The following is a 57671-nucleotide window of genomic DNA, read 5'->3' on the forward strand; positions in this document are numbered from 1 at the left end:
GGCCTTTCGGAAGTGCGGGCTGGCCGTCACCCGTGGGCTGCGACGGCCGCACAATTTGATCAGGCGGCTTCGGCAACCACTTTTAGACGCGCCAGCACGTAATCGGCCAGCTCATGTGCGCTGTACTTGGCCACGAAGGCGTTGGCGCCCACCTGCTCGACCATGGCATTGTTGAACACGCCCGACAAGGAGGTGTGCAGCAGCACATACAGGCCCTGCAGGCCCGGCGTGCGCCGGATTTCTGTCGTCAGTGTGTAGCCGTCCATGGCCGGCATCTCGATGTCGGAGATCACCATGGCATAGCGGTCTGCCGGATTCTCGCCGGATGCGGCCACCTGCAGCAGGTGATCCAGTGCCTGGCGGCCGTCCGAGAGCAGGGTGGCCGAGACGCCCAGCTGGTCGAGCACGCTGCGGATCTGCTGGCGCGCCACGCGCGAATCGTCCACCACCAGCACCTGGAACTGGCGGTCGTAGGCCACCAGCTGCAGCGACGGGTCCAGCTGCACGTCCTTGCTGACCTTGGCGATGTCGGCCAGGACGCTTTCCACGTCGATGACCTGGATCAGTTCGCCCTGGAAGCGCGTCACGGCCGTCAAATAAGTGGCTTCGGCGCCCAGTTCCGGTGGCGGGTGGATGTCTTCCACCGCGATATTGACGATGCGCTCCACGCCGCTGACCAGGAAGCCCTGGACCGAGCGGTTGAACTCGGCCACTACCAGGTAGCCAGGCCCGTTCTCGGAGTGCGAATCGCGCTCCGGGTGGCCGATGGCCAGGCCCAAGTCCAATACCGGTACCGAGCGCCCGCGCACGTCGGCCACGCCGGCGAACTCGGTCGGCAGGCCCGGCACCTGGAACAGCTCCGGCCGGCGCAGCACTTCCTGCACCTTGAAGACGTTGACTCCAAAAAGCTGGCGTCCGCCCAGCCGAAACAGCAGCAGCGCCAGGCGATTGTGGCCAGCCAGTCGGGTGCGCTGGTCGATGCGGTTGAGCAGATCGTGGGTCATGGGGCAGATATCGACAGCGCCCTCGGGAAACTTGAGGGCTTTGTGGTTGGTCGGGGGGGCGCTGTCGGGATTGGGGATTGGGGAGTCGGGATTCGTAACAGCGGGGAATGGAGACGGAACGGTCTAGGGGGCGGGGGCCATTTAAGGACTGGCCTAGAGATTGATTGAAGCCCACTGCATGGGCAGCAGCGATCAAACCTGCCTTTGGGAGCGCACCGCAATGCCGCCAGCGCCTCGCACCCGTAAAAGCCGGCAACAGCCCGCTCTGACGAATCCCCAATCCCCAATCCCCAATCCCCAATCCCCAATCCCCAATCCCCAATCCCCAATCCCGGCCAAAAACAGGCACACCTCTTGCAATGTCTTCCGGGTCTTCCTCCGGATCTGGTCCCATGCGCCTGCTCCTGCTTGTCATCTTGTTGGCTGCCGCTCCGGCCTGGGCCCAGAGCTACCAGTCTGTCGATTCCATTCGTGCGGCGGCGTTGGCCACTGTTGGCCCGGACGCGGAGGCCGAGGCCACGCTCGATCCGGGTCTGCGCATGCCGGCTTGCCCGATCGCGCTGCAGGCCCAGCCCACCGGTACCAATACGGTGGAAGTGGCCTGCCCGCAGCCGGCTGGCTGGCGCCTGTTCGTGCCGTTGAAGGTGCGCCGCAACCAGGATGTGCTGGTGTTGCGCCGCGGCATCAGCGCTGGAGAAACCATCTCTTTGGCCGATATCAGTATCGAGAAGCGTGACGCCGCCCGCATCGTCGGCGCAGTGCTGGCCGATCCGGTGGCCGCGGTGGGCAAGTCGGCCCGCCGCATCCTGCCGGCCGGGTCGCTGCTCTCGTCCAACGATCTGGTGACGCAGCGGCTGGTGCGGCGCGGCGACACCGTCCCGCTGGTGGCGCGCAACGGTGGCCTGGAAGTACGCATGAGTGGTCGCGCGCTGTCCGATGCCGGTGAAAACGAACGGGTGTCGGTAGAGAATTCCTCGTCGCGCCGGGTGGTGCAGGGCATCGTCGAAGCGAGCGGAACCGTTGTGGTCTCCAGGTAAAAATTTTCTATAAAGTTTTTTTTCTGGGTGCCGTTATCCCCTACGACCTGTAGAGGAGTTCCTGACATGACCCAGAAAATCGAAGGTAATCTACCGACCGCTGCCACCCTTCGCACCGCGGCCACGAGCAGCAAGATCGCTTCGGCTGGCGAAGATCGCGCGTCCCCGGTTGCCGCAACCCCGCCGACCGACAGCGTCAAGCTGACCGGCGAGGCCACCAATCTGCAGAACCTGCAGCGCGAGCTTTCGCAGTCCTCGGCGATCGACACCGGTCGCGTCCAGGCGGTGAAAGAGGCGTTGCAGAACGGCAGCTACTCCATCAACCCGGATGCCATCGCCAGCCGCATGATGGATCTGAATCAGCAACTGGCGGGTTGATTCCCGACTGAAAGGATGAACGTGAACGAGTTCCTGCAACGTCTCAGCGATGCGCTGGCCGGCGAACGCCAGGCATTACTCGAGAACGACATCGATGGCTTGATGCGACACACGCAGGACAAGCTGTCGGCACTACGTTCGCTCGAAGCGGCAATGCCCGAAGGCGAAGAAGAGCGCCTGCGTGAGCTGGCCGAAGCCAACCGCGCCAATGGCGCGCTGCTGGCACGCCGGCGCCGTGAAGTGAACTGGGCACTGCGTCACCTGGGCCGCACCGAGAGTGCGCCGTCGTATGACGCAAAGGGCCAATCCAACGTGCTGCGCGGCGGACGTTCGCTGGCCGTTGCCTGAGTTGCCCGCGCTGCGCCAACCGCGCGCCGGCCGCTGCTGATGGTCCGCCGCAGGCCAGGGTGCGTGCACGCCCTGCAGGCCTGCCGCCGGTAAAACCGGCGCATCGGCCGTGCACGCTTGCCAACTTCGCAACCCGCGACGTGTGCGCACCGCCGCCCATGTGCGTTGATCGTGATGGCACGCATCGCATGCCTGCCTGTCGCCAGGCAGCACCATCCGGATCGCATCTCGAGCACGCCGGATGACACCTCGCACCCATCCGCATGACCACCGCGCCCCTGTTTTGGTCGCCGCTCTAAGACCAAGCGACGATATGGCGTGCCAAGGGTTCGGCGTATATTGAGGTGTCCCTGCTGCCGCCTCGTCCCGTGACCGCCAAGTTCTTTCTCAATCAAGCATTGTTGCCGTCCTCGACCACGCTGCGCGCCTTCGGCGATCAGATGCTCGAAGGCGTGTTGCTGTTCCGCGCTGACGGGCAGCTGATCCTGGCCAACGCCATCGCGCGTCAGAGCCTGTGCAAGGAAGACCCGGCCGACGATCGCAATCTCGGCGAGCGCATTTCGCAGGTATTGCCGTCGGATGCGCTCAATCAGGCGCGCAGCAAGGGCAGCTGGACCGGTAGCCTGCCGGTGGCCGAGCGCGTGGTCATTGCGCATCTGTATTACAACGAAGAGCAGGGCGTCGGCCATTTTCTTGCGTTGTTCCATAACATCGAAGGCCAGCAGGACTACGAGCGCGAGCTGCAACAACGCCATGCCGAGCTGCGCCAGGCCTACATGCGCTTGAACGGTGCGCAGGACAAACTGCTGCAGTCCGAAAAAATGGCCTCCATCGGTCAGCTGGCCGCCGGCGTGGCGCACGAGATCAACAATCCGATCGGCTACGTGCACTCCAATCTCGGCAGCCTGCAGGAATACCTGCGCAGCCTGTTCACCCTGATCGAAGCCTACGAGCGCGCGCTGCAGGCGCCGGACCCGAAGGCGCTGATCCCGGAAATCGACGAGATCCGCAACCGTGCCGACATCGACTTCATCAGCCGCGATCTGCCGCAGCTGATGGCCGAGTCGCGCGAAGGCATCGAGCGGGTGACCCGCATCGTGCGCGACCTCAAGGATTTCTCGTACTCGGACCGGTCCGAGTCGTGGAAGATGGTGGACCTGCACGCCGGCCTCGAATCCACGATCAACATCATCTGGAACGAGCTCAAGTACAAGGTCACCCTGGAGCGCAATTACGCCGAGTTGCCGCTGGTGGAGTGCCTGCCGTCCGAGCTCAACCAGGTGTACATGAACATGTTGCTCAACGCCGGCCAGGCCATCGTCGAGCGCGGCACGATCACCGTCACCACCGGCCGCGATGAAGCGGAGAACGTCTGGATCCAGTTCCAGGACAGCGGCGCCGGCATTGCACCGGATCTGCTGCAGCGCATCTTCGACCCGTTCTTCACCACCAAACCGGTGGGCAGCGGCACCGGCCTGGGGTTGTCGATTTCCTACGGCATCATCAACAAGCACCACGGCCGCATCGACGTGGAAAGCACGCCGGGGCAGGGCGCCAGTTTCCGGATCGTGTTGCCGATCCGGCAGCCGAAGTAGCTAACGCGCCGGGATTGGTCATTCGGGATTTGGGATTCGCAGTAGCGCTGAAGCGCTGGGATTAGGGATTCGGGATTCGCAGAAGCGGCTGTTGCTATTGCTGATCGCCAATGGGCTATTTGAAGCAATCGCACAGCACTCCGCTTCTAACCAATCCCGAATCCCCAATCCCTACTCCCGGCCGTTACGTAGCTCGTCATGCGTGCGGAACGCCTGGCGGATGTGCTCGCGCAGTTCGTCGTCGTTCCAGGGCTTGGTCAGGAAGCGGTAGATCGCGCCGCGGTTGATCGCCTCGGTGACGGTGGCCAGGTCCGTGTAGCCGGACAGCACCAGGCGCACGGTGTCTGGGTAGAGCATCTTGACCCGGCCCAGGAACTCGGTGCCGCTCATGTCGCTCATGCGCTGGTCGGACAGGATCACCTGCACGTCGTTGGTGGCGAGCAGGTCGAAGGCGTCGCGTACGTTGCCGGCGGCCAGGATGCGGTAGCCGTCGCGGCGGAACAGCCGCACCAGCGAACGCAGGACGTTTTCTTCGTCATCCAGCAGCAGCAGGGTGCGGTCCGGGCGGCTTTCGGCAAACGATTCCGGGCGGAGATACCGGCGCCGCAGCGCCATGCCTGCAGACTCGGCCGACATCGGCTCGCCGAACAGATAGCCCTGGAAGATGTCGCAGTCGTTGCGGCGCAAGAAGCCCAGCTGCGCCTGCGACTCCACGCCATTGGCGATCACCGTCATGCCCAGCTGGTGGCCCATCGCAATGATCGCGCGTGCAATCGCCGCCTCGCGGCTGCCGGCCGGCGCGCTTTTGATGAAGCTGCGGTCGATCTTCAGCCGGTCCACCGGATAGCGCACCAGCGCGCTGAGGCTGGAATCGCCGGTGCCGAAGTTGTCCAGGCTCAGGCTGATGCCTTCGTTGCGCAGGTTGGCCATCGTCTCGTGGACGAAGTTGACGTTGTTGGTCAACGCACTTTCGTTGATCTCCAGCGTCACGAACTGCGCCGGCACGCCGGCGGTCTGCAGCATGGCCATCACTTCGTTGAAGAAGCCCGGGCGCAGCAGCTGCAGCGTGGAGACGTTGACCGCGATGCTGAAATCGTCAAAGCCCTGGTCGCGCCACAGCCGCGCCTGGCGCACCGCGTTCTGCAGTACCCATTCGCCGATCTGCACGATCACGCCCAGGCGCTCGGCGGTGCGCATGAAACGCTCCGGCACCAGCATGCCCAGGGTCGGGGATTGCCAACGCAGCAGCGCTTCCATGCCCACGATGCGGCCATCGCGTGCGCTGACCAGCGGCTGGTAGCGCAGCCGCAACTCGCCGTGCGGGATGGCATCGACGATCTGCCGCGCGATGATGCTTTCGCTATGCGCGTTGGTGGCCGAATTGCGCGTGTACAGCCGCACTGTGTTGCCGCCTTCGCGCGCGGCCTGATAACTGGCTTCCTCGGCGTAGTCGAGCAGGGTGGACAGCGAGGTCGAATGTTCCGGACACAGGCTGATCCCGACCTTGCCTGTCATGAACAAGGTGTACGGCAATACCGACAACGGCAGCTCCAGCTGCTGACGGATCTCTTCGGCAAAATCTTCCGGCAACGGCGTGTCGTCACGGCGTACCGCCACGATGACCATCTCGTCGCTACCGTGCCGCCATAGCTTGCCGCGGCTGCCGAGGAATTCCTGCAGCCGGCGCGCGGCCAGCGTCAGCGCCTGATCGCCGACCTCGCCACTCATGTTCTCGTTGATCGACGCGAAGTGATCGATATCGACGTGGAAGATCATCAACGGCTGGCCACCGGAAGCGGCAGCGTCGACCAGGTGCAGCAGTTCGGGATTGCCTGCGCCCAGGCGTGTCGGTTTGACGATTTCCAATCCGGGCGGGATTACAGGGCTCCACATGACTCAACGTCCACCATCTTCGTGGACGGACTCGCCGGCCGGGTGATAGGGCAGGCGCAACGTCACGCGCGTGCCTGCTCCGGGAGCCGATTCTATCGCGAGCACACCGCCAACGGTTTGCGCACGCTCACGCATCACGATCAGCCCCAACCCACGCGGACCTTCGGGCTCGAAGCCATCACCGTCATCGACCACCTCCAGACGAAAACCCTCGCTGTCGATCGACTGCAGGCTCATGCGCACCTCGCCCGCGCAGGCGTGCCGTAGCGCATTGGTCAGGCTTTCCTGCGCAATGCGGAAGCAGGCCTGTTCGATCTCATTGCCCGGGCGCACGTCCAGCGCCTGGATATCCAGCTCCAGCCGCACCTGCGAGGCGCGGAACAGCATCGAGGCCTGCCAGCGTAAGGCCGCTTCCAGCCCCAGTGCATCGAGTTGTGGCGGACGCAACAACATCGACAGATTGCGCAACTTGGTCACCGTGCTGTCGGCCAGCGACACCACCTCCAGCAGGTCCTCGCGGCGCGCCTGCGGATCGAGCTCGTCCAACGCCGCGTGTGCAGACAGCTTCATCGCGGTGATCGCCTGACCGATGTCGTCGTGCAGATCGCGCGAGATGGCGCGGCGTTCGTCCTCCTGCAGCGAGAACAATCGCTTGGCCATCGCCTGCAATTCGGCATTGCTCTCGGCCAGCGCATCGCGCATGCGCTCGGGTTCGCTCAGGTCGCGTACCACCAGCAACTTGCAACTGCGCCCGCCATAGCGGATGTCGCCGGCCGACAGACCGGCATAGAACGTGCTGCCGTCGCGACGGCGCATGGCGCGCGCACTGGACACCGGCTCGTTGCGGTCGCTGCCAGCACGCAGGTACTCGCGCACCATCGGCAGGTCGGAGTCGCCGACCAGGGTCTGCAACGGCTCGCCCAGAATCGTTTCGCCCTGGAAGCCAAACTGGGCGGAGCCGGCGGCATTGGCGTACATCACATGCTCGTCGGCCAGGATCAGCACGCCGTCCGGCAGCACCCGCACCAGTTCCTTGAATTGTTCTTCGCGCTCGCGCAGCAGGCGCCGCGACTGTTCGCGTTCGCTCACGTCCTGCAAGGTGCCATGCACGTGGCGGGCGCCGCTGGGCAGGGTCACGCTCTCTGCGCGCAAGTGCACGGTGCGCGGCTGCGAATCGCCGCCGGTCAGCGGCAGCAGCACATCGATCTGCACCTCGCCGCCGGTGCACATGTCTTCGATCATGCGTTCGATGCGGGTCTGGGTGGCGCTGTCGGAGGCGGTCAGCAGCTCTTCCAGCCGATGTTCACGGCGGTGCATGGGTACGCTGCGCCCCAGGATGCGGTACACCGCCGACGAATAGCGGCCCAGACCGGTGGCCCGATCCAGCTGCCACGAGCCCAGCCGTGCGATGCCTTGCGCTTCTTCCAGTCGCTCCAGCGCCTCGTCGCGCAGATGCTGCGCCTGGCGTTCTTCGCTGCGGTCCACCGTCACCACCAGGCGGGCAGGGCCGCTGGCAAGATGCAGCTGGTTGCTACGGACTTCGACATGGCGCAGCCCGCTGCGGGTCAGCAGGTCTTCGTTCAAGACGCAGGTGACCTCGCCCTTGCTGCGGATCTGCGTGATGATCTCTTCCAGCCGCTCGCCATCGGCATTGGGCCAGATCGCCTGCAGCGTCTGCTGCAGGAATTCGTCGCGCTCCCAGCCAAAGAATTCCAGCGCCGCCGGGTTGGCATCGAGAATGCGCATGGTCGCCAGGTCATAGATGAAGGCCGGGCTGGGCAGCGCCATGAACTTGGCCCGCAGCACGGCCTCCGACTGCGCCAGCTGCGCATGCTCGTCCACGATCAGTGCCACGAAGCGGCGCAGCACCAGGTGGATGACGATGCTGGACAGCAGCAGGAAGCTGGCATCCGACCAGCGTTCCGGCGCCGCCGCACCGGCCAGGTTGAGCAACCGGTTGCCCAGCAGCAGCCACACCACACCGATCAGCAGGTACAGACCGGTCAGGGTCCACAAGCCCTGCTGCAGGCGCTCGGCGAGGCGAAGTCGGGACACGGGAGGGGACGAAAACGCGGGCACGGCGACAGGTTGGTGCATGGGTCCGCGGACGACCTTTGGAGCTGGCGATGTGGCCATCTTAGCCGTAACTCGGTCCGGTTCGGTCGCGCTGGAAACAGGTGCCTCAACTAATCCGCCGAACGGCCGTTATCCATTGCGACTCCGAGGCAGGGGTCGATCCTTCGGAGTGTTCCAGAGTGGACTCAGGCGTCATTGCAAGCATGCTGCAGCACCCGCTGACTTCGGCGGTGGTGTTGTTGGATGCGCATGGCCAGCCCCTGGCGGCCAATCGCGTTGCGCAGTCCCTTGGGCTGCCGGCGACCCTTGGTGCGTATGCCGAAGTGCTGGAAAGCAGTCGCGCCCAGGTGGCCGACAGCGGTGGCATGACCGCCTGCGTGCTGCCGGGAACCGGCGGCGGACGTCTGGAAGGCTGGCTGCGTGCGGTCTGCGACGAGCACGGCCAGGTCATGGCCTTCACCTTGAGCATTCCCGAGCCGATGGGGGCCGATGGCACCAGCCGCTGGGAAATGGGCCTGGACAGTGCCGACCACGGTTTGTGGGATTGGGATATCCCGGCCGACGTGGTGTACCGCTCCGAACGCTGGACGCGCATGCTCGGCTACTCCGAGCAGCCACTGCCGAACAATCTCACCGCGTTGTCGGGGTTGATCCATCCCGATGACCACGCGCACGTCAGCGCGGCGGTGCAGGCGCACCTGGACGGGCGCACCGAGACCTATGTGGCCGAGTTCCGCCTGCGCCAGCACGACGGGCAGTGGCGCTGGATCCTGGATCGTGGCCGCGTGGTCTCGCGCACCGCCGACGGCCGCCCGTTGCGCATGGTCGGCACGCACACCGACGTGCATCACCACAAATTACTCGAGCAGCAGCTGCGCGAGCAGCAGGCCCAGCTCGAAGACGCCCAGCGCATTGCCAGCATGGGCAGCTGGAGCTGGGATTCGACCAAAGACGCGTTGTGGGTCTCACAGGATTTCCTGCAGCAGCTCGGCATGGCCCAGCTGCGCCTGCACGGCGTCCGCGATCTGCTGCGCCTGCTCGCCCGGTCCTCGCTGGCGCAACTGCGCAGCGCCTGGCGCAAGATCAAGCACGAAGGCTTGCCGGTCCATTTCGAGCTGGAAATCAACGGCCTGCCCGGCGTCAATCCGCATCATCTGCGGGTATGGGCGCAGCCGGTATTCGATGGCGACGGCAGCATGGTGCGCGTGCTTGGCCAGCTGCAGAACGTCACCGAACAGCGGCAGACCGATGCGTTGATCCGCTGGCGCACCGAGCTGCTCAACCGCGTGTCCGCGCTGGGTAAGATTGGCGGCTGCGAAATCGAGGTCGATACCCGTCGCATGCAGTGGACCGAGGAGTGCTACCGCATCCACGGCCTGCGCAAGGAAAACATCACCCTGGAGCAGGCGCTTGCGCTGTACACCCAGGATTCGCGCGACGCATTCGAGGCGGCATTGCTGCGCATTTCCGATGGTGGCCTGCCCGAGCAGCTGGAGCTGTGTTTCTACCGCAACTCCGGTCAGCGTATCTGGGTGCAGGTCCTGATCGAACTGGACCGCCGCGAAGGTCTGCCGCCGCGCTATGTCGCCCTGTTTCGCGATGTCACCCGCGAGCGCGAGGCCAATGAGCGTATCGAGCTGCTGGCGCATTACGACCGCCTGACCGGCCTGCCGAACCGCTTCCTGCTGCGCGAGCAGGCCGAAAACGCGATCCGCGAAGCGCATGAGCGCGGCCAGGTGCTGGCCATGCTGTTGATCGATCTGGACGGGTTCAAGAGCATCAACGATTCGTTCGGTCATGCAGCCGGCGACAACCTGCTCAAGCTCGCCTCGGCGCGCCTGCATCAGCATCTGCGCAACAGCGACCTGTTCGGGCGCTTCAGCGACGACGAATTCATCGTGCTGCTGCGCGACCTGTCCGAGCCGGAAGATGCCGGCCACGTGGCGCGCAAGCTGATCAGCGCGCTGGGCGAACCGCTGCGCAAGGATCACGTCACCCTCAAGCTCGGCGCCAGCATCGGCATCGCGCTGCAGGGCGAGGGGCTGTCGGACTTCGACAGCCTGCTGCGTGCCGCCGATGCGGCGATGTACGCGGCCAAGGAATCGGGCCGCAACACCTTCCACTACTACAGCCAGGACGTGCTCATGCGAGCGCAGCGCCGGCTGGAGCTCGAACACGCCCTGCAAGGCGCGCTCGAGCGCGAAGAATTCACCCTGGTCTATCAACCGCTGGTCAATACCGTGGGCGATGCCTCGCCGGCGATCGAAGCGCTGATGCGCTGGAACCGCCCGGGCCATGGCCCCTGCAGCCCGGCCGAATTCATCCCGATTGCCGAAGAATGCGGCGAGATCGTGCGGCTGGGCGAATGGGTCATCGGTGAAGCCTGCCGTCAGGCCGTGGTCTGGGACCGTGCCGGGCTCAATTTCAGCCGTATCGCGGTCAACGTTTCGGCCGTGCAGCTACGCGAGCGCGGCTTTGCCGAGCGCGTGCTGGAGATTTGCCGCGACAACAGCTGGTCACCATCGCGTCTGGAGCTGGAGCTCACCGAATCGGCCCTCATTCGCGATTCGGATTCGCTGCGGCGCTGTTTCGAACTGTTCGAACAGAACGGCGTGCTGCTGGCGGTGGATGACTTCGGCACCGGCTTTTCCAACCTGCATTACCTCAACCGCTTCCCGGTGCAGCGTCTGAAGATCGACCGCAGCTTCGTACAGGGCATGCTCGACGACGCCAACACCGCCGAGGTGACCCAGGCCATCGTGCATCTGGGCCACGCGCTGGGCATGCAGGTCGTCGCCGAAGGCGTGGAGACCGTGCAGGAAGATGCCTTGCTGCGCCAGCAGGGCTGCGACGAAATCCAGGGCTATTTCTACTCACGCCCGCTGTCGCCGCGCGACATGGCGCAGTGGCTGCGCGAGGCCGAAGCCGGCATGCGGCTGGGCGCGCGGCTGGTGATTGCCAGCTGACGCCCAGGCCAGGCCAGCGCCGTCATCCTGATGCCGCACAGCCCCCAGCAGACGTTTTATCCGCTTGCTGCCGCAGGATTGCGGCCTGTCGTCGTGCGGTGGGCCTCCCGCTCTGGCACCACGAACTAAGCCGCGGGCCTGAACGCCAGTTTCCGATCATGCGCGCGTTGACCGCCCCAACGCGTGTCTAGAGCGGCAAGGTGCGCGCAACGCCTTGATGCCACCCTTGTCAGCAACGTCGAACCAATCCGCTGACGCTGCATCCTGCACTCGAATCCTCGCAATCTGTCTTCATGCGTGCGAGCGCATCGTCAGTGTGTTTCCAGCTGCGGTGTGCCTGCAGCAGATACGCGCCGCCGGCAAGGCGGTTGCGACGCGGGCCTGGTGATTGGCGCTGGGCATCGCTCAGGAAGTGGCGGTTGGCTGGCGAGCAGGCGTATGCGCGGGACGAGCGTCCCATCGAAATTCAATGGACGGCTCATCGTCTGCTGCATCTGACACGCGCGCGAGTGCTGCCGCGGCAGTGACCCAGGCAAGCGTTCTTCATGGCATCTGTGGCGCTCACCCTGAGAACCAAAGCGAGTTCGCCGCTTGACTGACGGACACCCAGGCTCAGGATTCGGAACGAATCATCCCCAGGTGATCCAGGTGACCGCCGGGGCCAGCCGGCCATGCGCGACGATCCGGTCGGGCAGGGCAGGTCAAGGCGGGGATGGTCGCCGCACGCGCCCGCCAGCGAGAGTGGCGGCGATTCGGCACGGCCGACGACAGGGAACCCTTGGATGACGACAGGCACCCCTCGGAATTAGGCAGTTCCACAACACCGCGGGGCGCCTGCCGAGGCACGCCCCGCCGTCACTGCATCAGCGTCCCGATGCGCCCACTGCGGCCCCGTCCAGCCCGAGATCCCAGGCCACCGTGGCAAACAGCAGCTCCTCTTCGCTGCAATCGCGGCGCGGGTTGATCAGCGCCTTGACTTCGGCGAGAGCGGCCAGCTCCAGTCGTTCCAGTGCGGCCGGCATCCGGACACGCCGCAGTCCCGGCTTGGCGGCTGCGCTTTGCGCGATGCGCTCGGCATGTGCGGCGGCCAGTGCCGCTGCCTGCAGCGCGGCGGTGGGAGCGTCATCGAGGGGCGGGGCGAGAAGCGTCATGAGCGAAACACCAGGTCGTTGCGGAACGACAAATCCCCGGAAGGCCGGGGAATGTCGGAATCAGAAGCTGCGCGGCGGCATTGGTCTCAGAACAGCTCGACCGTGCCGGCACCCATGCCCTGCTGTGCCACCGGCTTGTGCGGCGGGCGTTCCCATTCCACACGCATGTCGCGCAGACGGTTGGAGACCTTGGCGAGCGAGGCGACCAGATCGCTGTCGTACACGCCACCATTGCGATGCAGCAGTTCCTGCAGCGCTACCGCTTCGCGGTTGATCGCGGTGAGGCGATCCAGGTGGGTATGGATGCCGCTGAGTGTCTGCGTGGCGATGTCCTCGAACTGCAGGGCACGCACCGCTTCGGCCACGCTGCCATCGATGGAGCGTGCGCATTCGGAGATTTCGCGCATGCCATCGCCCAACGAGGCGTTGATCTGGGCGACGTTCTCCAGCATGGCGGCCGACTCATGGCGCGCCTCACGGGAGCGGTCCATGTGGCGCGATGCCAGCTGCGAGACCGTTTCACGCACCTTGGCGATCGATTCCTTGGAGCTGTGTGCCAGCTTGCGGATCTGCTCGTTGAAGGTGGTGGAACGTTCGGACAGGTTGCGCACCTCGTCGGCGACCACGGCGAAGCCGCGACCGGCTTCACCGGCACGTGCTGCTTCGATGGCGGCATTCAAGGCCAGGAGGTTGGTCTGGTCGGCAATCGACTTGACGTCTTCCAACAGCGCGAAGATGCCATCCAGATGCTGGGCCATCTCATCGATGTGATGGACGGTGTTGGTGCTTTGGCCGCTTACCTGTTCCAGCGCTTCCACCAACTGCTCCATGCGGGAGCTGGCGTGCTGGGCGAAGCGGGCGACGTCGACGCCGGCACTGCCATCGTCACCGGCGCGGTCGACGATGCGGGCCAGTGCCTGGCTTTGCTGGCGCGACTTGCGGTTCATCGCTTCGAAGCTGCCACCCAGACCGGACACGGCCTGGCGGATCAGTTCGCGGGCACGCTCGACTTCCGAGCGCGAACCGTCGACTTCGTTGCTGACGAACGTGCGCAGTTCGTTGAGCAGTTGGTCCTGCTCGCGCAGGATGCGGGTCTGGTCCGGATTACGCCGGAACTGGGAATACGTCACCCAGGCAGCGAAACCCAACCAACTGAGGGTCATGGTCGCCAGGATCGCCCAGCGCACCGAAGCGGGCCAGTCGAATCCGACAGCGAAGGGAAACAGCAAGGTCAGGGCCAAAGGGGCGGCCAGACGGATGAGTGGACGTGAATACATGGGCGTTCTCGGCAGAGTCACGGTTGCTGTATCGGCACTGCCCCCATTGTCTTTAGCGACGATCGCCACATCGTCTCGCCCGCGTTGCCGTCAGCGGCTCACGCCAGTGCCCGTTGCGGGCGCTTGAAACCGTCTTCTGCGTCCTCTCACCGCAAGGCGCGATCGACTGCCTCGCTCATCGCGCGCTTGGCAAACAGGAAGTCCCACAGGCTGCCGCCCATCTGCCGCCACAGCACCGCAGAGCGCACTGCCGCCAGCAACAGCGCGCGGATTTCGGCGACCACCCCGGCCTGGCCCAGGTAGTGCGGGTTGCCCTGCACCATGACCTTGGGGCGCAGGTGGCTGATGGTCTGCGCGTACAGCCCGCCCAGCGAACTGAGCACATCCGGGTGCGCGCTGTCGTTCAGCTGTTGCGCCTGGCGTGCAGCGGCGTCGATCCCGCTCGATACCGTGGCCACGGTCGCGGTGTCGCGGACGAACCGGCGCTCCAGCTGCAGCACGGCCAGCGCCAGGCGCGGCAGTACATCGTCCTGGCCCTGGTTGCGGAAATAGTTGTGCAGCAAGCGCAGACCCGGCGCCACCGCAGCGGCCGAGCCATACACGGCCTCCGGTGACGCTGCGTCCACCCGGAACACGCTGTCCATGGCGGTACGCACCGTCGCGGCCTCCGAATGCCCGGTCTCGGCGATCCGCCGCACCTGCTGCAGGGCCTGGGCGACGCCGGCAAGCGCCAGCACACGGTGATCCATGGAAACACTCATCAAGCCACACCCTCGGGGGAGAAAGAAGATCCTGCCAATTGACGTTCCAGCGGCGCGTCGGTGGCGGCAATGACCGCGCCGCCGAGGCATTCTTGCCCGTCGTACAGCACCAGCGATTGCCCGGGCGTCACCGCCCGCTGCGGCCGCTCGAAGCGCACCTGCACGCTGCCATCGTCCTGGACGTCCACCGTGCACGGCTCATCCGGCTGGCGGTAACGTGTCTGCGCGGTGCAGTCGAAGCGGCGTGCCGGCGGCGCACCGGTCACCCAGTGGGCCTGCTCGGACTGCAGCCAGCGCGACTGCAGCAGCGGGCTGTCGCGGTCCTGATCCACATACAGCACGTTGCTGGCCACATCCTTGCCGACCACGTACCACGGCGCCGCGGCCCGGCCGCGCACGCCGCCGATGTTCAGGCCCTCGCGCTGGCCCAGGGTGAAATAGAACACCCCCGGATGCTCGGCAATGCGCTGTCCCTGCGGGTCACGGATCTCGCCGGTGCGGGCGGGCAGGTAGCGCCCCAGAAACTCGCGGAAATCGCGCTCGCCGATGAAGCAGATGCCGGTCGAATCCTTCTTGGCATGTGTCGGCAGGCCGGCATCCTGGGCGATGCGGCGCAGCGTGCTCTTTTCCAGGTCGCCGATCGGGAACAAGGTGGCTGCCAGTTGGGTCTGCCCCAGCTGATGCAGGAAATAGCTCTGGTCCTTGCCGCGATCGGCACCGCGCAGCAGTCGCCAGCGTCCGCCGCTGTGGGCCACCCGGGCGTAATGCCCGGTGGCGATACGCTCGGCGCCCAACGCCTGGGCGGCGTCCAGAAAGTGCTTGAACTTCACTTCGCGGTTGCACAGCACATCCGGGTTGGGCGTGCGCCCGGCCGCGTACTCGGCCAGAAAATGCTCGAACACGCCGCTCCAGTATTCGCCGGAGAAATCGCGGAAGTGAAACGGAATACCCAACACACCGCACACCGCCACCGCATCGCGACGATCGTCTTCGGCGCGGCAATCGCCGCTGCCGTCATCGGCCCAGTTCTGCATGAACAGCCCGGCAATCGGCTCGCCCTGGCTGGCCAGTTTCCACGCGGCCACTGACGAATCCACCCCGCCGGACACGCCCACCACGATGCGCGGCGTGCTCATGCGACGTGCCGCACCAATGCCAGCGGATGGCGCTGCCCGGCCAGGTAATCCGCCACCACCTCCCACACCAGCGGGCTGCGCAGCCGCTCGGTCGCATCGCGCAATTCGTCCGGTGTCACCCACAGCGCACGCACCACGCCGGTGTCCAGGCTGCGCTCGGGATGATGGGTCACCGGCTCGGCTGCGAAGGCAAAGCGCAGAAAACATTGGCCGTTAGGCGCTTCCCACTGATAGATGCCGATGAAGTGGGTGAGCCGCACGTCCCAGCCGGTTTCTTCCAGGGTTTCGCGCACCGCCGCGTCCTGCAGGCTTTCGTTTGGCTCCAGGTGGCCGGCAGGCTGGTTCAGCAACAGGCGGCCGCCGATGGTCTCTTCCACCTGCAGCAGGCGGCCATCGCGCACCACTACGGTGGCCACGGTGACGTCCGGGTGCCAACGCGGATCGGTGGTGCTCATCGGTGACGCTCCTGCGCAAACAAATGGTGGGCCAGCACATCCGGCGCAGCCATGGTGTCGGCGCGCGGTGCAAGGCCCGGCATCGCATGCAGTACCGGAGCCACGTGCCGGGGGGAGGCGAACGACGGCGCCGGTCGCAGCGCGGTCAGGGTGTCAGTCATCGAGGGCCAGTCGGGGAATCGGAGACAAATTGTGCGGGCCGCAGCGTAAATCGTCCAATGCGCACGGCGATGAACCGTATAATGGCCCGATGCCTCGGAAGACCTCCCACGAACACGATCATGGCCTCACCGTCGAAGCCAGCAAGCCTGAAGTGGCGCCACCGCCGCGCTATCAGGTGCTCCTGCTGAACGATGACTACACCCCGATGGACTTCGTGGTGACGGTGCTGCAGCAATTCTTCAACCTCGACCTGGAGCGGGCCACCCAGGTCATGCTGCACGTCCATACCCGTGGGCGCGGCGTCTGTGGGGTCTATAGCCGTGAGGTGGCCGAGTCCAAGGTCGCCCAGGTCAACGAGTTTTCGCGCATGAACCAGCACCCGCTGCTGTGCACGATGGAACAGACCTGAGGCATTCGCCAGATCATTCCAGCAGCGCAACAGTGTGGCTGCAATCACGTGCTAACGCCGTCTGAACATGCCTATCCGATAGGGTTGTGGAAAATCCCAACAAAAGCCGCATATTGTTGGCAACAGCCGTTCGGAGTGACCAATGTTCAGCAAAGACCTAGAGCAAACCATCGGCCAGTGCTACAAGCGAGCACGCGAGGCGCGTCATGAGTTCATGACCGTCGAGCACCTGCTGCTCTCGCTGCTGGACAACCCTTCCGCGCAAGCCGTGCTCAAGGCCTGCGGCGCGGACCAACTGCGCCTGCACAACGACCTGGAGCAGGCCATCGAGGCCTCGGTTTCGCGCCTGGCCGAGGACGATGGTCGCGACACGCAGCCCACACTGGGCTTCCAGCGTGTGCTGCAACGCGCCGTGTATCACGTGCAGTCCTCCGGGAAGAAGGAAGTCACCGGCGCCAATGTGCTGGTCGCGATCTTCGGCGAGAAGGACTCGCACGCGGTGTATTTCCTGAATCAGCAGGACATCACCCGCCTGGATATCGTCAACTACCTGTCCCACGGCATCGCCAAGCTGGGCGAGGACGGCGAACAGCCGTCGGCGGCCGATGGCGAGCCCAAGAGCGAGGGTGGGGAAGGGGAGGCCAAGAGCGATGCGCTGGCCGAGTACGCCACCAACCTCAACGAGTTGGCCCGCAACGGCAAGATCGACCCGCTGGTCGGGCGCGGTGACGAGATCGAGCGCACCATCCAGGTCCTGTGCCGCCGCCGTAAGAACAACCCGCTGTACGTGGGCGAGGCGGGCGTGGGCAAGACCGCAATTGCGGAGGGCCTGGCCAAGCGCATCGTCGACAACGACGTTCCCGAAGTGCTGGCCGACGCGGTGATCTTTTCGCTCGATCTGGGCGCACTGGTCGCCGGCACCAAGTACCGTGGCGATTTCGAGAAGCGCCTCAAGGGCGTGTTGAGCGCGCTCAAGAAGGTCCCCAACGCGGTCCTGTTCATCGACGAGATCCACACCATCATCGGTGCCGGTTCGGCGTCCGGCGGCACCATGGATGCGTCCAACCTGATCAAGCCGGCGCTGTCGTCGGGCGAGTTGCGCTGCATCGGCTCGACCACGTTCCAGGAGTATCGCGGCATCTTCGAAAAGGACCGTGCCTTGGCACGTCGTTTCCAGAAGATCGACATCGTCGAGCCGACCGTGGGCGAAACCTTCGAGATCCTGCAGGGCCTCAAGCCCAAGTATGAGGCGCACCATGGCGTGACCTATGCCGACGATGCGCTGCAGGCGGCGGTGGATCTGTCGGTCAAGCACATCGGCGACCGGCTGCTGCCGGACAAGGCGATCGACGTGATCGACGAAGCCGGTGCGCGTCAGCGGCTGCTGCCGGAAGGCAAGCGCAAGGAGCTGATCGATATCGAAGAAATCGAGACCATCGTCGCCAAGATGGCGCGCATCCCGGCCAAGCAGGTCAGCGCGACCGACAAGGACGTGCTGCAGCACCTGGAGCGCAACCTGAAGATGGTGATCTTCGGCCAGAACCCGGCGATCGAAACCCTGGCCGGCTCCATCAAGCTGGCACGTTCGGGGCTGGCCAATCCGGAAAAGCCGATCGGCAACTTCCTGTTCGCCGGCCCGACCGGCGTGGGCAAGACCGAAGTCACCAAGCAGCTGGCGCTGCAATTGGGTATCGAACTGGTGCGTTTCGACATGTCCGAGTACATGGAAGCGCATTCGATCAGTCGCCTGATCGGTGCACCTCCGGGCTATGTCGGCTTCGATCAGGGTGGCCTGCTGACCGAAAAGATCGTCAAAACCCCGCACTGCGTGTTGTTGCTGGACGAGGTGGAAAAGGCGCATCCGGACATCTTCAACATCCTGCTGCAGGTCATGGATCGCGGCATCCTCACCGACACCAATGGGCGCGAGGCGAACTTCAAGAACGTGATCCTGGTGATGACCACCAACGCCGGTGCCACCCAGGCGTCGCGTCGATCGATCGGTTTCACCAAGCAGGATCATTCCACCGATGCGATGGAGTCGATCCGCCGCGGGTTCACGCCTGAGTTCCGCAACCGTCTGGATGCGATCGTGCAGTTCCAGCCGCTGGGCTTCGACCACATCCTGCGCGTGGTGGACAAGTTCATCATCGAGCTGGAAATGCTGCTGCAGGAAAAGCATGTGTCGCTGTCGGCCACACCCACCGCGCGCGATTGGCTGGCGCAACACGGCTTCGACCCGTTGATGGGTGCGCGCCCGATGTCGCGCGTCATCCAGGAGAAGATCAAGCGTCCGCTGGCCGACGAGCTGTTGTTCGGCAAGCTGGTGGAAGGCGGACGGGTCAACATCGACGTCAAGGACGGCGAGCTAGTCGTGGAAGCGCATCCAGAGCCGGAGCGTTTGCTGCCTGCCACGGTCGACTGATCGCAGCGATTGCTGTCAAAAAAGCCGCTCGAACGAGCGGCTTTTTTTGTTGTGCGTATACCCTAGGCGTCAACGCCCAGAAGCGATAGCAGCTTCGATCCGAATCAAAAATCTCAGCCACGACAAAGAGCGGCCATGGGCCGCCTCGCGTCTCGGCACCCAAACCGCTTACTTCATGCGGTAGGTAATACGGCCTTTGGTCAGGTCGTACGGGGTCATCTCGACCTTGACCCGGTCACCGGTCAGGATGCGGATGTAGTTCTTGCGCATACGGCCGGAGATATGGGCGATGATCTCGTGCCCGTTTTCCAGCTTGACCCGGAACGTGGTATTGGGAAGCGTCTCGCTGACGCTGCCTTCGAATTCAATGGAGTCGTCTTTCGACATGTAATCCTGTGCAGTCACGGCTGGCCCGGCAGGGCCGTAAGGGACGGCATTTTACGCCCCATCTCCCCGCGGCGCAAATTTTATGTTAAGCGGACTTCACCCAAGGCGCTTGCGGGGCGCTCCCCGTAGCGCTCGGACCAGCTGGCTGCCGGCTCTGCCTGGGCCACCTGATGCTGTACCAACTGCAGGAACTGCGAGCGCGGCACGCGCTGCGCACCCAGGCTCAGTAGGTGCGGGTTTTCCACTTGCGCGTCCAGCAGCGGCCAGCCGCGCGACTGCAGATCGGCAGCCAACGCTGCCAGCGCTACCTTGGAGCCGCCGCTTTCTGCACTGAACATGCTCTCGCCGAAGAACATCCGGCCGATTGCCACGCCGTAGATGCCGCCGACCAGGCGTTGGCCATCGAATACCTCCACCGAGTGCGCATGGCCCAGCCGATGCAGGCCGATGTAGGCGCGCTGCATCGGTGAGGTGATCCAGGTGCCATCCTGGCCGGCACGTGGAATCGCGGCGCAGGCAGCGATCACCTGCGCAAAGGCGGTATCAGCGCGCACGGTCCAGCTGCTGTTGCGCAGCTGGCGTTTGAAGCGCGAGGACAGGCGCACGCCATCGGTGCTGAACACCATGCGCGGGTCCGGGCTCCACCACAGGATCGGCTGCCCGTCGGAAAACCACGGGAATACGCCATGTGCGTAGGCGTTGAGCAGCCGCTGCGGCGACAGGTCGCCACCGATGGCCAGCAGGCCGTCCGGCTCGCGCAATGCCTGGTCGGCCGGCGGAAACGGTGCGGCCGGATCGGCGGGAAGCAGAAAGGGAAGGGGGCGCGACATCGCGGCAGTTTAGAGCGTGGCGTGTGGCGCGCGGTATGCCATGCAAGTCGGCCACAAGCAGGGCCAGGGCGAGCACGGGCCGAACGCCGGCCAATTGACGGCTGCGCGCCACAGTGGCTGCCATGCGCTGACGACGATCCCCATCCACCTTGCGCAGGCCACTTATGTGGCATGGGGCGAGTCCTCGCGCGGCAAAGGCTGGCGCGATCCATGTCGCGATCACCGCGCGTCAGTCGCGAAACGGACTGTGCTCGGCCAGCTCAAGCGCGTGCCGGGCGACAGCCTGGCGCTCATCGGCACACCACTGCGCCAGCGGCTCACGGAAACCGGCGTCGGCAATCCAGTGCCGGCTGCGCACCACGGTCGGCAGGAAGCCGCGCGCAATCTTGTGCTCGCCCTGTGCGCCCGGCTCGAAGCGGCTCAGGCCTTCGCGCAGGCAGTATTCGATGCCCTGGTAGTAGCAGGTTTCAAAATGCAGGCCGGGCAGCGCCTCGCCGCCCCAGTAACGCCCGTACAGGGTGTCGCGTCCGCGCAGGCACAGCGCGCCGGCAATGGGCTGCCCATCCAGGTCGGCCAGGAACATCACCAGCTGGCGCGGCAGATACTGCGCAAGATGGCGCAGGAATTGCGGCGTCAACGCCGGCGAGTTGCCGTATTCGTTGAAGGTCTTGAGATAGAAGCCGTACATCGCGTCCAGATCGGCGTCGCTGGCTTCGTCGCCATGCACGGCGCGTAGCTGCACGCCGGCGCGCTGCACCTTGGCGCGCTCCTGGCGGATGTTCTTGCGTCGCTTGTGATCCATTGCTGCCAGGAACGACTCGAAGTCGCTCCAGCCGCTGGCGTTGTGCCAGTGGTACTGCAGATCGTTGCGTTCCAGCCAGTCGTCAGCGAATGCGGAATCCTCATTGGCCGGATGGAAATTCACATGCGCCGAGGACAGCCCGCTGCGCTCGACCAATGCCTGCATCGCAGTAAGCAACTGTCCGCGCCACCGGGCTGCGCCTAACAGGCGCGGGCCGGTCACTGGCGAGTAGGGCACCCCGCACAACCACTTGGGAAAGTACTCCTGCCCATAACGTGCATACGCATGCGCCCAGGCGTGGTCGAACACAAACTCGCCGTGCGAGTTGTTCTTCAGATACCCCGGTGCCGCAGCAACCAGGGTGTCGCCTTCCCACAATGTCAGGTGCAGCGGATTCCAGCCCCAGTCCGGGCGCAGGCACCCTTCGCGCTCGAGACCCTGCAGGAACGCATGGCTGATGAAGGGGTGCGTCCCATCGTGCAGCGCGTCCCAGGCACCGGCCGGCAGCTCATCCAGCCGACGCAACCAGCGGGCGGTCACGCGCATGTGCGCGGCCTGCCGTTGGCGCTGGCCGCACAGCGCCAACGGCGGTCAGCGGACACCTCAGGCGCTCTTGTCGAGATAGCGCTCGGCATCCAGCGCGGCCATGCAGCCGAAACCGGCCGAGGTGATCGCCTGACGGTAGTGCTGGTCGGCGACGTCGCCGGCGGCGAACACGCCGGCCACCGAGGTTTCCGTCGCCGCGCCGTTCAGGCCGGAGCGAATCTCCAGGTAGCCGTTGTTCATGGCCAGCTGGCCATCGAACAGCTGCGTGTTGGGATGGTGGCCGATGGCGACGAAGAAGCCATGCGCGTCGATGTCGCGGGTGCTGCCGTCGATGGTGGACTTGACCCGCACCCCGGTCACGCCCGCATCGTTGCCCAGCACCTCGTCGATGGCGTGGTGCCAGACGGTTTCGATCTTGCCGGCGGCAACCTTGGCGAACAGCTTGTCCTGCATGATCTTTTCCGCGCGCAAGGTATCGCGGCGGTGCACCAGGTAGACCTTGCGGGCGATGTTGGACAGGTACAGCGCTTCTTCGACCGCAGTGTTGCCGCCGCCGACCACCACCACGTCCTGATCCTTGTAGAAGAACCCGTCGCAGGTGGCGCATGCCGAAACGCCGCGGCCCTTGAAGGCCTCTTCGGTGGGAATGCCCAGGTATTTGGCGGTGGCGCCGGTGGCGATGATCAGCGCGTCGCAGGCGTACTCGGCGCTGTCGCCTACCAGGCGGAACGGCCGTTGCGACAGGTCCGCGGTGTGGATGTGGTCGAAGATCACCTCGGTGTCGAAACGCTCGGCGTGCATCTGCATGCGGTTCATCAGGTCCGGGCCCATCAGGCCGTGGGGGTCGCCGGGCCAGTTGTCCACTTCGGTGGTGGTCATCAGCTGACCGCCTTGCTGCAGCCCGGTGATGACCACCGGCTTGAGATTGGCGCGCGCGGCATACACCGCGGCGGTCCAGCCGGCCGGGCCGGAGCCGAGGATCAGCAGGCGGGAATGCTTGGCAGGACTGGCAGAAGAGGCGCTCATGTATACTCGCGATCTAGGAATTGATAGGGATGGCGCAGGTCAATCGCGCCCCCGTGGCGGCATAGAGTGGCGGTCCCCACCCGGTGAATCAAGGCGGCGCGATGGAACTGCTTGAGCCGCAGATGGCATGGTCCGCCCGCAGTGCATGTCCGACGCCGCCTCGTGCGGCGTTTTTCGTTGATCCGCACGCGGCGAGGCAACCGGTGGTCATACAACAGCTGTCAGCATGGCCTCAGTCGTTTATTATCAACCACTAACAGCATTTTTCTAAGGTCTGGCTACAGGTGGCAAAGCAGGTTCCCGAACGCAGCAAGCCCGCAGAGGGCAAGTCGTCGTCGCGCAAGCCGGCGGTGGCCGACAATCCGCGTCGGCAAAAGCTCTGGCGCGATCTGGCCTTGATTGCGGTAGCGCCATTGCTGCTGTATCTGCTGGCCAGCCTGTTCACCTATTCGGCCGCCGACCCGGGCTGGTCGCAGACCGGCAGCGTGGTCGCGCCGGTGCACAACATGGGCGGCCGTGTCGGTGCCTGGATTGCCGACGTGTTGCTGCAGCTGTTCGGTTACGTGGCCTTCCTGCTGCCGGTGGTGCTGGGCGCGGTGGCCTGGATTGCCTTGTTCGGCATGGACAAGGAAGGGCAGGCCGAGGCCGACCTGGGGCCGGCGTTGCGCCTGGTCGGCATGGTCGGCTTCCTGATCTCCTCGACCGGCTTCCTGCACCTGCGCCTGTTCAATGGCGACGTCGCGGGGGCGGGCGGCATCCTTGGGCGATTGGTGAGCAACTCACTGAGCGCCGGCTTCGGCGCGCTGGGCGCGAACCTGTTCGTGCTGGTGCTGCTGCTGGTGTCGATCACCCTAGCCACTGGCCTGTCGTGGTTTGCGGTGATGGAGCGCATCGGCAGGTGGGTGCTGGCGCTGGGGCCGCTGATGCAGCGCAAGACCCACCAGGCCAGCGAGTGGCAGCAGACCCGGGTGATGCGCGAGGAGCGCGAGGAAGTGCGCAAGGTCGATGCGGTCAAGCAGGCCAAGCGCGAGCCGGTGAAGATCGAGCCGCCGCCGGCACCGGTGGTGGAAAAAAGCGAACGCGCCAAGCGCGACACCCAGATTCCGATGTTCCAGGGCGTCAGTACCGACGGCTCGGACCTGCCGCCGCTGGCGCTGCTGGACGATCCCAAGCCGCAGGCCAAGGGCTATTCGGAAGAAACGCTGGAAACGCTGTCGCGGCAGATCGAGTTCAAGCTCAAGGACTTCCGCATCGAGGCGCAGGTGGTCGGGGCCTATCCGGGCCCGGTGATCACCCGCTTCGAAATCGAGCCGGCGCCAGGCATCAAGGTCAGCCAGATCAGTTCGCTGGACAAGGACATCGCGCGCGGGCTGTCGGTGAAGTCGGTGCGTGTGGTGGACGTGATTCCGGGCAAGTCGGTGATCGGCCTGGAAATTCCCAATGTCACCCGCGAGATGATCTTCCTGTCGGAGCTTCTGCGCTCCAAGGAATACGACAAGTCGGCCAGCCCACTGACGCTTGCGCTGGGCAAGGACATCGCCGGACGCCCGACCGTGGCCGATCTGGCGCGCATGCCGCACTTGCTGGTGGCCGGTACCACCGGCTCGGGTAAGTCGGTGGCGGTCAATGCGATGGTGCTGAGCCTGTTGTTCAAGGCCTCGCACAAGGAACTGCGCATGCTGATGATCGACCCGAAGATGCTCGAACTGAGCGTCTACCAGGGCATTCCGCATCTGCTGGCGCCGGTGGTCACCGACATGAAGGAAGCCGCCAACGGCCTGCGCTGGTGCGTGGCCGAAATGGAGCGGCGCTACAAGCTGATGAGCGCCGTGGGCGTGCGCAACCTGGCCGGCTTCAACAAGAAGGTCAAGGACGCCGAGGATGCCGGCCAGCCGCTGATGGACCCCCTGTTCAAGCCGAATCCGGAACTGGGCGAAGCGCCGCGGCCACTGGAAACGCTGCCGTTCATCGTCATCTTCATCGACGAATTCGCCGACATGATGATGATCGTCGGTAAAAAGGTCGAAGAGCTCATCGCGCGTCTGGCACAGAAGGCACGTGCGGCCGGTATCCACTTGATCCTGGCCACGCAGCGTCCGTCGGTGGACGTGATCACCGGGTTGATCAAGGCCAATATCCCGACCCGCGTGGCATTCCAGGTCAGCTCCAAGATTGACTCGCGCACCATCCTGGACCAGTCCGGCGCCGAGGCGCTGCTGGGCAATGGCGACATGCTGTACCTGCCGCCGGGCACCGCGCTGCCGGACCGCGTGCACGGCGCCTTCGTCAGCGACGAAGAAGTGCATCGCGTGGTCGAGCACCTCAAGGCCAGCGGGCCGGTGTCGTATGTGGACGGCGTACTGGACGAAGTGCAGACCATGGGCGATGGCACGGTGGTCGGTGCCACCGGCCTGCCGGAAAGCAGTGGCGGTGGCGGCGACGAGTCCGACCCGTTATATGACGAGGCACTGCGGATCGTGACGGAGACCCGACGCGCCTCGATTTCCGGCGTGCAGCGTCGCCTGAAGATCGGCTACAACCGCGCTGCGCGGCTGATCGAGGCAATGGAAGCCGCTGGCGTGGTCAGCCCGCCCGAACACAACGGCGACCGCACGGTGCTGGCACCGCCGCCGCCCAAGTGAGTGCGGCGGCGATCGCAGCGGGCTAGCCGGCGATCGGGACGGGTGGCGTTACGGGGCGTGCAGATTGCAGCCCGCCGCCGCGCCCGACGCCTGCGCCCTGGGTCATTCTGGTTGGCCTTGGCGGCTCACTGAGGCGGCCTGCCCAGGCCGCGGCGGTCCACCGCGTGCAGTGCAGTGGCGAGCGCAACCGGGCCCGGCAATGCGGCAATGTTGGAAGTCGATGCCTGTCATCGCGCGGCACACCGGCTACCCTGTCTGACGAAGGGCCGCTCCGGCCCGCCGCGATCGAGACCCATGCTGCGTCGTCCGTTGTTGTTGTTTGTGCTGATCGTCTCCGCGCCGCTGCTTGCCCAGGCGCAACAGCAGGCCGCGCCTGCCGCAGCTGCACCGCGCACGCAGGCCGATACCAACTACAGTTTCGTGCGCTATCGCGCCGACTACGAAGTGCGCGCCGACGCAAGCAGCGTGGAGACCGACGAGTACGAGATCCTGCTGAAGACCAAGTCGGCGGTGGAGCAGTTCAGCCAGGTGCGGCTGAGCTATAGCGAGAAGATGGAAACCCTCGAGGTACTGGCGGCCTACACCGTTACCGCCGAAGGCCTGCGCCAGGACGTGGCGACCGACAAGATCTATACCCAGGAGAGCTACTCCAGCGCCTCGGCGGCGATGTACGCCGATCGCAAGGTCAAGGTGGTGGTGTTCCCGAATCTGGCGCCGGGCGCGCGCATCGTCTACCGCGTGCGTCGGGCGCAGAACACCCCGTATTTCCCCGGCTATTTCAGCCTGTGGGAGACCTTCAGCGTGTTTGCGCAGTACGACGATGCGGTGGTTACCCTGGTGGCGCCCAAGGCGCTGCCGATGCATTTGTCCGTGCGCGGCCTGCAGGGCGGCACCAAGCCGGTGGTCCGCGGCGATCAGGCACGCTGGGAGTGGCGGTATCAACGCGCCGTGCCGATGAAGAACCAGAACTGGAGCGCGGCGACCTGGGAGTTCAGCCCCACCTTGATGGCCAGCACCTTTGACAGCTGGTCGCAGATGGGCCTGGCCTATCACGTCAAGGGTGGGCGCGCGGCGGCGGTCACGCCGGCGATCCAGACAGTGGCCGACCAGGTCACCCAAGGCATCGACGACCCGCGCGCGCAGGCGGCGGCACTGTACGCCTGGGTGGCGCGCAACATCCGCTATGTCGCGGTGTATCTGGGCAACGGCGGGCTGGAACCCAATAGCGCCGACAGCATCCTGGCCAACCATTACGGCGACTGCAAGGACCACACCGTCATCCTCGAAGCGCTGCTGGCGGCCAAGGGCATCGCCAGCACGCCGGTGCTGATCGGCGCCGAGGGCGGGCCGACGCTGCCGCCGATCCCGGTGCTGGGGCGCTTCAATCACGCCATCACCTACATCCCGGCGTTCGATCTGTATGTCGATTCAACCAACCCGTACGCACGCTTCGGGCAGTTGCCGGCCGGCGATCTCGGTGCGCCGGTAGTGCACACGCGCGACGGCAAGGTCACGCACACGCCGCCGAACGACCGCAAGGTCAATCGCTATGTCGCGCGCACCGAGTACCGGTTCACGCCGCAGGGCGGCCTGCAGGGCCTGACCACACTGGATAGCGGGCAAACCGGCGAGGTGGGCCTGCGCGCGATGTTCGTGCAGCTCAATGCGCAAAACCGCAACCGCATCGAAGAGTCGATCATTGCCCAGTCCGGCTTCGACGGCACCGGCGATCTGTTGATCCAGGGCGATCCGCTGGATCTGGACGCGCCGTTTAACTATCGCTATCGCTTCCAGGCCGACGACGCGGTGGATTTTTCGGTGGTCGGCGGCATGACCTTGCCGGACATGCCGGGGGCCGAATCCACGCGCGGCATCTACACCACCACCTCGGCCGAAGACAATCTGACCCCGTTCTACTGCAATGACAGCGTGCGTGAGGAAACCTACGTGGTGACCTTCCCGGAGACGGTGCCGATCATCGCCATTCCGCGCAGCAGCAGGTTTCGCAATGCCGCGGGCGAGTACGCAGTGGACTGGACGCGGCAGGGGCACACCGTCACGGCGGTGCATCGCCTGCAGCGTGCTGCCGTGCGTGGGCCGCAGGCGCTGTGCCAGCCGCAGGACTATCGCGCGTTTCGCGAGCTCTACCAGCAGGTGCGACGCGGTTTTCGCGGGCAGATCGTGTATGGCGATCTCGCCAAGGTGCAGACCGCGCCATGACGGCGGGCGAGTGCGCCGCATGAACAGGTCGATGCGATAGCGCTCACCCATTCATCTACGAAGCTTCAGAATTGACGCACTCCTTCAGGAAGACCGCGATGCATCGCCAGCTCCGTTATGCCGTCCTCGCCACCGCCCTGTTCGCCGGTACCGCGTTTGCCGGTGCGCGCCAGGAGCTGGATACGTTCACGCGCGGCCTGAAAGGCTTGGACGGGCAGTTCAACCAGCAGGTCACCGATGGCAATGGCCGGGTCAAGGAGCGCTCGAGCGGGCGGGTGGCCTTATCGGCACCGCGCCTGTTCCGTTGGGAATACGCCAAGCCCTACAAGCAGTTGATCGTGGCCGACGGCAGGAAGGTGTGGGTGTTTGACCCCGACCTGGAGCAGGTGACGGTGCGTGCGCAGGGCAGCGAAGAGCAGAACAGCCCGCTGGTGGCCCTGATCGACCCGGCGCGCCTGGACAAGCAGTACGACGTCAGCGAAGAAGCCGCACCGCGCGACGGGCTGCGGTGGTTGTCGCTGACGCCCAAGGTCGACACCGAAGCCAGCTTCCAGATGGCCTCGCTCGGGTTCGGCAAGGACGGCCTGGCCAGGATGGAAGTCGTCGATGCGGTCGGCCAGCGCACCGCGATCAGCTTCAGCGGGTGGAAACGCAATCCTGCATTTGCCGCCGACACCTTCCGCTACACCCCGGCCAAGGGTGTGGATGTGGTAGGCGACGCGCAGTAACGGGTCGCTTGCACGGCACCTGCAGATGTCTTTCTCTGCAAAGGCGTCTGCCGCCACATCGTCGTTCGCATTCAAGACCCATGCGTGGCCGGCACGGTGCATGCCGCCAACGCGCACCGTCACCGCAATGCCCTAACGCGATGGCGCGATAGAATGGGGCGTGGCACGAACCAGATCCCCCATTGAAGGCACCGCCGATCTGCTCAGCGTGGACGCCGATCACCTGCGTCCGCTGGCCGAGCGCATGCGTCCGCGCACGCTGGATGAAATGGTCGGTCAAAAGCGTCTGCTGACAGCCGATAGCGCGCTGCGCCGCGCGGTGGAATCCGGCCGCGTGCATTCGATGATCCTGTGGGGCCCGCCGGGCTGCGGCAAGACCACGCTGGCGCTGCTGCTGGCGCATTACGCGGATGCCGAATTCAAGGCGATTTCTGCGGTGTTGTCGGGATTGCCGGAGGTGCGGCAGGTGCTTGCCGAAGCCGCGCAGCGCTTTGCCGGTGGTCGGCGCACGGTGCTGTTCGTCGATGAGGTGCATCGCTTCAACAAGGCGCAGCAGGACGCGTTCCTGCCGCACATCGAGCGCGGTACGATTCTGTTCGTCGGCGCGACCACCGAGAACCCCTCGTTCGAATTGAACTCGGCATTGCTGTCGCGTTGCCGCGTGCACGTGCTGGAAGCGGTGTCGCCGCAGGACATCGTCGAAGCGCTGCAGCGGGCCTTGCACGATCCCGAGCGCGGGTTGGGCCAGGAGACGATCCAGGTCAGCGATGCATCGTTGCTGGAAATCGCCGGCGCCGCCGATGGCGATGTGCGGCGCGCCTTGACCCTGCTGGAAATCGCCGCCGAGCTGGCGACCGGCGAGGGCGGCGAAATCACGCCGCAGACGCTGCTGCAGGTGCTGGCCGACCGCACTCGTCGCTTCGACAAGAACGGCGAACAGTTCTACGACCAGATCTCGGCACTGCACAAGTCCGTACGCAGTTCCAACCCGGATGCCGCGCTGTACTGGCTCACCCGCATGCTCGACGGCGGCTGTGACCCGGCCTATCTGGCGCGCCGGCTGACCCGCATGGCGATCGAGGACATCGGTCTGGCCGATCCGCGCGCGCAGAGCATGGCGCTGGAGGCATGGGATATTTACGAGCGCCTGGGTAGCCCGGAAGGCGAACTGGCCTTCGCGCAGCTGGTGCTGTATTTGGCCAGCACTGCCAAATCCAACGCCGGCTATGCCGCCTTCAATCAGGCCAAGGCCGAAGTGCGCGCCACCGGCACGCAAGAGGTGCCGCTGCATCTGCGCAATGCACCGACCAAACTGATGAAGACGCTTGGTTACGGCCAGGATTACCAGTACGACCACGATGCCGAAGGCGGTATCGCACTGGATCAGACCGGCTTTCCGGATGCGATGGGAGAGCGGGTCTATTACAACCCGGTACCGCGCGGGCTGGAGATCAAGCTCAAGGAAAAGCTTGATCGATTACGCGCCGCGCGCGCCCAGGCGCGGGCTGACAAGGCCGGCAAGTCCACGGCATAATCGTGGCCGCAGGAGATGGCATTCCTCCTTGAACCGCACGCGCTCTGCGCGCTGATGATGCCTGCCCACCCCGCCGGGGCGGCAGGTCCGTGCCCGGCATCGCTTCTTGACCGAGGATGGATGATGCCGTTTTTGCATGCTGGTTCTTCAAAGACACTGCCGGCCGCCGACTGCGGGGTTACCGCATGAGCGCGCCGGTGTGGTGGCAGCAACTGTTGCTGGCAATGACCGGCGGAGCGCTGGGGTCGGGACTGCGGTTTGCGATCGGCGCATCGTTGCTGCAGCGCTTTGGCAGCGGGTTCCCGTGGGGAACATTGACCGTCAACCTGGTGGGCTCGTTCGTCGCCGGCGTGCTGATGGTGTGGCTGGAGGCGCGTGGTCCTTCGAGCTGGCCGCTACGCGCCTTGTTGATTGTCGGCGTGATCGGCGGGCTGACCACCTTTTCGTCGCTGATGATGGAGTGCCTGATGTTCGCGCGCAGCGACCGCTCGACGCTGATCGGCGTGTATCTGGCGGTGACCCTGGTGGCCGGGCTGACGTTGGTGTTTGCCGGTGCGCGTGCCGGGCAGTGGTTGATTGCACGCTAGGTCGCGGCTTGCCGCACCCTCGCGACAGGCAGACGCGTCTTGCGTGCTTGGTAAGCCGTGCTCTTCGAAAAATCCGAAGGCGTGCTTTCGCACGCCTTCGGTGAGCATCTGACCTGTTTGACGAGAGCGGCATGGCGGCCGATCTTGCGATGCCTGACTTACAGCGCTTCGATGATGCCCGCTGCACCCATGCCGGTGCCGATGCACATGGTGACCATGCCGTACTTCTGCTGGCGACGACGCAGGCCGTGCACCAGGGTGGCGGCGCGGATTGCGCCGGTGGCGCCCAGCGGATGGCCCAGCGCGATCGCGCCGCCCAGCGGGTTGACCTTGGACGGGTCCAGTTCGCTGTCGCGGATCACTGCCAGCGCCTGCGCGGCGAAGGCTTCGTTGAGCTCGATCCAGTCGAGCTGATCCTTGGTCAGACCGGCCTGCTTGAGTGCCTTGGGGATGGCGGCGATCGGGCCGATGCCCATCACTTCCGGGCGCACGCCGGCGACCGAGAAGCTGACGAAGCGGGCCAGCGGGGTCAGGCCGTAATCCTTGATCGCCTGCTCGGACGCCAACAACACCGCGCCGGCACCATCGCTCATCTGCGACGAATTGCCAGCGGTCACGCTGCCGCCGAACTGGCCGTTACGGAACACCGGGCGCAGCTTGGCCAGGCCTTCGAGCGAACTGTCCGGGCGCGGGCCTTCGTCGGTGTCGACCAGGCGCTTGCGCAGCGCGATGACATTGCCCGCCAGTTCGGGCTGGTGCGAATGGATTTCGTACGGGGTGATCTCGTCGCGGAACTCGCCGGCAGCAATCGCGGCAATCGCCTTCTGGTGCGAAGCCAATGCGAACGCATCCTGATCTTCGCGCGAGACCTTCCACTCCTCGGCGACCTTTTCGGCAGTGATGCCCATGCCATAGGCGATGGCCACATGGTCGTCGGCAAACACGCTCGGCGACATGGCGACCTTGTTGCCCATCATCGGCACCATCGACATCGACTCGGTTCCGCCGGCCAGCATCAGGTCGGCATTGCCCAGGCGGATCTGGTCGGCCGCCATCGCCACGGCCTGGATGCCGGACGAACAGAAGCGATTGATGGTCTGACCGGCGACCGAATTCGGCAGGCCGGCCAATAGCACGCCAATGCGCGCCACGTTCATGCCTTGCTCGCCCTCGGGCATGGCGCAACCGATGATGGCGTCGTCGATCCGCGACAGGTCGATGCCCGGCGCCTGCGCGACCACTGCGCGCAGCACGTGCGCCAGCATGTCGTCGGGACGGGTATTGCGGAACACGCCCTTGGGTGCCTTGCCGACCGGCGTACGCGTGGCGGCAACGATGTAGGCGTCTTGAATCTGCTTGCTCATGGCTATCTCCGATAGCCGGGATTCGGGATTCGGGAGTTGGGATTCGTCAAAGCGAATCCGCGTGCCCGAATGTTCCTGCCCGGCGGATGAATTTGGTGGAAGTGAGAATGGTGGAGCACTGGGGACGCGCTGTTACGAATCCCCAATCCCCAATCCCGAATCTCAGTTCCTCAACGGCTTGCCGGTCTTGAGCATGTGCCCAATCCGCGCCTGGGTCTTTTCCTGCTGCGCCAGTTCGACGAAGTGCTTGCGCTCGAGCTTGAGCAACCATTCTTCGTCCACCAACGCGCCGCGATCGACTTCGCCGCCGCAGACCACGGTGGCGATGCGGGTGGCGATCTCGTAGTCGTATTCGCTGATGAAACGGCCTTCCAGCATGTTGACCAGCAGCATCTTGAAAGTGGCGATACCCACATCGCCGGCGACCTGGATGCGACGGGCCGGCAGCGGAGCGCGGTAGCCACCCTCGGCCAGGGCACGGGCTTCGGCCTTGGCGATGTGCAGTGCCTCGTAGCTGTTGAAGACGATCTTGTCGGTGGCACGCAGCAGGCCCAGCTCCTTGGCGTTGACCGCCGAGTTGGACACCTTGGCCATCGCGACGGTTTCGAAGGTCTTCTTCAACTCGGCGAACACGTCGCCGCCCGGACCCGCCGCAATCGAAGCGCGGACCGCGATTTCCTTCAAGCCGCCACCGGCCGGCAGCAGGCCGACGCCGGCCTCCACCAGGCCGATGTAGCTTTCCAGCGAGGCCACGGTCTTGGCGCTATGCATCTGGAACTCGCAACCGCCGCCCAGTGCCAGGCCGCGCACCGCAGAAATCACCGGCACCTGCGCATACTTGATGCGCTGGCTGGTGGCCTGGAAATTGGCGACCAACGCGTCGAACGCATCGACCTTGCCGGCCTGCAGCAGGCCAAGCGCGCCGGCCAGGTCCGCACCGGCAGAGAAGGGCTCCTTCTGCTGCCAGATCACCAACCCGGCGAAGTCCTTCTCGGCGCGGCCGACGACTTCCTGCAGGCCGTTGAGCACGTAGTCGGACACGGTGTTCATCTTGGTCTTGAAGCTGACCACAGCGATGTCGTCGCCGTCATGCCACATGCGCACGCCGTCGTTTTCGAACACGGTCTCGCCCGGCGAGAACTGCTCGCCCAGCAACGGATCGGGGAAGCGCTGGCGCTTGTAGACCGGCAGGGCAGAGCGCGGCAGTTTGGCATCGCGCGCCGGGCTGTACGAGCCTTCCGCACCATGCACGCCATCGCGGCCGTCGAACACCCAGTTCGGCAGCGGCGCGCTGCTCATGCTCTTGCCGCTGGAAATATCTTCGGCAATCCACTGTGCCACCTGTTTCCAGCCGGCGGCCTGCCAGGTTTCGAACGGGCCGAGCGACCAGCCGTAGCCCCAGCGGATCGCCAGATCCACGTCGCGCGCGGTCTCGGCGATGTCGGCCAGGTGATAGGCGCTGTAATGGAACAGGTCGCGGAACGTGACCCACAGGAACTGTGCCTGCGGGTGCTGGCTTTCACGCAGCTTGGCGAACTTTTCCGCCGGGTTCTTGATCTTCAGGATCTCGACCACTTCCGGCGCGGCAGTGCGATCAGCGGCGCGGTAATCCTGCTTCTGCAGGTCCAGCACCACGATGTCCTTGCCGACCTTGCGGAAGATGCCGGCGCCGACCTTCTGGCCCAGCGCGCCCTTGGCGATCAGCGCTTCCAGCCACTTCGGCGAGGTGAAGTACTGGTGCCACGGGTCGTCCGGCAGGGTGTCGCCCATGGTCTTGATGACGTGCGCCATGGTGTCCAGGCCGACCACGTCCGAAGTGCGGTAGGTAGCCGACTTCGGGCGACCCACCAGCGGGCCGGTCAACGCATCGACTTCGTCGAAGCCCAGGCCGAACTCCTGCGTGTGGTGGATGGTGGACAGGATCGAGAACACGCCGATGCGGTTACCGATGAAGTTCGGGGTGTCCTTGGCATACACCACGCCCTTGCCGAGCGTGGTCACCAGGAACGCTTCCAGACCTTCGAGCACGGCCTTGTCGGTGCCCTTGGCCGGAATCAGCTCGGCCAGGTGCATGTAGCGCGGCGGGTTGAAGAAATGCACGCCGCAGAATCGGTGGCGCAGCTGCTCGGGTAGCACGTCGGAAAGCTTGTTGATGCCCAGGCCGGAGGTGTTGGAGGCCAGCACGGCATGATCGGCCACGAACGGAGCAATCTTCTTGTACAGGTCCTGCTTCCAGTCCATCCGCTCGGCGATCGCCTCGATGATCAGGTCGCAGTCGCGCAGCTGCTCCAGGCCGCTTTCGTAGTTGGCCGGGGTGATCGCTTCGGCTAGCGCCTTGCTGGCGAGCGGGGCAGGGCTGAGCTTGCCGAGATTGGCGATGGCCTTGAGCACGATGCCGTCGGCCGGACCTTCCTTGGCAGGCAGGTCGAACAGCACGGTGTCGACACCGGCATTGGTGAGGTGCGCGGCGATCTGCGCGCCCATGACGCCGGCACCGAGCACGGCGGCGCGACGGACTAGCAACGGATTGGACATAGCAATGGCCTCTTGGTGGAGCGTTTACGGTGTGGAATGAGCGCGGAACCCGGGTTCCGCGAAACGAATGAGTTCGCGCGCCGCGCGCGTGCGGTGGTCGGCCTCGCTGACGCCCGCCGGGCGCTTGATCAAGCCGAAGTCGGCCATGGCGTAGGTGAGTGCGCCGGCCAGGAAGTCCAGCCGCCAATACAGCTCTTCCTTGCTCAGGCCCGGCACGCAGACGGCGATGGCCTTGCCGAATTCGCGCAGCACATGACCGTAATGGTCGGACAGGAACTTGCGCAGGTTGTCGTTCTTTTCGGCGTAGGCGCGGGCAATCACGCGCACGAAGGCGCCACCGTTCTGGCGGTCCTGCGCCATCGCCAGTGCCGGCTCGACGAAGGCGGCGAGCACGGCAGTGAGTTCGCCGGGCCGGGTTTTCCTTGCTGCCTCCAGCTGCTGCAGCCGTGCGGCAGTCATCTCGTCCATCCGGCGGCGGAACACCTCGTTGACCAGGTTTTCCTTGGAGCCGAAGTGATAGTTGACCGCAGCGATATTCACGTCGGCCTGGGTGGTCAGCTGCCGCAGCGAGGTACCTGCAAACCCATGCTGGGCGAACAGCTCCTCGGCGGCACCGAGAATGCGGTCCTTGGTGGAGAAGTGGGCAGGCTTGGGCATGCGCTGGGGTAAGGCTCAATCAAACGATTGTTTGAGTCTACGGGCTTGGTTGCAGGCGCGTCATGCGGCAATGCAGCACGATTCAGGGGGGCGGTGTGCAAATGGATGGGCGACACGATAGAATTGACCATCGCAAAGAAGCCTAAGCCCGCGTTTTGACGCGGGTTTTTTTCATGATAACCTCGGGCCTTCAGTGGCCCGCCCAACGGAGAACTTCCCATGGCGCTGGAGCGCACCCTGTCCATCATCAAGCCCGACGCCGTTGCCAAGAACGTCATCGGTGAAATCTACAGCCGCTTCGAGAAGGCTGGCCTGAAGGTCGTGGCTGCCAAGTACAAGCAGCTGTCGCGTCGCGAAGCCGAAGGCTTCTACACCGTGCACCGTGAGCGCCCGTTCTTCAATGCGCTGGTCGAGTTCATGATCTCCGGCCCGGTGATGATCCAGGCGCTGGAAGGCGAGAACGCCGTTGCCGCACACCGTGACCTGCTGGGCGCGACCAATCCCAAAGACGCTGCGCCGGGCACCATCCGCGCCGACTTCGCTGATTCGATCGATGCCAACGCCGCTCATGGCTCGGATTCGGTCGAGAACGCTGCCAACGAAGTCGCGTATTTCTTTGCCGCCACCGAAGTGGTCTCGCGCTGAGGCCGAGAGAGTCGAATCGTGAATGAGGTCGTGATCCCCTCCGTGCTGCAGGACGTTCCCGTCCGTACCCCGGAACTGCGCAAGCAGAACCTGCTCGACCTCGACCGCGAGGGACTGGAGCGCTTCTTCGCCGACACGCTCGGCGAAGCGCGCTACCGTGCCCATCAGGTGATGAAGTGGATCCACCATCGCTACGTCACCGATTTCGACCAGATGACCGACCTCGGCAAGGCATTGCGTGCGAAGTTGCACCAGCATGCCGAGGTCCTCGTCCCCAACGTCGTGTTCGACAAGCCCTCTACCGACGGCACCCACAAATGGCTACTGGCCATGGGCACCGACGGCAAGAACGCCATCGAAACCGTGTACATCCCCGACAAGGGCCGCGGCACGCTGTGCGTGTCCTCCCAGGTCGGCTGCGGCTTGAACTGCACGTTCTGTTCAACCGCCACCCAGGGCTTCAACCGCAACCTCACCACCGCCGAGATCATCGGTCAGGTGTGGGTCGCTGCGCGTCACCTGGGCAACGTGCCGCATCAACAGCGCCGCCTCACCAATGTGGTGATGATGGGCATGGGTGAGCCGTTGATGAATTTCGACAACGTCGTGCGCGCGATGAGCGTGATGCGCGACGATCTGGGCTACGGCCTGGCCAGCAAGCGGGTGACGCTGTCGACCTCCGGCCTGGTGCCGATGATCGACCGGCTCTCGACCGAAAGCGACGTCTCGCTGGCAGTCTCCCTGCATGCCGCCAACGACACGCTGCGCGAGAGCCTGGTGCCGTTGAACAGGAAGTACCCGATCGCCGAGCTGATGGAGTCCTGCGCGCGCTATCTGCGCGGCAGCAAGAAGCGCGATTCGGTGACCTTCGAATACACCTTGATGAAGGGCATCAACGACCAGCCGGAGCATGCGCGCCAGCTGGCCCGGTTGATGCGGCAGTTCGATAATGCGGTGCAGTCCAAGGACGCCGGCAAGGTCAACCTGATTCCGTTCAATCCGTTCCCTGGTACGCGTTACGAGCGCTCGGGCGAGACGGAGATTCGCGCATTCCAGAAGATCCTGCTCGATGCGCAGGTGCTGACGATGGTTCGCCGCACCCGTGGCGACGACATCGATGCGGCATGCGGGCAACTCAAGGGGCAGGTCATGGACCGTACCCGTCGCCAGGCGGAGTTCCGCCGCACATTGGAAGGGCAGGCCGATCGAGATGCGGCAGCGTGAACTCGCGTTAATGGCGGCCGTGGCGATCGCGTTGTGTGCGGTCGGTTGCGGTGGTCGTAATGCCAAGGCCGGCTCGGCCAAGAGCGTGGAGGAAGTCGCGCCGGTGTACTCGTTCCGCGACGACAAGGCCACCAAGAATCGCCTTGCCGTACAGGAAAAGCTGGGGCTTGCAAGTAACCGGCTACAAACCGGCGACTACGCAGGTGCCGAGGAGCAGGTTCGAGCCGCACTGAAGAAGGATCCGCAGTCGGTGGATGCCATCGGCATGCTGGCGCTGATCCAAGGGGGGCGGGGCGATGTGGCCGGCTCCGGCGCTTCTTATCGCCGTGCGGCCGAATTGGCGCCGCAGCGGGGCGATGTACTGAACAACTACGGTGCCTGGCTGTGCGCCAACGGCTCGCCTGCCGAATCGCTGCTGTGGTTCGACCGGGCGCTGACCGACCGCACCTATGCATCTCCAGCGTCTGCGCTCGGTAATGCCGGTGGCTGTGCGATCAAGGCCGGCCAACCCGAACGCGCAACCAGCGATTTGCGCAAGGCGCTCGAACTGGACCCGAATAATCCCTATGCGCTGGAGTCGATGGCGCGCCTGGAAGCGGGGCGTCGTCATTTTTTTGAGGCGCGCGCCTTCATCGAACGGCGGCTTGCGGCTGCACGGGCAACGGCTTCCGTGTTACAACTCGCCATTCAGATTGAGCAAGGGCTAGGCGACAAGGTAGCTGCCAGCCGTTACCAACAGCGGTTGGTCAAGGAATTTCCTGACGCAGCGACCGCTAACCCCGGGGCCAATGCATTGTGATCAGTGATTCCAATCCGAACCCTTTCGAGCAGGAAAAGGGCTGCGGAACGCAGTTGCGCGAGGCGCGTGAAGCTGCAGGTCTGAGCGTGGACGAGGTCGCCGGCAAGCTGCGCATGCCTGCGCGGGTGGTGCATTCGCTGGAGCAGGAAGAGTGGCAGCGCCTGGGTGCGCCGGTGTTCGTACGCGGCCAGTTGCGCAGTTATGCGCGCCTGCTGCAGGTCGACCTGGAGCCGCTGCTGCAGCAGGCGACCATCGCACCCATCGAACCGGTCAAGTTGGTCAGCCATACGCATACCCCGCGTGCCCGGCGCATTCTCGAAAGCACTGCGCGCAAGGCGATGTATGTGGTCATCACCGGTGTGTTCGCCGTGCCGGTCTGGTACGCAACGCGTTCGCACCTGGATGGCAAGGCGCCAAGCACGGTATCGCTGGACAGCATGCCGGTTGCGGCCAAGGCCGGCGCTCCCGCTGCCGCGACGCAGCCCGCTGCCGCACCGCGCGAACAGCCGGCGCCTTATATCGCGTCGATGACGCCGGTGCCGCGCACTGCCTCCGCCGATGAAGCGCCGGCAGCTGCCGGAACCGGCGACCTGTCGCTGAGTTTCAGCGGCGACAGCTGGGTGCAGATCCTGGCACCGGACGGCAGCGCGGTCGAAAAGGCGCTGATCCGCGCTGGCGAACGCCGCAGTTATTCGCCAGGTCAGGTGGGCCGCATCGTGCTGGGCAATGCGTCGGCGGTACAGGTTCAGCAAGGCGGCAGTATCGTCGATGTGAAACCGTTCCAGCGCGCTAACGTGGCTCGTTTTGCGGTATCCTCCGACGGCTCCGTGGTACCTGCTTCCGAGTGAAGCGGACTGCGGTTTTTCATTTTCCCCTTTTGATGTTCCGCACCTCCGGGATGACGGAGCGAGAGTACGCATGGCGATCGACGATCTGCTGGACGAACACGAACAAGGCGAACGCGTTCGTTCCTGGTTGAGAAAGAATGGGGCGGGACTGGTGGGCGGTGTGGTGCTCGGCCTGGCCCTGATCCTGGGCTGGCAGTGGTGGCAGAAGCACACCACGACCGCACTGGTCGAAGCCAACACCCGCTACGAGGCGGTGGTGAAGTCGATCCAGGGCAAGGATCTGGAGAAAGCAGCCAAGGACATCGTGGCGCTGGACGACGGCAAGGGCGGTATCTACGCCGAATTGGCCGCATTGCGCCTGGCCAAGGCCCAGGTCGATGCCGGCAAGAATGCCGAAGCGATCAAGACCCTGCGTGACGTGCCCGCCGAAGGCGAACTCAAGCAGATCGTGCAGCAGCGCCTGGCGCGTGTGCTCACCGAAAGTGGCAAGCCGGATGAAGCGATCAAGCTGCTGGCCGATGCGCAGGACCACGCCAGCCTGGAGATCCGCGCCGATGCGCTGGTGGCCCAGGGCAAGCCGGACGAGGCGCGTGCGCTGTACGCCAAGGCATTGACCACGGTGGATGTGGCCTCGCCGCAGCGCCGCTTGCTGGAAACCAAGCTGATGGATGTGGGCGGTAAGGTGCCTGATCCGGCGGAGCAGATTTGATGAAGCAGGTTGATATGTATAAGCGCGTTGCGTTGATTGCTGTGATGGGTCTGTCGCTGGCCGGCTGCAGCACGGTCAAGGGCTGGTTTGCCGGGAAGGATGCTGCTGCCAAGAAGGCGCAGGAACCTGCCGAGCTGGTCAAGTTCGAGCCGTCGGTCAAGGTCGACAAGATCTGGTCTACCGGCGTCGGCAAGGGCGAGGGGCATATCGGCGTGCGTCAGCGCCCGGCCGTGGCCGATGGCAAGGTGTATGCAGCGGCCATCACCGGCGGCGTGCAGGCGCTGGACCTGCAGACCGGCAAGCGTGTATGGGAATACAAGCCCAAGAAGGAAGAGCGCAACGATCGCAAGTTCAAGCAGCGCCTGTCCGGTGGCCCGGGCGTGGGCGAAGGCCTGGTGGTGATCGGGACCTTGTCCGGCGATGTGATCGCGTTGAACCAGGCCGACGGCACCGAAAAGTGGCGTGCCAAGGTTCCCAACGAAGTGATCGCCGCGCCGGCCATTGCGCAGAGCCTGGTGCTGGTACGCAGCAACGATGGACGCGTCAGCGCTTTCGATGTAGCCACCGGCGAGCGTCGTTGGTTCCATGCCGAAGAAGGTCCGACGCTGTCGGTGCGCGGTAACGCGCCGATCGTGACCGGCCCGGGCGTGCTGTTCGTGGGCAACGACAGCGGCACCTTGAGCGCGCTGGCGCTGCAAGACGGCCGTCCGTTGTGGGAGCAGGCCATCGGCGTGCCGGAAGGCCGCACCGAGCTGGAGCGCATGTCCGACGTGGATGGTGCGCCGGTGCTGGATGGCACCACGCTGTACGCCACCAGCTTCAAGAACGAAACCCTGGCGCTGGAAGGCCCGAGCGGTCGCCCACTATGGACGCGCGATCACGGCGGCGCCGGTGGCGTCGGTGTGTCGTCGGCCGTGGTGGTGGTGTCCGATAACGCCGGTTCGGTGTGGGGCCTGGACAAGAGCAGCGGCGCGGCGATGTGGTCGCAGGCTGCCCTGGCACGTCGCTCGCTGACCGGTGTTGCCATCCAGGGCGACTACGCCGTGGTCGGTGACTACAAGGGCTACCTGCACTGGCTGAAACTCAGCGACGGTGCACTGGCCGCGCGCGCTCGCGCTGGACGCGACACGCTGCTGGCGCAGCCGCAGGTCGTCGATGGCATTCTGCTGGTACAAAACACCGACGGCGATCTCTCCGCCTTCCGGTTGGCACAATAAGGACCTCGCGATGCTGCCCCTGGTCGCCCTGGTTGGACGGCCCAATGTCGGCAAGTCCACCATCTTCAATGCGCTGACGCGCACCCGCGACGCGCTGGTCCACGACCAGCCCGGCGTCACCCGCGACCGTAACTACGGCGTCTGCCGGCTGGACGAGCAGCAACCCTTCATCGTTGTCGATACCGGCGGTATCGCCGGCGACGAGGAAGGCCTTGCCGGCGCCACGGCGCGTCAGGCGCGTGCCGCCGCCGGCGAAGCGGATCTGGTGCTGTTCGTGGTCGATGGCCGCGAAGGTGCTTCCTCGCTTGATGACGAGATCCTGGCCTGGCTGCGCAAGCTGGCGCGGCCGACCGTGCTGGTCATCAACAAGATCGACGGCACCGACGAAGAGACCGTGCGCTCGGAATTTGCGCGTTACGGCTTCTCCGACGTGGTGGCGTTGTCTGCGGCGCATCGTCAGGGTATCGACGAACTGCTAGAGGAAGTGGGCGCACGCCTGCCCGAGGAAGGGTCCGGCGAGTTGCTGGACAACGACCCGGCTCGCGTGCGGATCGCCTTCGTGGGCCGCCCGAATGTAGGCAAGTCGACGCTGGTCAATCGCCTGTTGGGCGAAGAGCGCATGATCGCGTCCGAAGTGCCCGGCACCACCCGTGATTCGATTGCGGTGGATCTGGAGCGCGACAATCGCCAGTACCGCCTGATCGATACCGCCGGCTTGCGCCGTCGCGGCAAGGTGGAAGAGGCGGTCGAGAAATTCAGTGCGTTCAAGACGCTGCAGGCGATCGAGCAATGCCAGGTCGCGGTGTTGATGCTGGACGCCACCGAAGGTGTGACCGATCAGGATGCGACGATTCTCGGTGCGATCCTGGATGCCGGCCGTGCCTTGGTCGTTGCAATCAATAAGTGGGACGGGCAAAGCGATTACCAACGCGCGCAGGCCGAAGATCTGCTTTCGCGCAAGCTCGGTTTCGTCAGCTGGGCCGAGGCGGTGCGGATCTCTGCGTTGCATGGCTCGGGCATGCGCGAGCTGTTCCAGGCCATCCACCGCGCGCACGCCTCGGCGACGCACGAGTTCAGTACCAGCGAAGTGAACCAGGCATTGGAAATCGCCTACGAGACCAATCCGCCGCCTAGCATCCGTGGGCATGTCTCCAAGCTGCGGTATGTGCATCCGGGCGGCGCGAATCCGCCGACCTTCATCGTGCATGGCACGCGCCTGAAGGTGTTGCCTGAGTCGTACAAGCGTTACCTGGAAAACTTCTTCCGCAAGCGCTTCAAGCTGGTCGGCACGCCGGTGCGTTTTATCTTCCGCGAGGGTGCCAACCCCTACGAGGGTAAGAAGAACGTGCTGACCGAACGTCAGGTCGCACGCAAGCGGCGCCTGATCCGGCACGTTAAAGGTAAGTAAGTGCATCAAGGCCGCCTGATACGCAATGTTTCAGGCGGTGTTGGAAGCTCGATGGTCTGTCGAGCTGTGAGTTGCAGATCGCTCCTGTAGATCGGGACCACCAAGCTCTGAGCGACGTTCGTGAGTGTGCGAGCAACGGCTAAACAGTCGCCACCACGTGCATGTGCCTGTTTCCAGCCTTGGCGACCGTGGTGCTTGGCCGAAATCTTGAGTTCACGTGCAATGGCGTGCGTTGTTCGAAGGCACATGTGGTTTCAACAACCGAGCGATGCCGCCGTCTTTCGCGGTAGTGGGGCACTGGTATCCTGCGCGGCATGACCGACTATCCTTCCCGCATCCCTTACGCGCAGGCGCTGCAGATTCTGCGTGCTGTCGCGGCCAGCAATCGTTCGCCCGATGAAAACATCGCTACCTCGCGTGCCGATGGGCGAATTTCCGCTGCCGATCTGATTGCACCGCTGCCACTACCGCCATTCGCCAACAGTGCAATGGATGGCTTTGCGCTGCGGCATGCTGATGTTGCTGCAGGCGATGCGTCGTTGCAGCTGGTTGGCGAACAGTTCGCCGGCGAGCGTTGGGCTGGAACACTGGGCGCAGGGCAATGCCTGCGCATCACCACCGGCGCGCCGCTGCCCGATGGCGCCGACACCGTGATTCCCAAGGAAGAGGCCGACGAGCACGACGGCACCGTGCGGTTTCGCACCATGCCTGCACCGGGCGCAGCCGTGCGATTGGCCGGCAGCGACGTACGCGCGGGCGATCTGGTGATACAGGCCGGGCAGGTGCTGACGCCGGCGCGGATTGGCCTGGCGGCGGCACTTGGCGTGTCGCGCCTTGCGGTGGCGCCGCGCCCGACCATCGCGGTGCTTGCCACCGGTGACGAGTTGATCGAGCCGGGCATGCCGCTCGGGCCGGGCCAAATCTACAACAGCAACCGCGACATGCTGATGGCGCAGCTACGGGCGCTGGGCTACGCGCCAACTGCGTGGCCGACCTTGCCGGACGACCCGCAGCGCATTCGCACGATGCTGGAAGATGCGGCGGCGGCGTTCGATGTGGTGATCACCTGCGGCGGCGTCTCCGCCGGCGAAAAGGATTATCTGCCGCGGCTGATCGGTGAGCTGGGCCGCATTCACTTCTGGCGCGTGCGCATGCGCCCGGGCATGCCGGCGGTGCTGGGGCAGATTGGCCGCTGCCTGGTGCTGGGCCTGCCGGGCAACCCGGTGTCGGTGCTGGCAACGCTGATCGCCTACGGGGTGCCGTTGCTGGATGGATTGCAGGGGCGCAGCGAGCCGCGGCCGGTCTGGCATGCGGCGTTGGCAGCCCCCTGGGAAAAGCGCCACGAACGCCTGGAGTTCCTGCGCGGACGGCTGGAATGCGGCGAAGACGGACGTCTGACCGCGCTGCCGCACCGCGGCGACGCTTCGCACTTATTGCGTGGCGCGGCCGACAGCAACGCATTGATCGTCTTGCCCGAGCAGGCGCGGCGTTTCGAGGCCGGCGAGATCGTGCGGGTGATTCCTTACGCGTTGTGAGCGCGCCGTGGATCGACTGTGCTCGGCCATGTAGTGCGTTGTTCGAAGGATGATGGGAGGGCGCAAAGCATGCGACGTGCTTGGCGCCGAGCGTGAATGCGCAGGGTGCGCATTCCCTGGCGTGCATATTGTTACATGGCTTTGCAGCTGAAGCCTTGAACAGTCAAAGCGAGTCGCTCTATAGCCCCTCTCCCTGCGGGAGAGGGTTCGGGGGTGAGGGTATGCCGGAAGACAGCCATTTGTGCTGCCCAAGCTACCGTAATCCTCACACCAATGAACCCGGATCGCACCGCTAATCAGTCAGTCGGCCAACCGACATCACACGTTCAATTCCCCGCCCACCTTCAACCAACCGCACTACCGCAGAACGCGGCGTAATCGGCATAACCGGCAAATACCGCGCCTGGCGCGCACACCGGACACTGCGGATCAGGTGGCAGGCGGATCTCGCGGAAGCGCATCGACAGCGCGTCGAAACTGAGCAGGCGGCCGGCCAGACTGTCGCCGATGCCAAGCAGCAACTTGATCGCCTCGGTGGCCTGCAAGAGCCCGATGACGCCGGGCAGCACGCCGAGCACGCCGGCCTCGGCGCAACTGGGCGCAAATTCCGGCGGTGGCGGTTCGGGAAACAGGCAGCGGTAGCAGGGTGCGTAGCCACGATGGCGCCCCGCATCGAAGACACTCACCTGGCCTTCGAACTGTTGCACCGCGCCGTACACCAGAGGCTTGCCAAGTTTGACGCAGGCGTCGTTGAGCAGATAACGCGCTGGAAAGTTGTCCGCTCCATCGATCACCACATCGACATCGTGCAGCAGTGCTTCGACATTGCCCGCGGTGACGCGTGTCTGCACCGCATCGACCTGTACGCGCGGATTGAGCGCAGCGATGCGTTGCGCCGCGGAGTTCACCTTGGCGAGGCCGACGCTGTCTTCGGTGTGCAAAATCTGGCGCTGCAGATTGCTGCGGTCCACCACATCGTCATCGGCGATGCGCACGTGGCCGAGACCGGCGGCGGCCAGATAGAACGCGGCTGGCGAGCCAAGCCCACCCGCGCCGATCAGCAGTACGCGTGCGCGCGACAGCCGCTGCTGCCCTTCCACGCCCACCTGGGTCAGGCGCAGATGCCGCGAATATCGCTCGAGAAAATCCTGCTCGTCCGCTGGCAGCGTCGGGCGCACGACCGGCAGCCCGTCGCGTAGCCAGGCAGTGGTGCCGCCCAGCACGGAGGTGACGTTGCCGTACCCGTGCGCCCGCAGCACGTCGGCCGTGTGTGCGGAGCGTTTGCCGCTTTGGCAGATCAGCACGATCTCGCGCGCAGGCGTGGAGAGATGCTGGTCGGGTGCGGTTTCCAGATCGGTCTGCGCGATCGCCAGCGCACCTTCGGCCTGGCCGCCGGCGCGTTCGTGCAGCTGCCGGATGTCGATCAGCAGGGCGCCGTGCAGGGCGCGCGCGCGCGCGTCGGCGGGAGAGATGTCGTGGCTGCTCATGGCCCCATTGTCGCGCAAACGCAGGCGCCGTACCTGCAGTGTGGTGTCGCTTTGCTCGAAGCCGGCGCAAGCCGATGAACGCCGCGTCACGGTGCAGGCGTGCGCGTGGCCGGGATCACGCTGCATTGCGTGCGGCGCGGCTGTAATTCGCACCCGTCAGGGCAGTGCGGCTTGCCCGGCCCGGTTCGCCCCGTCTTGCGTAACGCGCTCCCTCGCGGGCCATCGCAACGACCGCCTCAGGAGAGACACATGTTCATCGCATCCCCGCGCAACGCTGTTGCGCGCCACCTCGTTGCCCGCCGTCGGCTGGCGCTCTGGATTGGGCTGGCGTTGAGCGGTAGCGCACAGGCGCAGCAGACCACGCCCGACGCCGCGCAGCCCACTGCCACCCTGGACGCGGTACAGGTCAAGGGCGTGCGCAGCAGCGTGGAAAGTGCGATTGCAACCAAGCAGTCCAACCCGGAGATCAGCGATTCGATCGTGGCCGAAGACATCGGCAAGCTGCCCGACAACAGCGTGGCTGCAGCGCTGCAGCGTGTCACCGGCGTGCAGGTGGCGCGCGCCGGTGGCGAGGTGGGGCAGGTGCTGGTGCGTGGCTTGCCCAACGTGGTCACCACCCTGGACGGGCGTAACGTGTTCACCACGGTGGGGCGCGACATGGAGCTGGCCGATGTGCCGGCCGAGTTGCTGCGCAGCGTGGATGTGTACAAGACCACCGGCGCGCAGTTTCAGGAAGGCGGCATTGCCGGCGTGGTCGACGTGCACTTGCGACGGCCGTTCGATTTCGATCAGGACAGCACCATCGCCGGCAGCGTCAGCGCATTGCGCGGCGACCAGTCCGGCAAGACCGTTCCCAACGGCAGCCTCACGCTGAGCCAGCGCCGCGATACCGAGGTGGGGCGGATGGGCTGGATGGGCAGCGTGTCGTACCAGCGTCGGCCGTATCAGGAATCCAACACGCTTTACGGCACCTACGATCTCAAACCGAATCCGGTCGATCCCAGCCAGCAACTCTACGTGCCCTACAGCACGGGCGGGTTGATGGCGCGCGGCGACCGCAAGCGCAAATCGGCCAATTTTTCCTTTCAGTGGGCGCCGAGCGACAACAGCGAGGTGTATGTCGACACGCTGTACATCGGTTACGACAATCGGCCGCAGGTGAACTACTGGCTGCCATTCCCCGGGTTGGCGACACCGGAAAACACCGCGTCGGTGAGCGTGCGGCCCGGCACCAACGTGCTGGATGGGCTGGTCGCGCGCGACATGCGTACCCTGTCGAGCACGCAGGCGCACAAGAACGCCTCCGATACCTATCAGGCCGCCCTGGGCGGGCGTTGGAGCGGCGAGCGCATGCGCCTGAGCAGCGAGGTTGCCTATACCTACAGCACCGCCAAGAACCGTTCTTTCACGCTGGACATGACCACCCAGGCGCCGCTGCTGCACATGCGCTCCGGCGGCGGCGCAGCCGACACCTGGATCACCCAGGCCGACGGCAGCAGGTACGACATCGCCGCGCCGGGCAATTGGGAATTGACGCAGTACTACGACAGCTGGAACGCGCAGGAAGGCGAGGAGTGGGCGTGGCGCGGCGATGCCGACATCACGCTCGAGCTTGGGCCACTGCGGTCGCTGGAGGTCGGTGCGCGCGCCAGCAGGCGCACGGCGACCAACCATTCCGGCGACACCGGTGCGCGCAACAACAGCAGCGGTGCGCCGCTGCTGTTGAGCGGTGTGCCTGGGCTGGCATCGGTAACGCCGGGCAACATGCTCGACGGTGCGCGTGCATTTACCAGCGACCGCTGGGCCGCAGCCAATCAGGACGTGCTGCTGCAGCAGAGCGCACACTTGCGCTCGGCCATGGGGCATGGCGCGGATGCGCCGGACGAGAATCCGGCACTGTTCTTTGACGACCGAGAAGACAATTACGCGCTTTATGCGCAGGTGAATTACAGCTTTTCCATGGGCTCTATCCCGGTGGATGGACGTATCGGTGCGCGCGCGACGCGGCTGGATTCCATGCTGCAGGGGAGCCAGTCGCTGGATGGTGTGTTGAGCCCGGTCAGCATCGATCGGCGCGTCGACAAGGTGTTGCCCAACTACAGCGCCAACCTGACCCTGCACGACAACCTGATGCTGCGTCTGGCCGGCAGCACCACCATCACGCGGCCGGAGTTTGCCGACCTCAACCCGCAGCTGGCCTTGTACCAATCCACCGAATCGCTGCCGGCACGCGGCAACGGCGGCAATCCACAGCTGCGCCCGGTGGAATCACGCAATGCCGATGTGTCGCTGGAATGGTATTTCCGCCCGGGCTCGTTACTGTCGGTGGCCGGCTTCCATCGCAGGATCGATGGCTATATCCAGAACTATGCGGCCGACGAGCCAATCGGCGGCGTCGTGTATTCGATCAGCCGGCCGCGCAATGCGGGCGAAGGCACGTTGAAGGGCGTGGAAGTGGGGTACACGCAGTTCTACGACTTCCTGCCGGGCTGGTGGTCCGGCTTTGGCAGCCAGCTCAACTACACCTATATTTCTGCAGAAGCCGACTCGCCAGAGGGCATTCGTCAGCCGCTGACCAACGTGTCCAAGAATGCCTACAACGCGATCCTGATGTATGAGTACGCGCACTTTTCTGCGCGCGTGGCCTACAACTGGCGCGGCGATTACGCGGTGAGTTCAACAGCTCCGGCGACCAGCCCGAGCAGATCAATCAGGGGCGGGAGAAGTGGCTGGACGTGGCATTCAACTACGAGCTCAATGAGCACCTGACCCTGTTTGCCGAGGCGACCAATCTGTTGGGAACCACGACCACGAATTACTTTGGCCGTCGTGGCGGCGATTTCCCGCGCGAGATCGCATCGCCGGAGCGCACCTATACGCTGGGCTTTCGGTTCCGGCTATGACCGGCCTTGGCATCAGGCTCACCGCCGCAGCGGTACCGTAAGCACGACACGGACGGTGCGGCGTCAGCTTCGCGCCCGCGGCAGGGCGCAGGCGCTGGCATGCTCAGCGCAGCCGCATTCTGTCTGATGATCGCCAGGCCTTCCGTCTTCGGCTTTATGTACAAGGAATCCTTCATGACCCCCGACATCGATGCGCAACTGAAACAGCTGGAAGAGCAATTACCCGAGATGCGCAGCCAGCATCCGGACGATTTCTGGGATGTGTTCCATGCGCGTGCCGAAAAGATCACCGGCGTGGCCGAATCCCAGGAACAGGCCGCGCAGATCGTCAAGCGCATCGACGAGATTCTGGCGGCCAACCAGCTTGGGCCCGCCGACCCCGGCGCGTGACCGGAGCGCCGTTCGCGCATCCAATGTGATCTGGCGAATGCTTCCGCTGGCGTGACTGCCTGGTAGAGGCTCCCGATGTCGGCCGATTCTCACCAGTGCGGCACCGGCTACTTCCGTCGCCGCATCAGCCGGCCGTGTGCTCGGGGTGCACGTGGTTACCTTTGCCCGGATGGGCCAATGTGCCCTGGGATTGCGAGCCAGTGAAGCCAACTGGCTGCCTGGCCAGCGACGCGATGCGCCGCTAACACGCTGTTTCGGCGAGACGTGAAGCCGGCGCATGCGCCGCGTTCCGCAGCCTGCGGCGGTTCACGCACTGCTAGCCAGGCAAACCGCAGCGTGGCCCGGTCATGCACAAGAACTCACGATGCCGTCGCCGACCACGCCGCACCAGTGCCCACAGGCACGGTTGTCAGATGTCGCTCCACTCGATGCAGCCATCGCACAGGCACCCCACTGGGATGTATTGCCGCAGTTGCTGCGCGATGGCTATCTGTTTGTCGGCAAACAATGCGACGTACTGGGCAGCGACGCGTTTGCTGCGCGGCTGGCATTGCGGCCGGTCGTGTTTGCACGCGGCCCGGATGCGGTTGCCACGTTCTATCATCCGGGGCGCTTCACGCGCGTTGCGGCGCTCCCACCCACGACCTTGCGCCTGCTGCAGGGCAAGGGCAGCGTGCAGCAGCTCGATGGCAATGCGCACCTGCACCGCAAGCAGTTATTCATGGCCGTGCTATCGCCGGCGCAGACCTCGCGCCTGGTCGACTGTTTTGTGGACGAGTGGCAGCAGCAGGCCGGCAGTTGGGCACGCAGCGCCTACGTCGTACTGCAGCACGAAGCCGAGCATGTGCTGTATCGCGCAGCGTGTCGCTGGGCGGGGTTGGCGCTACACGGGCAGGACAGCCGCGCGATGGCACGCGATGTGGCGGCCATGATCGACGGCGCCGGTGCAGTCGGCCTGCGCTGGTTACGCGGCTGGCACGGTCGTCGGCGGGTCGAACAGTGGGTAGGGCATAGCGTACGTCATCTGCGCCGAGCAAAAACCCCTGCGCAGTCGAGCATTGCAGCGGCCGTGGTGACGCACCGTGAGCTCGATGGGCAGCCAGTGAGCTCGGCCGTGGCCACGACCGAGCTGATCAATCTGCTGCGGCCGATTGTGGCGATTGCACGCTGGATCAGCTTTGCCGCGCTCGCGCTGCATGAAGACCCGACGTTGCGCCCGCGGTTACGCGCCGGCGAGCCGGGATTGCTGCAGAACCTGGTGCAGGAGGTGCGTCGCCACTATCCGTTCTTTCCGATGGTTGCGGGGCGGGTGCGGGTACCGTTCGAATGGCGCGGCCGGCCATTCCGGCAAGGCGACCGGATGATGCTGGACCTGTACGGAAGCAACCACCACCCGAGCGTGTGGCGACAGCCGCATGTGCTGGACCCTTCACGTTTTCGGCAGTGGCAGGGCAGCGCGTTTGATTTTGTCGCGCAGGGTGGTGGTGTGTTCGACCGCGACCATCGGTGTCCCGGAGAGAACCCGACCATCTCGCTGCTGATGGCGGCAGTGGATGCATTGGCCGCCAGCGACTACGTGCTACCGGTGCAGGACCTGCGTTATCCCCTGAACCGCTTCCCGAGCCTGCCGCGCAGCGGCATGGTGCTCAGCCATGTCCAGCCGGGCGAAAAACGCACACCGCGCGACCTTCATGCCGTGTGAGGACGCGGTGCGGCGCAGCAACATTCCTTCGCCACATTACGACGCAAGCGCGACGACCGAGTCACGTCATGCGGCCCAGCATGACAGGCACCTCATCCAGCTGGAGTTTTGCCATGAAGACACGTCGCCCGCTTTTCGCCATGATGGCGCTGTGCGCCGGCATCAGTCTCTCTGCCCAGGCGCAGGACACGGCGCCCAGCGCCAGGCCGTCCGCTCAGCAGCCGACCGGCACCGCAGCGCCGAGCGAGGACGAGCGCGAGGCGCTGGGCATGTTGAGCGCGATCAATCTGGGTGAAATCAATGCGTCCAACCTTGCGTTGCAGAAACAGGTACAGGGCGGCGTGCACGATTATGCAACCCGTATGGTCAAGGAGCACACCGACAACAACCAGAAGATCGCCAAATGGCAGCCCGATACCTCGGCCATGGGCGCCAAGTTGCAGATGACCAAGTCCAAGGCCGAGCTAGGCAAGTTGCAGAAGCTCGAAGGCGATGCGTTTTCGGCCGCTTATGTGACGGCCATGGTCAAGGATCACACCGATGCGCTGGCCGCGCTCGACAAGAAGCTGATCCCCGATGCCACCTCGCCGCAGGTCCGTCAGCACCTGCAGACCACCCGTCATCATGTGGCCGATCATCTGGCCGACGCCAAGGCCTTGCAGGCCGGCACCAAGGGCGGAGCCCGCTGAGTCATGTCTGCCTCGACGCTCAACCCAGTCATCGCCGACGGCAACGGCACGCGGATCGTGCGCAGCATGACCATGCGTGCCGAGCCGCATCAGATCCTGGATGCATGGTGCGACGCCAACGTGCAGCAAGCGCTGTTGCAGGGAGCTGCAGACCTGGTGTCCGGCGACGGCCGTGCCTCGCGCTGGACACTGCACGCACCCTTGCATCAGCAGTTGGCGGTGGAGCTGCGCCGAGGCGAAGCGCGCATGGGCGAATCGGTGCGCTACGAGGTTGAGGGCGCGCATGGGCTGCGGCTGGACATCTTGTTGCAGGTACAACCGGCGCGTGGACGCGAGGGCTGCGAGGCCATCTTGACCCTGCAGTACGCCGTGGATGGGGTCATCGCGCAACTGCTGACCAAGCTGGTGAGCCCGGCGCCGTACGTCCTGGCTGGAAAGGGCCTACGCCGCCTGCGCGCATGGCTGGAAGCCGGCGAGATGCCCAGCTTGTTGCATACCCCGTCGGCGCGCGGCAGCGCGCACCCCACTTCCTGAGGAGGCTACTCCGTGCGAGCGCTTTGCTGGAACGGCGTCAACGATTTGCGCGTGGAAACCGTGCCCGATCCGGTGCTGGTCAACCCACGCGATGTCATTCTGAAAGTGGGGCTCAGCACCACGTGCGGATCGGATCTGCATTTCATCGATGGCTATCTGCCCACCATGCGCGAGGGCGATGTCATCGGCCACGAGTTCATGGGTACGGTGGTCGAGGTCGGGCGTGCGGTGAAGCACGTGCGCGTCGGGCAACGGGTGGTGGTGCCGTCGTTTATTTCCTGCGGCGGCTGCTGGCATTGCGAGCGCAAGGAATTCTCGTTGTGCGACAACACCAACCCCAGCTGGGACCTGCAGGAGCCGCTGTTGGGCCATCCCACTGCCGGGATATACGGCTACACGCACGCATTCGGGGGATATGCGGGCTCGCACGCGACCTATATCCGCGTTCCGCATGCGGACGTGGGTTGTTTCGAGGTGCCTGACGGCATCTCCGATGAAGACGCCTTGTTTCTGTCCGATGCCGGTCCCACCGGTTTCATGGGCGCGGATTTCTGCGATATCCAGCCCGGCGATACAGTTGCGGTCTGGGGCTGCGGCGCGGTGGGGCTGATGGCGATGCAGAGCGCCCGCATCCTGGGTGCCGAGCGCGTGATCGGCATCGACCGGCTACCGGAGCGCCTGGCGATGGCGCGCGACGTGCTGGGCCTGGAAGTGATCGACTACACGGCGGTCGACAGCGTGGTGGACGTGCTGCGCGAAATGACCGCTGGCCGCGGGCCGGATGCATGCATCGATGCGGTCGGCATGGAGGCCCATGGCACCGGTATCGGCCATGCGTATGACCGCGTCAAGCAGGCCCTGCATCTGCATACCGACCGCGGGCAGGCGCTGCGCGAGGCGATCCTGGCCTGCCGCAAGGGCGGCATTCTCTCGGTATTGGGCGTGTACGGGGTCATGGACAAATTTCCGCTGGGCGCCGTGATGAACAAGGGGCTCACCGTGCGTACCGCGCAGCAGCACGGGCAGCGGTATGTGCCCAGGTTGCTGGAGCTGGCACAGGCCGGGCGGCTGAAGTCCGGCTTCTTGCTGACCCACAAGATGCCGCTGGAAGATGCCGTGCGCGGCTATGACATGTTCAAGCACAAACACGACGGCTGCGTGCGTGCCGGATTTGTTCCCTAGCTCGCGCTCACCGCGCCTGCAGCGATCAGTCGCCCTGCTGCAGATGCAGCAGGGTTTTCTACTGGCGTCAGTCGCCGGCTGCGTCTGCGTCGACAACGCCCGGGATGGCTGTTGCGTCGTTGAAGTGGCCGCGTAATGCGTCCACCCCGTGCTGCGGCTTTGCCAGCGGGGTAAGGTCCTTGCGATTGGCGCGACGCTCGGCGGTGGAGACCGACGTGGCCCGATCACGCTGATCGATCAACGGCTGTTGCAACTCGCCATCGCGGTTGAACGACCAGGCCAGCATCGGCTCGCCAAGCGGAAGCGTATCGCCAGGCCCGCCGTCCTTGCGCGAATGCCAGGTGTGCCAGGTCTTGCCGTAGCTGTTGATCTTGCTGCGCATCAGCTCCTTCTCTGCCACCAACGGTAGGTTGGGAGCGGAGAGCTGGCCGGACAGGATTTCGCCATTGTGCGGATGCCAGAACGCCCGCTCCGGTTCGGGCAGCTGCGCAAACAACGCTTCGGAGATGATGTACTCCACCCCGGTGAGATTGGCGCGGGCGGTGTTGCCGTCGTAGAGCGCACATTGCGCCAGGTCTTCGTTGACCTGCTGGCAGTAGTGATGCGCTTCCATCTGCTGGTCCGGCGCGTCCTTCATCGGATGGAAGCCCACCAGATAGATGTCGAGCTTGCCGACCGGCCCATTGGGTTGCAGTACCTTGGCGCCGGCCTCCAGGACATTGGTCTTGGCGCTTTCCGGTGCGCCCGGCGGGGTGACCGATGGTGGACTGCGCGAACAGCTGGCGCACAGGGCAAGACCGATCAACAAGGCTGAATGTCGCATGGCAATCCAATAGGGGTGAGTATGCCCAGGCTAAGAGCGGCGGCAGTGGGCACGACGTGAGCGCTGACGGGTTGACGCGGCGCAGCTTCACCTCGCTTGAGCATCGGCTTCATGCGCTGGCCGCCATGCTGCGTGCATTACGAATGCGAGCATCGGCCTGCACGCCATGGCAACCACCATCCGCAAGATCGCCACGTTCAACGTCAACGGGATCGCCAGCCGCCTGCCGCATCTGCTGGAATGGCTCACGCGCGAGCAGCCTGACATAGTGGGCCTGCAGGAGCTGAAGGCGGCGCAGGAGGCCTTTCCGGAGCAGGCCATTCGCGATGCGGGTTACGGCGTGATCTGGCAAGGCCAGCGCGCCTGGAATGGGGTGGCGTTGCTGGCGCGTGGCGCCGACCCGGTGGAGATCCGCCGCGGCCTGCCATGGGACCCGAGCGACACGCAGAGCCGCTATCTGGAGGCGGCGATTCATGGCGTGGTGGTGGCCTGCCTGTATTTGCCTAATGGCAACCCGCAGCCCGGGCCCAAGTTCGATTACAAGCTTGCCTGGTTTGAGCGCCTGATCCGGCATGCGAAGACGCTGGTGGACCTGCCGCATCCCGTGGCCCTGATCGGCGACTTCAATGTGGTGCCCACCGATGCCGATATCTATGACCCCAAGGGCTGGCGCAAGGACGCCTTGCTGCAACCGGAAAGCCGCCAGGCCTACCAGACATTGGTGGAGCAGGGCTGGACGGACAGCCTGCTGGCCGTGCATGGCGACGCGCCGATCTATACCTTCTGGGATTATTTTCGGCAGCACTTCGCGCGTGATCGCGGTCTGCGTATCGACCATCTGTTGCTCAACCGCGCACTGGCGCCGGGCCTGCAGAATGCCGGCGTGGACAAGTGGGTGCGGGCGCTGGAGAAGGCCAGCGATCATGCGCCGACCTGGATCAGCGTGCGCATGCCCGATGCGATGCCTGAAGCGACTGTCGGCACGCAGGCAGCGCCGGCCGCACGCAAACGCGTGGCGGCGAAGAAAACGTCAGCGCGCAAGGCGGTAGCCAAGAAGGCAACCAAGGCGGTCGCCCAGCGCGTGGCTAAGACTGCCGGTGCAGGCGCGGTGACGAACAAAGGCAAGGCCAGCAATACACCTTCCGCCAAGGCTGCGCCCGCCCGCAAGGCGGCAGCGAGGAAGCGTACGCGTCGCGTCGGCACGTCGTAGCGGGTCGCGCAGGAAACAGTGGTCACTCGCTGTGGCGCACATCCGGAGCCAGCCACAGTCACTTCGTTACGCCTGGCCCCTCACGCGCGCCAACGACCGGTGGCGCTGGCATGTCCCTGCAGCGACGCAGCCGGGCCGGTACCACCTTTCGCCTACGGCTGCTGTTGCTGGCGCCTTCGAGCGACGCTCAACCTTTGGTTTGCATGCGCGTGTTTCGATGCTCCAACGGCAAGGCGCAGTGACTGACTCAGTCAAACCCTTTCAACCAGCAAGGCCCAGTCGCCGCCGCTTGATCCGGTGCAACACAAATCCGGTAATACCGGTCAGCAGGATCAGCGCATTGCTGACGATGAACACGGCATTGCCCACCAGATAGCTGTACAGAATGAACAGCACCGAGGCGCTGATCTGGCCAATGAACAACCAGCGCGACACCCCCTGCGCCTCATCGGACGTCCATTGCTTGTAGATCTGGCGAATCAGGGTGGCGATGAGGATGGCGCTGGCCAGCCATCCGACGAGGTCGACAAAGTGCATGCGCTGTAATGGTGAGGGAGATGCCGGCGACTGTGCGACGCATGATGTGGGCAGCGCGTACGAGCAAGTTCAAGCGCGGCGCCTGTGCGCGCTACCCACGCAGTTCCGCGTGCACCCGGCCAGCCCGGCTGTACCGTCCACGCTGCAGCCCGGTATCCTAGCCGCCACGTCTCTCGGTCGGCAGTGTTTCGCTCATGATCAGCTACGCCGAAGCACTTGCCCTCGTGCAGCAGCAGGTCACCACGCTCGCCGGCGAGTGGGTGGGCAGCGCCGCGGCCGAGGGCCGGGTGCTTGCGCAGACGCTGTCCAGCCCGGCCGAGCTGCCGCCTTTCGACAACAGTGCGATGGACGGTTTTGCCATCGCCACGGGTGGCCGTGGTGCAGCGGCCGGCAGCGCGCACGACGTGGCCGGCACCATTGCCGCCGGCGCCGATGCGCTCGATGCCGAGGCGGGCGCTGCGTGGGAGATCATGACCGGCGCTGGCATCCCCGCCGGCGCCGATGCGGTGGTGCCGATCGAGCAGGTGGACGTGTTGAGCCAGGTGGGCTCGGGCCCTGGGCGCATCCGTCTGCGCGCCGACGTGCGTGCGGGGCAGCATATCCGTCGCCGCGGCGAGGATGTGCGCCTGCAGGACGCGGTGATCAGTGCCGGTACCGTGCTGCGTGGTGCGCACCTGATGCTGCTGGCCGGCCTGGGGTGCGCGCAGGTCAAGGTGGTACGCCGGCCACGCGTCGCCCTGATCGCAACCGGGCGCGAATTGATCAGCGACCCCACGCAGCCCTTGCAGCCCGGCCAGATCCGCGATGGCACCAGCAGCTACCTGCGCAGCCAGTTGCGCGCGGCGGGGGCGCAGCTGGTATGGCAGGGGCAGGTGGGCGATGACGATGCCGCGTTCGACGCCGCACTTGCGCAGGCGCGTGGTGCCGGCGCAGATGTGATTCTGAGTACCGGCGCGGTGTCGCGCGGGCGCTACGACTTTGTTCCCGATGCACTGGCCCGGCATGCGGCCAGCCTGCTGTTCCACAAGGTTGCGGTGCGCCCGGGCAAGCCGGTGCTGCTGGCGCGCTTTGGCGATGGCGTGCTGTATGTCGGGTTGCCGGGCAACCCGATGGCCAGCGCGGCGGGGCTGCGGTTTTTTGTCGAGCCGGCGCTGCGTGGATTGCTGGGCATGCCTGCCGAGGGGGGACTGCGCGTGGCGTTGGACACCCCGATGCAGGCGCGGCCGATCTGGCGCCAGCACTTGCGTGCCCGGCTGCAGTGCAACGCGGCGGGCGTGCTGGGCGTGCACATCCTGCCGCAGCAGGAGTCGTTTCGGGTCGCGCCGTTGTTGCAGGCCAATGTCTGGGCGGTGCTGGAGCCGCAGGCGGATGCGGCCGCACCCGTCACCCATGTGGACGTCTTCGGGCTGGGGCATCTGCAGCCGGCGGCCCCGGTGCCGTTGTTGTGAAGCGGCCAGTGTCCATTCGTCCGCTTGTGCGCACTGCATGAGCGCGCTCCCTGCATGGACCGGCGTGGTGCTGGCCGGGGGGCGCTCCTCGCGCATGGGCCGCGACAAGGCCTTGCTGCCCTGGCACGGGCGTCCGCTGATTGCGCAGATGCAGGCCCTGCTGCGCGGCGCCGGGGCGCAGGCGGTGCTTGTCAGCGGCCTGCGCCCGGAGTACGACGGCATCGCCGACACGCAACCGGACCTGGGCCCGCTCGGCGGCCTGGCGAGCGTGATCGAGCGTGTACCCGATGCGACCACGCTGGTGGTGGTGCCGGTGGACATGCCGCTGTTGTCCACGGCCTTGCTGGCGCGGCTGCTGGCCCCCTCAGCGCAGCGCTGCGTGACTTTCGAAGAGCAGATGCTGCCGATGCGGCTGGCTGTGGATGCTCGTGTGCGCACGACGTTAGCCGGGCTGATGGCAGGCGAGGCATCGTCACGTTCGCTGCGCGCCCTGCAGCGTTCACTGCAGTGTCATCGCCTTGCAGTCACCGCCAGCGAACGCGCCGCGTTCGTCAATTGCAATACGCCCGAGCAGTGGAGTCAGCTCATCCATGAAAATCCAGATTGACGGCCAGCACCTGCGGTTCCGTATCGACGAGGCCGAGCTGGCCACCTTGCTCGCCGGACGCAGCGTGGAGAATCTGAGCCGCCTGCCGAGCGGGCAGGGTGCACGGCTGGTGCGGCATAGCGTGAGCCTCACCGGCGGCCATGCCGCGTGCAACTGCGCCACCGACCACTGGCAATTGCAGGTGCCGCGCGGTGCACTCGAAGAGCATGCGCGCCAACTGCCCAGGCGCGATGGGCTGAGCTTCTGTTTCGATGCGGGCGCTGGGCACGCCGAGCCGATGACGCTGCAGGTGACCTTCGACGTGGATGTGCGCGACAGTACGCGCACGCGGTTTCCGAAGGCGTAGCGGGCAGCTCAGCGGGTGCGCTTGTTGCCAGCCAGATAAGTCGACCAGCGGACCGGGGCAGTGCACAGGCATCCGACGCCTGCAGCGCTGCGGCGTGAGCGGCCGACAAAACGGCGTGAGCACTCGCAGGTGGGTGCGGGCGGCGCGGGTGAACCGGAGTGCGGCTGGTCCCGCGGCGTCCGCGTACCGGCTGCTCAAGCCTGGCCGCTACGGGTGGGTTTTATTGCGTGTTCTTGGGCGACACGCCTGCATGACGCGCAACGTTCACCCTGCCAGGCGCACACATGGCGTGCGGCAGAGGCCAGGCACCCGCTCGCAGGCAAGCCCGCCGGCTTTCAGCGCCGCTTCGATGGGCGCCGCCGCTGCGTCGTCGTAGCCCATGCCGCCGCGCAGTGCCACCACGTGCAAGCCATCGTTGGCCAGTTCCAGTAGCAAGGCCTGCTGTGCCTGCGCATCTGCCGGCAGCGTACGCCGTGTTGCATCGCGGCGCGCCAGCT

General features: G+C 65.2%; 49 protein-coding genes, 1 pseudogene and 1 riboswitch (1 of these 51 cut by a window edge). Of the genes and pseudogenes, 30 read left to right on the forward strand and 20 right to left on the reverse strand.

Features of this window, described 5'->3' with window-relative positions:
• Positions 1-59: 59 nt before the first annotated feature.
• Positions 60-1004 (reverse strand): chemotaxis protein CheV, encoded by a 945-nt coding sequence (locus tag ABQZ09_RS17525; protein WP_003482947.1) that lies wholly within the window; start codon positions 1002-1004, stop codon positions 60-62.
• A 392-nt stretch (positions 1005-1396) separates the two neighbouring features.
• Between ABQZ09_RS17525 and flgA the strand changes: the two genes are divergently transcribed.
• The 4 genes from flgA (at position 1397) to ABQZ09_RS17545 (ending at position 4362) form a co-directional block, all read left to right on the forward strand.
• Positions 1397-2041, forward strand: coding sequence for a flagellar basal body P-ring formation chaperone FlgA (gene flgA / locus ABQZ09_RS17530; protein ID WP_184554275.1), 645 nt, complete (start codon positions 1397-1399; stop codon positions 2039-2041).
• A 66-nt stretch (positions 2042-2107) separates the two neighbouring features.
• Positions 2108-2419: a flagellar biosynthesis anti-sigma factor FlgM gene (gene flgM, locus ABQZ09_RS17535; RefSeq protein WP_039403903.1), complete on the forward strand. Its 312-nt coding sequence runs from the start codon at positions 2108-2110 to the stop codon at positions 2417-2419.
• Between the two features lie 15 nt (positions 2420-2434).
• Positions 2435-2767, forward strand: coding sequence for a flagella protein (locus tag ABQZ09_RS17540; protein ID WP_039564602.1), 333 nt, complete (start codon positions 2435-2437; stop codon positions 2765-2767).
• Between the two features lie 368 nt (positions 2768-3135).
• The gene (locus ABQZ09_RS17545; RefSeq protein ID WP_166748561.1) at positions 3136-4362 is read left to right on the forward strand and encodes an ATP-binding protein; all 1227 of its coding nucleotides are present in this window, start codon (positions 3136-3138) and stop codon (positions 4360-4362) included.
• A gap of 171 nt (positions 4363-4533) precedes the next feature.
• Here the strand turns inward: ABQZ09_RS17545 and ABQZ09_RS17550 are convergent, their stop codons facing one another.
• Both ABQZ09_RS17550 and ABQZ09_RS17555 read right to left on the reverse strand, forming a co-directional pair.
• Positions 4534-6255, reverse strand: coding sequence for an EAL domain-containing protein (locus tag ABQZ09_RS17550; protein ID WP_039403898.1), 1722 nt, complete (start codon positions 6253-6255; stop codon positions 4534-4536).
• 3 nt (positions 6256-6258) lie between these two features.
• Positions 6259-8391, reverse strand: a complete 2133-nt coding sequence (locus tag ABQZ09_RS17555) for a sensor histidine kinase (RefSeq protein ID WP_349777498.1) — start codon at positions 8389-8391, stop codon at positions 6259-6261.
• A 119-nt stretch (positions 8392-8510) separates the two neighbouring features.
• On the opposite strand from ABQZ09_RS17555, the gene ABQZ09_RS17560 reads away from it, so the two are divergent.
• Complete coding sequence (locus tag ABQZ09_RS17560; protein ID WP_349777499.1) at positions 8511-11297, forward strand: bifunctional diguanylate cyclase/phosphodiesterase; 2787 nt, start codon at positions 8511-8513, stop codon at positions 11295-11297.
• An 863-nt stretch (positions 11298-12160) separates the two neighbouring features.
• Here ABQZ09_RS17560 and ABQZ09_RS17565 read toward each other — a convergent pair.
• The 6 genes from ABQZ09_RS17565 to ABQZ09_RS17590 all read right to left on the reverse strand — a co-directional run bounded on the left by ABQZ09_RS17565 (position 12161) and on the right by ABQZ09_RS17590 (position 16238).
• Positions 12161-12448: a hypothetical protein gene (locus ABQZ09_RS17565; RefSeq protein WP_039403892.1), complete on the reverse strand. Its 288-nt coding sequence runs from the start codon at positions 12446-12448 to the stop codon at positions 12161-12163.
• A gap of 86 nt (positions 12449-12534) precedes the next feature.
• On the reverse strand, positions 12535-13725 hold the full coding sequence (locus ABQZ09_RS17570) for a methyl-accepting chemotaxis protein (protein ID WP_039403891.1): 1191 nt from the start codon (positions 13723-13725) through the stop codon (positions 12535-12537).
• 146 nt (positions 13726-13871) lie between these two features.
• Complete coding sequence (hflD, locus tag ABQZ09_RS17575; RefSeq protein WP_039564599.1) at positions 13872-14486, reverse strand: high frequency lysogenization protein HflD; 615 nt, start codon at positions 14484-14486, stop codon at positions 13872-13874.
• The gene (mnmA, locus tag ABQZ09_RS17580) at positions 14486-15622 is read right to left on the reverse strand and encodes a tRNA 2-thiouridine(34) synthase MnmA (RefSeq protein ID WP_349777500.1); all 1137 of its coding nucleotides are present in this window, start codon (positions 15620-15622) and stop codon (positions 14486-14488) included. Before mnmA ends, hflD begins: the two co-directional genes overlap by 1 nt.
• On the reverse strand, positions 15619-16077 hold the full coding sequence (locus tag ABQZ09_RS17585; protein WP_228315177.1) for an NUDIX hydrolase: 459 nt from the start codon (positions 16075-16077) through the stop codon (positions 15619-15621). The genes mnmA and ABQZ09_RS17585 overlap by 4 nt, the downstream gene beginning before the upstream one ends.
• Complete coding sequence (locus ABQZ09_RS17590; RefSeq protein ID WP_349777501.1) at positions 16074-16238, reverse strand: hypothetical protein; 165 nt, start codon at positions 16236-16238, stop codon at positions 16074-16076. Before ABQZ09_RS17590 ends, ABQZ09_RS17585 begins: the two co-directional genes overlap by 4 nt.
• Positions 16239-16327: 89 nt before the next feature.
• Between ABQZ09_RS17590 and clpS the strand changes: the two genes are divergently transcribed.
• Together clpS and clpA are read left to right on the forward strand one after the other, a co-directional pair.
• Complete coding sequence (gene clpS, locus ABQZ09_RS17595; protein WP_016901748.1) at positions 16328-16648, forward strand: ATP-dependent Clp protease adapter ClpS; 321 nt, start codon at positions 16328-16330, stop codon at positions 16646-16648.
• Positions 16649-16790: 142 nt separating this feature from the next.
• Complete coding sequence (gene clpA, locus ABQZ09_RS17600) at positions 16791-19073, forward strand: ATP-dependent Clp protease ATP-binding subunit ClpA (protein ID WP_039403881.1); 2283 nt, start codon at positions 16791-16793, stop codon at positions 19071-19073.
• A gap of 168 nt (positions 19074-19241) precedes the next feature.
• Here the strand turns inward: clpA and infA are convergent, their stop codons facing one another.
• The 4 genes from infA to trxB form a co-directional block, all read right to left on the reverse strand.
• Positions 19242-19460, reverse strand: a complete 219-nt coding sequence (infA, locus tag ABQZ09_RS17605; protein ID WP_002813418.1) for a translation initiation factor IF-1 — start codon at positions 19458-19460, stop codon at positions 19242-19244.
• Between the two features lie 80 nt (positions 19461-19540).
• On the reverse strand, positions 19541-20290 hold the full coding sequence (aat, locus tag ABQZ09_RS17610) for a leucyl/phenylalanyl-tRNA--protein transferase (RefSeq protein ID WP_039564595.1): 750 nt from the start codon (positions 20288-20290) through the stop codon (positions 19541-19543).
• 229 nt (positions 20291-20519) lie between these two features.
• Positions 20520-21638, reverse strand: coding sequence for a GNAT family N-acetyltransferase (locus ABQZ09_RS17615; RefSeq protein WP_349777502.1), 1119 nt, complete (start codon positions 21636-21638; stop codon positions 20520-20522).
• A 57-nt stretch (positions 21639-21695) separates the two neighbouring features.
• On the reverse strand, positions 21696-22664 hold the full coding sequence (gene trxB / locus ABQZ09_RS17620) for a thioredoxin-disulfide reductase (RefSeq protein WP_349777503.1): 969 nt from the start codon (positions 22662-22664) through the stop codon (positions 21696-21698).
• A gap of 284 nt (positions 22665-22948) precedes the next feature.
• On the opposite strand from trxB, the gene ABQZ09_RS17625 reads away from it, so the two are divergent.
• From ABQZ09_RS17625 to crcB, 5 genes are all read left to right on the forward strand, one after another.
• Positions 22949-25306 (forward strand): DNA translocase FtsK, encoded by a 2358-nt coding sequence (locus tag ABQZ09_RS17625; RefSeq protein WP_047695180.1) that lies wholly within the window; start codon positions 22949-22951, stop codon positions 25304-25306.
• 294 nt (positions 25307-25600) lie between these two features.
• Positions 25601-27526 carry a DUF3857 domain-containing transglutaminase family protein gene (locus ABQZ09_RS17630; protein ID WP_349777504.1) on the forward strand — a complete coding sequence of 642 codons (1926 nt, stop codon included), beginning with the start codon at positions 25601-25603 and terminating at the stop codon, positions 27524-27526.
• A 98-nt stretch (positions 27527-27624) separates the two neighbouring features.
• Positions 27625-28254 (forward strand): outer membrane lipoprotein periplasmic chaperone LolA, encoded by a 630-nt coding sequence (lolA, locus tag ABQZ09_RS17635; RefSeq protein ID WP_349777505.1) that lies wholly within the window; start codon positions 27625-27627, stop codon positions 28252-28254.
• 244 nt (positions 28255-28498) lie between these two features.
• A complete protein-coding gene (locus ABQZ09_RS17640; RefSeq protein WP_266103901.1) occupies positions 28499-29788 on the forward strand; it encodes a replication-associated recombination protein A in 1290 nt (429 codons plus the stop codon).
• 2 nt (positions 29789-29790) lie between these two features.
• Positions 29791-29859, forward strand: a riboswitch (Fluoride riboswitch).
• Between the two features lie 114 nt (positions 29860-29973).
• Positions 29974-30375, forward strand: coding sequence for a fluoride efflux transporter CrcB (gene crcB / locus ABQZ09_RS17645; protein ID WP_104580620.1), 402 nt, complete (start codon positions 29974-29976; stop codon positions 30373-30375).
• A gap of 158 nt (positions 30376-30533) precedes the next feature.
• Here the strand turns inward: crcB and ABQZ09_RS17650 are convergent, their stop codons facing one another.
• The 3 genes from ABQZ09_RS17650 to ABQZ09_RS17660 all read right to left on the reverse strand — a co-directional run bounded on the left by ABQZ09_RS17650 (position 30534) and on the right by ABQZ09_RS17660 (position 34931).
• On the reverse strand, positions 30534-31739 hold the full coding sequence (locus tag ABQZ09_RS17650) for an acetyl-CoA C-acyltransferase (protein WP_349777506.1): 1206 nt from the start codon (positions 31737-31739) through the stop codon (positions 30534-30536).
• Positions 31740-31901: 162 nt separating this feature from the next.
• Positions 31902-34274 carry a 3-hydroxyacyl-CoA dehydrogenase/enoyl-CoA hydratase family protein gene (locus ABQZ09_RS17655; protein ID WP_349777507.1) on the reverse strand — a complete coding sequence of 791 codons (2373 nt, stop codon included), beginning with the start codon at positions 34272-34274 and terminating at the stop codon, positions 31902-31904.
• 24 nt (positions 34275-34298) lie between these two features.
• Entirely contained in the window at positions 34299-34931 is a 633-nt protein-coding gene (locus ABQZ09_RS17660; protein WP_039403856.1) for a TetR/AcrR family transcriptional regulator, read from the reverse strand.
• A 219-nt stretch (positions 34932-35150) separates the two neighbouring features.
• Here ABQZ09_RS17660 and ndk point away from each other — a divergent pair, with 219 nt between their 5' ends.
• The 8 genes from ndk (at position 35151) to ABQZ09_RS17700 (ending at position 43316) form a co-directional block, all read left to right on the forward strand.
• On the forward strand, positions 35151-35576 hold the full coding sequence (gene ndk / locus ABQZ09_RS17665; protein ID WP_349777508.1) for a nucleoside-diphosphate kinase: 426 nt from the start codon (positions 35151-35153) through the stop codon (positions 35574-35576).
• Positions 35577-35594: 18 nt separating this feature from the next.
• Positions 35595-36800 (forward strand): dual-specificity RNA methyltransferase RlmN, encoded by a 1206-nt coding sequence (rlmN, locus tag ABQZ09_RS17670; protein WP_039403811.1) that lies wholly within the window; start codon positions 35595-35597, stop codon positions 36798-36800.
• Between the two features lie 10 nt (positions 36801-36810).
• Positions 36811-37599 carry a type IV pilus biogenesis/stability protein PilW gene (gene pilW / locus ABQZ09_RS17675; RefSeq protein WP_039403808.1) on the forward strand — a complete coding sequence of 263 codons (789 nt, stop codon included), beginning with the start codon at positions 36811-36813 and terminating at the stop codon, positions 37597-37599.
• Positions 37596-38447, forward strand: a complete 852-nt coding sequence (locus ABQZ09_RS17680) for a helix-turn-helix domain-containing protein (protein ID WP_349777509.1) — start codon at positions 37596-37598, stop codon at positions 38445-38447. The genes pilW and ABQZ09_RS17680 overlap by 4 nt, the downstream gene beginning before the upstream one ends.
• A gap of 70 nt (positions 38448-38517) precedes the next feature.
• Positions 38518-39156, forward strand: coding sequence for a YfgM family protein (locus tag ABQZ09_RS17685; RefSeq protein WP_166748571.1), 639 nt, complete (start codon positions 38518-38520; stop codon positions 39154-39156).
• Positions 39156-40373 carry an outer membrane protein assembly factor BamB gene (gene bamB / locus ABQZ09_RS17690; protein WP_349777510.1) on the forward strand — a complete coding sequence of 406 codons (1218 nt, stop codon included), beginning with the start codon at positions 39156-39158 and terminating at the stop codon, positions 40371-40373. Before ABQZ09_RS17685 ends, bamB begins: the two co-directional genes overlap by 1 nt.
• A 10-nt stretch (positions 40374-40383) precedes the next feature.
• Entirely contained in the window at positions 40384-41781 is a 1398-nt protein-coding gene (der, locus tag ABQZ09_RS17695; RefSeq protein WP_039564581.1) for a ribosome biogenesis GTPase Der, read from the forward strand.
• Positions 41782-42095: 314 nt separating this feature from the next.
• Positions 42096-43316: a molybdopterin molybdotransferase MoeA gene (locus ABQZ09_RS17700; RefSeq protein ID WP_039403794.1), complete on the forward strand. Its 1221-nt coding sequence runs from the start codon at positions 42096-42098 to the stop codon at positions 43314-43316.
• Between the two features lie 344 nt (positions 43317-43660).
• Here the strand turns inward: ABQZ09_RS17700 and moeB are convergent, their stop codons facing one another.
• Positions 43661-44803: a molybdopterin-synthase adenylyltransferase MoeB gene (gene moeB / locus ABQZ09_RS17705; protein WP_349777511.1), complete on the reverse strand. Its 1143-nt coding sequence runs from the start codon at positions 44801-44803 to the stop codon at positions 43661-43663.
• Between the two features lie 249 nt (positions 44804-45052).
• On the opposite strand from moeB, the pseudogene ABQZ09_RS17710 reads away from it, so the two are divergent.
• The 6 genes and pseudogenes from ABQZ09_RS17710 (at position 45053) to ABQZ09_RS17735 (ending at position 52203) form a co-directional block, all read left to right on the forward strand.
• Positions 45053-47706 (forward strand): annotated as a pseudogene (locus ABQZ09_RS17710) (TonB-dependent receptor).
• Between the two features lie 174 nt (positions 47707-47880).
• On the forward strand, positions 47881-48096 hold the full coding sequence (locus ABQZ09_RS17715; protein WP_349777512.1) for a hypothetical protein: 216 nt from the start codon (positions 47881-47883) through the stop codon (positions 48094-48096).
• 364 nt (positions 48097-48460) lie between these two features.
• Positions 48461-49798: a cytochrome P450 gene (locus ABQZ09_RS17720; RefSeq protein ID WP_349777513.1), complete on the forward strand. Its 1338-nt coding sequence runs from the start codon at positions 48461-48463 to the stop codon at positions 49796-49798.
• A 113-nt stretch (positions 49799-49911) separates the two neighbouring features.
• Positions 49912-50487 (forward strand): DUF4142 domain-containing protein, encoded by a 576-nt coding sequence (locus tag ABQZ09_RS17725; RefSeq protein WP_349777514.1) that lies wholly within the window; start codon positions 49912-49914, stop codon positions 50485-50487.
• A gap of 3 nt (positions 50488-50490) precedes the next feature.
• The gene (locus tag ABQZ09_RS17730; RefSeq protein WP_349777515.1) at positions 50491-51021 is read left to right on the forward strand and encodes a hypothetical protein; all 531 of its coding nucleotides are present in this window, start codon (positions 50491-50493) and stop codon (positions 51019-51021) included.
• Between the two features lie 12 nt (positions 51022-51033).
• Complete coding sequence (locus ABQZ09_RS17735) at positions 51034-52203, forward strand: zinc-dependent alcohol dehydrogenase (protein ID WP_349777516.1); 1170 nt, start codon at positions 51034-51036, stop codon at positions 52201-52203.
• A 67-nt stretch (positions 52204-52270) separates the two neighbouring features.
• On the opposite strand, the gene ABQZ09_RS17740 is transcribed toward ABQZ09_RS17735, so the two are convergent.
• On the reverse strand, positions 52271-53026 hold the full coding sequence (locus tag ABQZ09_RS17740; protein ID WP_349777517.1) for an OBAP family protein: 756 nt from the start codon (positions 53024-53026) through the stop codon (positions 52271-52273).
• 166 nt (positions 53027-53192) lie between these two features.
• On the opposite strand from ABQZ09_RS17740, the gene xth reads away from it, so the two are divergent.
• On the forward strand, positions 53193-54236 hold the full coding sequence (gene xth, locus ABQZ09_RS17745) for an exodeoxyribonuclease III (protein WP_349777518.1): 1044 nt from the start codon (positions 53193-53195) through the stop codon (positions 54234-54236).
• Between the two features lie 261 nt (positions 54237-54497).
• On the opposite strand, the gene ABQZ09_RS17750 is transcribed toward xth, so the two are convergent.
• Complete coding sequence (locus tag ABQZ09_RS17750) at positions 54498-54773, reverse strand: hypothetical protein (RefSeq protein ID WP_228315163.1); 276 nt, start codon at positions 54771-54773, stop codon at positions 54498-54500.
• Positions 54774-54967: 194 nt separating this feature from the next.
• On the opposite strand from ABQZ09_RS17750, the gene ABQZ09_RS17755 reads away from it, so the two are divergent.
• Genes ABQZ09_RS17755 through ABQZ09_RS17765 form a run of 3 tightly spaced genes read left to right on the forward strand, consistent with a single transcriptional unit; the run spans position 54968 to position 57174 of the window.
• Positions 54968-56221 (forward strand): molybdopterin molybdotransferase MoeA, encoded by a 1254-nt coding sequence (locus tag ABQZ09_RS17755; protein ID WP_349777519.1) that lies wholly within the window; start codon positions 54968-54970, stop codon positions 56219-56221.
• A 37-nt stretch (positions 56222-56258) separates the two neighbouring features.
• Positions 56259-56828 carry a molybdenum cofactor guanylyltransferase gene (locus ABQZ09_RS17760; RefSeq protein ID WP_349777520.1) on the forward strand — a complete coding sequence of 190 codons (570 nt, stop codon included), beginning with the start codon at positions 56259-56261 and terminating at the stop codon, positions 56826-56828.
• On the forward strand, positions 56812-57174 hold the full coding sequence (locus tag ABQZ09_RS17765; protein ID WP_349777521.1) for a hypothetical protein: 363 nt from the start codon (positions 56812-56814) through the stop codon (positions 57172-57174). Before ABQZ09_RS17760 ends, ABQZ09_RS17765 begins: the two co-directional genes overlap by 17 nt.
• 264 nt (positions 57175-57438) lie before the next feature.
• On the opposite strand, the gene ABQZ09_RS17770 is transcribed toward ABQZ09_RS17765, so the two are convergent.
• A protein-coding gene (locus tag ABQZ09_RS17770; RefSeq protein WP_228890513.1) for an NAD(P)-dependent oxidoreductase crosses the window boundary here: on the reverse strand, positions 57439-57671 show its 3' end. Its footprint extends 772 nt past the window's final position; the window shows 233 of its 1005 coding nt (coding positions 773-1005); its start codon lies off the right edge, out of view; it ends in the stop codon at positions 57439-57441.

Origin of the sequence: Xanthomonas sp. WHRI 6106, assembly GCF_040202405.1 — a bacterium.
GTDB lineage: Bacteria > Pseudomonadota > Gammaproteobacteria > Xanthomonadales > Xanthomonadaceae > Xanthomonas > Xanthomonas cannabis.

Bases quoted from the DNA above. Each gene is read 5' to 3' on its own strand.
- ABQZ09_RS17650 (WP_349777506.1), bottom strand. From the start codon at position 31,739: ATGAGCAAGCAGATTCAAGACGCCTACATCGTTGCCGCCACGCGTACG.
- ABQZ09_RS17720 (WP_349777513.1), top strand. From the start codon at position 48,461: ATGCCGTCGCCGACCACGCCGCACCAGTGCCCACAGGCACGGTTGTCA.
- ABQZ09_RS17740 (WP_349777517.1), bottom strand. From the start codon at position 53,026: ATGCGACATTCAGCCTTGTTGATCGGTCTTGCCCTGTGCGCCAGCTGT.
- ABQZ09_RS17730 (WP_349777515.1), top strand. From the start codon at position 50,491: ATGTCTGCCTCGACGCTCAACCCAGTCATCGCCGACGGCAACGGCACG.
- ABQZ09_RS17715 (WP_349777512.1), top strand. From the start codon at position 47,881: ATGACCCCCGACATCGATGCGCAACTGAAACAGCTGGAAGAGCAATTA.
- ABQZ09_RS17555 (WP_349777498.1), bottom strand. From the start codon at position 8,391: ATGGCCACATCGCCAGCTCCAAAGGTCGTCCGCGGACCCATGCACCAA.
- ABQZ09_RS17755 (WP_349777519.1), top strand. From the start codon at position 54,968: ATGATCAGCTACGCCGAAGCACTTGCCCTCGTGCAGCAGCAGGTCACC.
- ABQZ09_RS17750 (WP_228315163.1), bottom strand. From the start codon at position 54,773: ATGCACTTTGTCGACCTCGTCGGATGGCTGGCCAGCGCCATCCTCATC.
- hflD (WP_039564599.1), bottom strand. From the start codon at position 14,486: ATGAGTGTTTCCATGGATCACCGTGTGCTGGCGCTTGCCGGCGTCGCC.
- xth (WP_349777518.1), top strand. From the start codon at position 53,193: ATGGCAACCACCATCCGCAAGATCGCCACGTTCAACGTCAACGGGATC.
- ABQZ09_RS17525 (WP_003482947.1), bottom strand. From the start codon at position 1,004: ATGACCCACGATCTGCTCAACCGCATCGACCAGCGCACCCGACTGGCT.
- pilW (WP_039403808.1), top strand. From the start codon at position 36,811: ATGGCGGCCGTGGCGATCGCGTTGTGTGCGGTCGGTTGCGGTGGTCGT.
- ndk (WP_349777508.1), top strand. From the start codon at position 35,151: ATGGCGCTGGAGCGCACCCTGTCCATCATCAAGCCCGACGCCGTTGCC.
- ABQZ09_RS17585 (WP_228315177.1), bottom strand. From the start codon at position 16,077: ATGAGCACCACCGATCCGCGTTGGCACCCGGACGTCACCGTGGCCACC.
- aat (WP_039564595.1), bottom strand. From the start codon at position 20,290: ATGTCGCGCCCCCTTCCCTTTCTGCTTCCCGCCGATCCGGCCGCACCG.
- flgM (WP_039403903.1), top strand. From the start codon at position 2,108: ATGACCCAGAAAATCGAAGGTAATCTACCGACCGCTGCCACCCTTCGC.
- ABQZ09_RS17660 (WP_039403856.1), bottom strand. From the start codon at position 34,931: ATGCCCAAGCCTGCCCACTTCTCCACCAAGGACCGCATTCTCGGTGCC.
- ABQZ09_RS17570 (WP_039403891.1), bottom strand. From the start codon at position 13,725: ATGTATTCACGTCCACTCATCCGTCTGGCCGCCCCTTTGGCCCTGACC.
- ABQZ09_RS17765 (WP_349777521.1), top strand. From the start codon at position 56,812: ATGAAAATCCAGATTGACGGCCAGCACCTGCGGTTCCGTATCGACGAG.
- ABQZ09_RS17725 (WP_349777514.1), top strand. From the start codon at position 49,912: ATGAAGACACGTCGCCCGCTTTTCGCCATGATGGCGCTGTGCGCCGGC.
- trxB (WP_349777503.1), bottom strand. From the start codon at position 22,664: ATGAGCGCCTCTTCTGCCAGTCCTGCCAAGCATTCCCGCCTGCTGATC.
- clpS (WP_016901748.1), top strand. From the start codon at position 16,328: ATGCCTCGGAAGACCTCCCACGAACACGATCATGGCCTCACCGTCGAA.
- ABQZ09_RS17590 (WP_349777501.1), bottom strand. From the start codon at position 16,238: ATGACTGACACCCTGACCGCGCTGCGACCGGCGCCGTCGTTCGCCTCC.
- clpA (WP_039403881.1), top strand. From the start codon at position 16,791: ATGTTCAGCAAAGACCTAGAGCAAACCATCGGCCAGTGCTACAAGCGA.
- ABQZ09_RS17685 (WP_166748571.1), top strand. From the start codon at position 38,518: ATGGCGATCGACGATCTGCTGGACGAACACGAACAAGGCGAACGCGTT.
- ABQZ09_RS17630 (WP_349777504.1), top strand. From the start codon at position 25,601: ATGCTGCGTCGTCCGTTGTTGTTGTTTGTGCTGATCGTCTCCGCGCCG.
- flgA (WP_184554275.1), top strand. From the start codon at position 1,397: ATGCGCCTGCTCCTGCTTGTCATCTTGTTGGCTGCCGCTCCGGCCTGG.
- ABQZ09_RS17760 (WP_349777520.1), top strand. From the start codon at position 56,259: ATGAGCGCGCTCCCTGCATGGACCGGCGTGGTGCTGGCCGGGGGGCGC.
- ABQZ09_RS17565 (WP_039403892.1), bottom strand. From the start codon at position 12,448: ATGACGCTTCTCGCCCCGCCCCTCGATGACGCTCCCACCGCCGCGCTG.
- bamB (WP_349777510.1), top strand. From the start codon at position 39,156: ATGAAGCAGGTTGATATGTATAAGCGCGTTGCGTTGATTGCTGTGATG.
- ABQZ09_RS17640 (WP_266103901.1), top strand. From the start codon at position 28,499: ATGCGTCCGCGCACGCTGGATGAAATGGTCGGTCAAAAGCGTCTGCTG.
- ABQZ09_RS17700 (WP_039403794.1), top strand. From the start codon at position 42,096: ATGACCGACTATCCTTCCCGCATCCCTTACGCGCAGGCGCTGCAGATT.
- crcB (WP_104580620.1), top strand. From the start codon at position 29,974: ATGAGCGCGCCGGTGTGGTGGCAGCAACTGTTGCTGGCAATGACCGGC.
- lolA (WP_349777505.1), top strand. From the start codon at position 27,625: ATGCATCGCCAGCTCCGTTATGCCGTCCTCGCCACCGCCCTGTTCGCC.
- ABQZ09_RS17550 (WP_039403898.1), bottom strand. From the start codon at position 6,255: ATGTGGAGCCCTGTAATCCCGCCCGGATTGGAAATCGTCAAACCGACA.
- ABQZ09_RS17540 (WP_039564602.1), top strand. From the start codon at position 2,435: ATGAACGTGAACGAGTTCCTGCAACGTCTCAGCGATGCGCTGGCCGGC.
- mnmA (WP_349777500.1), bottom strand. From the start codon at position 15,622: ATGAGCACGCCGCGCATCGTGGTGGGCGTGTCCGGCGGGGTGGATTCG.
- moeB (WP_349777511.1), bottom strand. From the start codon at position 44,803: ATGAGCAGCCACGACATCTCTCCCGCCGACGCGCGCGCGCGCGCCCTG.
- der (WP_039564581.1), top strand. From the start codon at position 40,384: ATGCTGCCCCTGGTCGCCCTGGTTGGACGGCCCAATGTCGGCAAGTCC.
- infA (WP_002813418.1), bottom strand. From the start codon at position 19,460: ATGTCGAAAGACGACTCCATTGAATTCGAAGGCAGCGTCAGCGAGACG.
- ABQZ09_RS17655 (WP_349777507.1), bottom strand. From the start codon at position 34,274: ATGTCCAATCCGTTGCTAGTCCGTCGCGCCGCCGTGCTCGGTGCCGGC.
- ABQZ09_RS17615 (WP_349777502.1), bottom strand. From the start codon at position 21,638: ATGCGCGTGACCGCCCGCTGGTTGCGTCGGCTGGATGAGCTGCCGGCC.